Consider the following 55,611-nt stretch of genomic DNA (forward strand, 5'->3'; position numbering starts at 1 on the left):
GAGCAGGGTATCGTCGGGCCGGCAATCGGTGAGCGCATCGCAGACCAGCCGGGCGCCGCCGCCGCTGGTGACCACGCCCGGCTGGGCCGCGAGGTAGGCGATCGCATAGCCGGGCGCGCCGAGATAGCCGCAGATCTCGAAGGCGGATAGCGGGCCGGCCAGATCAAGCAGGTGGAACCCGTTGTAGACGAGGCAGGCGATTCGCTTGGCCATGGCCTGATTTGCACGAAAATCGACCTTCAGGCCATGCCCGATCGGTCCTAGGCTCTGTCCGTCCGATGAAGCGAACCGGGTGATGGACCGGAGAGGAACGCGGCGCGCCAGGCCGTCCGCGAGGAGGAGCGAGGATGTCGGAGGCCAAGGGGCGCCATGCCTGCACCTACTGCGGCTACGTCTACGACGAGGCCGCCGGCTGCCCCGAGGAAGGGGTGCCGCCGGGCACGCCATGGGCGGCCGTTCCCGATGATTGGTCCTGCCCGATGTGCGGGGCCGAAAAGGACGGGTTCGTGCCCGAGGAATGAGTTCGGCCGAAACGGGCCACGATCGCATTGGAGCAAGCTGCCATGAGTGACACCCACGCCGTCGAACTGACCAGCGCGCGCGATCGCGCCCTGTTCAATCCCGAGGACGAGGCCGCGGCCAGCGGCCGGCTTTCGTTCGAGCCCTATCCCCGGCTGCTCGAACTGGCCGGTCGTGGCCCGGCACTGCGCGGCTCGCTCCATGGCCTGATGGGCATTCCGCCCCAGGGCATGGCCGGGCCATGGTCGGAGGCGGATTCGGTCACCGCCTTCAGCTTTGCCGCCGTGAACAAGGTGTTCATGGACAACGTGAACTTCAGCAACAAGGCCTACCAGCACACCATCGGCACGGCGCTGGGCGAAACCCTGCTGACCATGGATGGCCTGGCCCACCGGCGGATGCGCGATATCGCCAAACCCTATTTCAAGCCGTCGTTCGCGGAAGGCTGGTGGAACGACAAGTGGATCGTCCAGGCGGTGGACGCCCTGTTCGACCGGATCACCGCCAAGGACCATGCTGATCTCAACGTGGAACTGTGCGGGCCGCTGCCGGTCAGCGTGGTCTCGACCGGGTTCGGCCTTCCGATGGCCCAGATCCTGCCGTTCCGCCAGGCGGTGGAGGATGCCCTGCACGGGCCTTCGCCGGAAGTGTCGGCCAGGGCCGGGCAGACCCTGGCCGAGATCCTGCTGACCCTGATCGCCCGGCGCCGCGTCGATCCGCAGGATGATCTGATCAGCCGCTTCGTGACCGCCGATCTTGAAACCGACGAAGGTCCGCGCAAGCTCGATGATGCCGAGATCCTGCGCTACTGTACGCTGATCGTCTTCGCCGGCGGGGGCACGACCTGGCGCCAGCTGGGCATCACGATCAAGGCGCTGCTGGACCATCCCGACCAGCTCGAAGCCCTGCGCGCCGACCGTTCGCTGCTGCGGCCGACCATCCAGGAGGCGACCCGCTGGTATCCCACCGATCCCTTGATGCTGCGCTGGGTGGAACAGGATACCGAGCTGGAAGGCCTGGAGCTGAAGGCCGGTTCGGGCGTCTACCTGTGCATGGCCACGGCCAACCGCGATCCGGCCATGTGGGACGATCCCGACATCTTCAACATCCACCGCCCGGTCAAGCGGCACTTCGCCTTCGGGGCCGGAGTCCACGCCTGCCTCGGCCAGCACCTCTCGCGCCAGGAGATGGAAGTGGCGCTGGGCGCCATGCTCGATCGCCTACCCAACCTGCGCTGGGATCCGGACCAGCCGGCGGCGCGGATCGCGGGCGGCGGCCTGGTGGGGCGCGGACCCAACGCGCTGCACGTGCGGTTCGACCCCGGCTAGGCCGTGCCGGGGCCAGTCCCGGTCATCGAACGGCCCGAAGCTGCGCCTTTGCCGTCGATCCCGTCGTGGCGATTTGCATTTGGCCGCCATTGCCGCGACACTCGCCGGCAAGGCCCGCCAGTCGGGCTGCGCCGGGCCAGGGCGTGAAGGCTGCAACGGAACGCCACAACGGGAAGAGGATATCATGCGCGTTTCCGCCCTGGCGAGCGAGGTCGTCCAGTATTGCCTCGTGGTGAAGGACGTCGAGGCGGCGGTCGCCGCCTGGTCGCGCGATCTGGGCGCGGGGCCGTTCTTCCTGCTCGATCCCTTCGTGGGCGTGCGCGAACGCCCGGACGGCAGCCAGTCGCGTTCCGTGGCGCGGATCGCGCTGGGCCAGTGCGGCCCGGTCCAGATCGAGCTGGTTGAACTGATCGAGGGGACCGATAGCATCTTCAGCCAGGCCACCCTGGGCACTGGCGTCGCCGGTTTCCACCACGTCGCCGTGTTTGCCCACGACCTCGAAGCGGCCGTGGCCGACTTCGCGGGCAAGGGCTTCGCCTGGTGGCAGCGCAGCGACGACATCGTGTTCATCGACTGCCGTGACAGCCTGGGCTTCTTCGTGGAAATCTATCGCGGCGGGCGGGGCATCGAGGCGGTCTACGAGAAGATCGCCAGGGCCGCCGCGGGCTGGGACGGTTCTCGGCCCTTGCGCCCCTACGTGGAGATGTAAGGCAGTGCCGGTCGGCGCATTGGCGAGGGAACGGGACATGGCAAGGCAAATGGGCACGCCCCGCACGCTGCTGGCCGGATTGCACCTGCCGGAATGCCCGCGCTGGCGCGGCGAGCGGCTCCATTTCTCCGATATGTATGGTCAGCAGGCCTTTGCCATGAGCGAGACCGGCGTGGTCGAAGCGAGTTGGCCGGTGCCGGGGCGGCCCGGCGGCATCGGCTTTGCCCCAAATGGCGATCTCCTGGTGAACGAGATGGAGCGCGCCCGGATTCTGCGCTTCGACGCCAACGGCGGGATGCGGGTCCATGCCGACCTCGGCGCGCTGGCGCCTTCGATCAACGACATGATCAGCACCCCGGATGGCCGCTGTTTCGTCGGCCGGCTGACCATGGCTCCGCCGTTCGAGCCGGCGCCGCTGATCGCCGTCGATCCCGAGGGGCGCGCCTGCCTGGCCACGTCCGAAGCGATCGCGGTGGCCAACGGCATGGTCTGGCGGGACGATCGCACGCTGATCGTGGCCGAAAGCATGGCCGGGCGCCTGCTCGCCTATGACGACAACGGGGAGGGCGGCCTCGCCAACCGCCGGGTCTTCGCCCAGCTTCCCGCCGGGCTGGGGCCGGATGGCATCTGCGGCGACGATGCCGGCGGCATCTGGGTGGCATCGCCCAATGCCGGCGTGGTCTACCGGGTGGTGGAAGGCGGCGAGATAACCCATCGGATCGACCTGGAGCCGGGCCGGTTCGCCTATGCCTGCGCCATCGGCGGGCGGGATCGGCGGACCCTGTTCCTGTGCACCGGCGGCCCCTACGAGCCGGAAATCGCCACGGCCGAGACCGCCGGCCGGATCGAGGCGATCGTGGCGCCGTTTCCGGCCACGACCAGCTTTCCCTGATCACCCGCAGGCCGCAAGCAGCCCCGAGGAGGCGCCATGAAACTCTCGTTCGCCTTGCCGCACCTGATGGAGATCGCCGCGATCTCGCAGCCGTGGGAGGCGGCGGTCGATGGGCCGGCGGTCCTGCGGATCGCCCGGCGCGCCGAGGAACTGGGCTACGACATGGTCGCCGTGCCCGAGCATCTGGCCATGCCGCCCGATCAGATCGCCCATTCCGGCAGCTTCTGGCTGCAATCGACCGTGGCCCAGGCCGCGCTGGCCGGGGCGACCAGCCGGATCAGGATCAACTCGGCGGTGACCATCCTGCCGCTGCATCACCCGGTGATGCTCGCCAAGATGCTGGCCACGGCCGACTGGCTGAGCGGCGGGCGGATCATGGCCTCCTTCGGCCTCGGTTCGATGCGCGGAGAGTATGCCTATTTCGGCGTGCCCTTCGAACGCCGCGGCGCGATGGCCGACGAATACCTGGCCGCGATGATCGCGCTGTGGACCCAGGAGCGGCCCAGCTTCGAGGGCGAATTCGTGCGGTTCCGCGATGTGGGCTTCGATCCCAAGCCGGTGCAGCGCCCGCACCTGCCGATCTGGATCGGGGGCGACAGCGATGCCGCCTTGCGCCGGGCGGCCCGGTTCGCTTCGGGCTGGATCGTGTCCTACCGCACCCGGTCCGAGGACATCCCGGCGCGGATCGACTATCTCAAGTCGCAGCCGACCTGGCGCGAACGCCCGTTCGACGTGAGCTACAGCCTGGGCACCGCACGGATGACCACCGGCCACGCGCCCAGCGGCGACACCAGGGGATCGGGCCGGATGAGCGCGCAGGAAATCATCGACGAACTGTCGCGCTACAAGGCGCTGGGGGTAACGTCGAGCTCGGTTCCGGTGCCGCCGGTCGCCGACGAGCAGGCCTGTCTGGATTACGCGCAATGGGTGGCCGAGGAAGTCCGCCCGCGGCTCTAGGCCGCTCCGACCGCCTCGGGAACGATCCCAAGGTGGTCGGAGCGGTGCTTGCAGACGATCATGTTATCGGTGGAAAGGTTGCGGCAGGGGAGAGACGGGTGAACAGCATGACGATCACGCAATTCGGGGTTGCCGGACGATTTTACGAATGCCCGCGCTGGCATGACGGGCGCTGGTGGCTGTCCGATATGCGCGACCACGCCGTGCTCAGCTTTTCCGCCGATGGCGCGCGGCGCGAGGAGGCGCGGCTGTCTGGCCGGGCCGGCGGCATCGGCTGGCTGCCCGATGGGGACCTGCTGGTCGTGGCGATGGACGAGCGCCAGGTCCTGCGCCGCCGGGCCGGCGGCGGGCTGGAACCGTGGGCCGACCTTGCCGCGCTGTGCGGCGATACCGCGGGCTTCCTCAACGACATGGTGGTGAGCGCCGGGGGCCACGCCTATGTCGGGTTCGATGCCGACTATCGGCTCTATCCCGATCGCGGCCTGCTCATCCGGGTCGATCCGGCGGGGCGGGCCAGCGTTGCTGCGCGCGACATGGCAATGCCCAATGGCATGATGTTCACCCCAGATGGCCGCTCGCTGATCGTGGCCGAGACGATGAGCACCCGGTTCAGCCAGTTCTCCATCGCCGCGGACGGCACGCTGGGCGACCGGCGCATCTGGGGCGACCTGGCGGGACGGATCGATCGCCGGCCCGCCGGTCGGATGCCGCTGCCGGCCGAGCGGGTTGCGCTCGATGGCTGCACGCTCGATGCCGAGGGGCACATCTGGGTGGCCGATGTTCGGTCCACCTGCCTGCGAGTGGCGCCGGGCGGGGAGATCGTCGATTCGGTCGACCTGCCCGATGGCCTCATCGCCTTTGCCTGCGCGCTGGGCGGCGCCGACGGGCGCACGCTGCTGGTCTGCGGGGCGAACGATCAGCGCGAGGCCTCGCGGCTGTTCACTACCCGCGTGCCGGTTGGCGCGGCGTGAATGACGGCGATCCGTCGCGCGGCGGGCGGACGCGGCACTTCTGAAGGCAAGGAGGAGGCGGACATTGGCCTGCTGTCGGGCGAACGCCTGCGGCTGGAGCGCGACACCGGCTGGAACGCGGTTGAATACGAGGCCTTGCGCGAGGATTTCCAGCAGCGCGGCGCCAAACTGGATGAGCGGATTGGCTACCTGCGCCGGTTGTGGAGTGAACCGCTGCTGTCGATGGACGGGCGGTTCCATCGGGTGACCCGAGGCAATCTCAGCGCGCGCCCGCGCCGGCGGATTCCGCTGCCGATCGGCGGCTTCGCCGAAACCGCCTTCGCGCGTGGCGGGCGGCTGGGGGAGGGGCATATGTTCTCCGGCGTGATCAAGGGAGGCAGGCAATGGGCCTGGCAGTTGGAAGCCCGGGGGCGCGATGTCGCCAGCTTCGGGCGGGAGGCGTTCCCGGTTTGCGCGCGGGGCGTGGATAAGGCCGCCGATTTCCTCAAGCGCCGGCGCGATCTGCACCATGCGGCAGGGGTTCACCGAACTGGCCCGCCACGACGATTTCGCGGTGGCCGTTTGCGCCGGGTTGTGAGCAGGTAGACGTTGACGAGTAATGGCATTCCATTAAACGTGCGGAAAGCCCGAGCACGTCCGCTCGCGGGAGGCCGCCAATGAGTACGCCCAAACTCTACAACGAAGCCAATGCGGCCTATTTCAACGGCGCGTTGCCCAGGTTCGGGACGCAGAGTTCAACGCTGGTCAGCGCCTCGCACTACCTCAACAGCGCGGCCATGCGCGAGATCACCGCGCAGGAAATGCTGCGCCGCAATGGCCCCGACATCAGCCCTACCGCCTTCATCGCCGAAAGCGCGATGATCCTGGGCGGGCTGGAGGATTGGCCGGGCCTCTTCGCCCTGTTCGAAGCGGAAAAGGCGCGCCTGCCGGCCCTGCGGGCATTCTGCGAAGACCCGCGCACCATCCCGACCTCACCCGACGAGCTCAAGGGCGCCGCTCCCGGCACCCTGCGCGAGCGCCTTCACCAGTTCCTGCAAATGGGCTTCGATTTCAATTTCGGGCGCGGCGACGCCGAGCCGGGGTCTGAGATCGAACGGTTCCAGCGCAAGCGGATGCACGCCCATGACGTGGAGCACATGATCACTGGCTTTCCGACCGATTCCGCCGGCGAGGTGGCACTGGCCACGGCCAACACCCGCGCCTTCTATGCCTATTTCGTGCCCGAGTTCGCCGCCTGGCTCGACCGGCTGGCCAATTTCCTCGGCGCGGCCAGGATGATGCGGAGCAACCTCTACTATCCCGGCGTGGTCCAGGTCCACAACGATGCGCTGGATATCGGGGCGGCCCAGGGGCGCAGCTGGAAGCTGCCGCTGTTCCTCGTGCCGTTCGCGGACCTGCTTGACTGGCAGGTGCAGGATATTCGCGAGGAATATGGCATAACCGGCGCTCCGGCCGATGGCATCTGGACCTGGACCATCGCCGCCTACGAGGATCCGCGGGTGGACGGCGCGGAGCCGCCAGTATCCTGATCCCCGTCCGCCGCCGGCCTGGCGGCGGACGGGGACAGGGGCCGCAAGGTCAGTACAGTTCGAGCAATTGCGACTGTTCATAGGGGCGCAGGCCGGCAATACCGCTGGCGCGCACCACATTGGCCCAATCGGGATTGGCGATGACCGCCCGGCCCACGCCGACCAGGTCGATCCGGCCGGCGTCGACCAGGGCGGCAAGCGGGGCGAGATTGTCGGCCACGGCGGCGGTTTCGCCGATGTCCCGGGTGTTGAGCGGGAGGCTGACCGTGATCGAACCCACCGCCATGGCCGGCTTGCCGCTCAATTCCTGGGTCCATTGCGCCAGGCTCTTGTCCGATCCGGCGAAGGCCGGCTCCCAGTAGCGGCGGGTCGAACAGTCGAAGAAGTCGATGCCCGCGGCGACCAGCGGCTTGAGGAAGGCGGCCAGCTCCGCCGGATCGCGCACCAGCTTGATCGGATAGTGCTCGGCCGGGTTCTTCCACTGCGAGAAGCGCAGGCCGATCACGAAACCGGGTGAAGTGGCCGCGCGGATGGCGGCGATCGTTTCGGTGGTGAAGCGGGTGCGTGCAGCGATGTCGCCGTTGTATTCGTCGTCGCGGCGGTTGGTCTTGTCCCAGAAGAACTCGTCGAACAGGTAGCCGTGGGCGCCGTGGATTTCCACGCCGTCGAAACCGGCTTCCTCGGCGCGCCGGGCAAAGGTGGCGCAGTCGGCGATGGTCCGGGCGATATCGGCGCGGCTCATCGCCTCGCCCTCGGCGAAAACCGAAACCGTCTCGCCCTGGCCATCGATGATCGGATAGACCGCCGAGGGGCCGAGCCGTCGGCCTTCGTCGCCGGCCTCGCCCGATTGCATCCCCCGCATGAGGCCGGTGTGCCACAGCTGGGCGATGATCTTGGCGCCGGCCTGGTGCACGGCATCAGTGACCGCGCGCCAGGCCATGCGGCTGGCTTCGCAATCCAGCCGGGGGATGGTCTGGTCGAGCGTGCCATCCAGGTTGACCGCGATGCCTTCGGTGATGATCAGGCCGGTCCCGCCCTCCGCGCGCCGGCGATAGTAATCGACCGCTTCGGCCGGGATCACGCCATCTGTGGCGCAGCCGCGGGTCATCGGCGACATCACGATCCGGTTCGGCAGGGTAAGCGAGCCGATGCTCAGCGGCGTGAACAGGGGGGCAAGGGGATTGGCGGTGCCAAGGGCCGGGGTGTCGGTTGTCTGCATGGCTCTCTCGGTTGGTCAGGGGATGTGGTGCGGGGCAAGGTTGCGGGCGGGGGCGGCCTCAGCGCAGCGGTGGGGTGACCGCGTCGGCGAGGTCGAGCGTGCGGTGATCGAGCACGGCGGCGTAGAGCCGTTCGAGGTTGGCATTGATGATCGCTGGCGGGTAATTCGTCGGCGGCACCATCAGCCAGCCGATGGTGAAGCCCCAGATGATCGCCCGGCCGAATTCGCGCATGGCATCGTCCAGCGTGGGCACGTCGGGCACGCCGAGCGCTTTCAGTCGTCCGAGATAGCGCTCGACCAGCGCCTTCTCGTGGGCGCGGCGATCGGCCACCGACAGGGCGGTGCACACGGTGTAGTGGACATCGTGGCTCCAGTGGCCGCGCACCGAAAGCTGCCAGTCCAGGAAGCCGCAGCGGCCGTCGGGCAGGTGGTAGCTGTTATGGGCGCCGGTATCGCCGTGGGCGAAGGTCATCGGCAGATTGCGCTCCTGCCAGGCGTGGACCGCCTTGACGTTTTCCCACAGGTGCTCGGCCGAGCGGCCGACCCGGGTGATCAGGTCGTGGCGATAGGGGATCTCGCGGCAATAGGTGGGGATCCATGCCGGGGCGGCCTGCTCGAAGAAGGCGAACTGCCTGCCCTCGGTCAGGCTGCTCAGCCAGGACTTTTCCGCATCCAGATCGGGGCTGTTCCAGTAGCGGGCGTGGAGCACGGCCTGGAGATCGAGCAGCTTGCCAACCTCGGCCGGGGTCAGCGGCGGTTGCAGCACGTTGGGGAAGCGGGCATCGCGGACCGACAGGTCCTCGAGGATCAGCGCGAACCGGCCGGTGGCATCATCAAACGCCGCGGCCAGGCAGACCGGCTTCTCGATGGCGAGATGCGGCAGGATCCGCTGGTAGACCTTGACCTCCGTTTCATAGAGTACCGTCGGCGCGCTGTCGTCATCAAGGCACATCTTGATCAGCACGTCGCGCGGCAGCGGCGGCGAATCCGGGCCGTAGTCGAGCCGCAGCTTCACCCGTCCGGCGGTGGACACCATCTCGCCGCGCTGGCGCGCCTCGACCAGCTCGAAGCCGGTCACCGTGGCATCGGGATGCATCTGGCGCACCAGCCGGTTCAGCGTCGGCAGGTCCAGTTCCTCGACCGAGGCCGGAATTGTCTCGTTGGCCCTGTCCACTTCGGCCACATCCACTTCAGCCATGTCCTGTCCCTTCGTGGTATCTTGTTGTCCTGTCGTGTTCCGGCTCGCGCCCGCCATCCGGAGGCGGGGCGGCGCCTCAGGCCGGACCCTGGTCCAGCCCGCGGATCACGATGTCCTCGATGATCGTGGTGCGCGGCGCGGTAACCGCGTGGACCACGCTCGCGGCGATGTCGGCCGGCTCCGATCCGGGGAAGACGAAGGCCCGGTCCAGCCCGGCATTGCGAAGCGCCTGCCCGTAGCGCTCGCGAACATCCTCGGCGAGGTCGTCGACCACGGTGCCGGCCACCACGCCAAGCTGCACGGTGAGCACGCGAATGTTCTCACCCCGCAGCTCGTTGCGAAGCCCGCGCGAGAAGATCTCCAGCCCGCCCTTGGCCGCGGCATAGACGATCATCAGCGGTTGCGGCGAAATGACCGACTGGGTGGAGATGTTGACGATGTCGCCGCCAGTGGCGCGCATCCGGGCGATCGCCTCGCGCGCGCAGAACATCGGCGCCACCAGCGACTGGTGGACCACGTCGATGATCTGGCTGTCCGTCGCCCCGTCCAGCGGGAAGGCGGCATAGGAGGCGGCATTGTTGACCAGCACGTCGACGCGCCCGAACCGGGCGACGATGCGCGCGAAGGCCTCGCGCACCCGATCGGGGTCGATCAGGTCGCAGGACAGCGGCAGGCATTCGCCCGGGCAGAGCGCCGCGGTCGCCTCGAGCTTGGCGAGCGTCCGGCCCAGCAGCGCGACCTTGAATCCCGCCTCGCTCAGGGCAATCGCCAGCGCCCGGCCCAGCCCCTGGCCCGCGCCGGTGACCACGGCGACCTTTCCGGCTTGCGTCATGCCGCGACACGCTCCTTCTTGAAGTGCGGCATGACCTCGCGGGCGAAGACTTCGAGCGCGTGGCACACGTTTTCGTGCGGCGCGCCGCCCTGGGCCACCTCGATCATCAGGTAGTCGAGGCCATAGTCGCGCTCGTAGCCGGCGATCCGTTCGCACAATACGTCCGGGCAGCCGATCAGCGTCTGGCCGCGATCGTTCATGTCCATCGAGTCGGCTTCGTTGTAATAGGCATAGACCGGGTTCTGCGGTCCCACGCCGCCCAGCTTGGCGAAGTGGCGGTAGTAGTTGTTGGCATAGGTGCGCCCGTCGCGCAGCGCGGTCTCGTGGTTTTCGTGGCAATACATCTGGGTGATCGCCATGACCTCGCGGGTGGCCGGATCATGGCCATTGGCGACCAGGGCCTCCTTGTAGCTGGCGATCCCCTCGGGCAGGTGGCTGATGTCGGGCAGGAAGAACACCGTGCCCAGGTGCAGGCCCTTTTCACCGGCCCAGCGGAAGCTTTCCATGGTCGATCCGGCCGAGGCGTAGACCGCCGGGAAGGGCTTCTGGATCGGCTTGGGGAAGCACTCGTAGCCCTTGATCTGGTAGTGCTGGCCCAGGAAGTCGATCTTCCCCTCCTCGGTCCAGGCGCGCATCAGGAAGTCCATGATCTCGTGGTAGCGCGAGTGGCTTTCCTCGGCGGGCACGCCCACCCAGTCATATTCGTGCTTCAGGTAGCCGCGGCCGATGCCATATTCGAGGCGGCCGCCGCTCAGCACGTCGAGCAGGGCATATTCCTCGGCGAGGAACACCGGCTGGTGCAGCGGCAGCAGGGAAACGCCGGTGCCGACCTTGATCCGGCTGGTCCGCATGGCGGCGGCCGTGGCCATGACCGCCGGATTGCCGAACGAATAGCGCCCGGTGTGATGCTCGGAATACCACACGCCATCGAAGCCGAGCTTCTCCAGCAGGACCGACTGCTCCAGGATCTGGTTGCAGTAGTTCTGCGGGGTCTTGTGGACTTCGGGGACGTATTCCAGGTTGTAGGTTACCGCGAAACGCATCGTCTTCTCTCCCGCGCAGGCCTGGTCCGACTCGCAGTTCCCGAACCTGGCCCCGGAATGGGACGGGGTGGGGGCTGCCGTGGCCGTTCCCGCTTATGTGTAGTGCATACTTTATAAGTTGGACGGCAACTGTCAATCGCAAAACCGGGCACCGACGGGTGCCGAACCGCCGTCGGCTTGCCGGAGCGTCCTACCGGGCCGACGCGTCCGGGGCTTGGGGAACTGGCGACAGTTTTCGCATCTGCGGTGGCCCGTCAAGGCACTGCATGATCGCGCCGAAGACCGCTTTGCCCAGCGCGGCGCCGGCGGTCGCCTGGCTCTCCGCGGAAGCCCAGAATTCGATGAAGACGAACGTAGCCGGATTGGCCTGGTCGACGAGCGTCCGCGTTCCCTGGCATCCCGGCATGGTTGCCAGGCGCCCGGCCAGGTCAAGCAGCAGCGCGCCCAGTTCCGGTCCGCGATCGGGGCGGGCTGTCATCGCATAGTGGACCACCACTTCCATTTTTCCGCATCCTTCCAGATCTTTGTGCTTGGCGTCTTGTCGGGTGCAGGGCAGCAGCGCTGGCGCTGCCCCGGGCGGCGCAGAGATGAGCAGTAATCACAACATATCGCAAGGCCCATCCGGCGCTGGTCCCGCGCGATCCACGATCCTTGGCCGGAAACGCGCGATGTGCGGCTTGCCGGGAAGTGATTGACAGGTGGGCGGCATCATATAAAGTGCGCGCTGCATAACTAGACCGGCAGCACCAGGAATTGCCGGATCGCCGGGGCGGTAAAAATCCGCCCGGTATGGGAACTGGGCAAGGCGGCGATATCATCGCCGGCAAGACCAAGGGATGGAGATCCTGGCGACCAACCGCTCGGACTCATGATGGAGGGAGAGGATATGATCAGCAAAATCGCGAAGGCGCATCTGCTTGCGTCGGGGTGCCTGGTCGGGCTGGCCGCATTCGCGCCCGGCGTGGCCCAAGCCGCCGCTGCGCCGGATGGGTCGGCCAGCTCCAGCGGCGAAATCATCGTCACCGCCCAGCGCCGGGCTGAAAAGCAGCAGGACGTGCCGATCTCGATCACCGCGATGTCGGCCGATACCCTGCAGAAGGCCAACATCGTGAACATCCGCGATGTCCAGAACATCGCGCCCTCGTTCCGCGTGTCGAGCACCGGCGTGTTCATGCAGCTGTCGATCCGCGGCATCACCAGCACCGCCCTTGGGCCGGGCATCGAAAACAACATCGCGGTCTATGTCGATGGCTTCTACCAGCCGATCAGCACCTCGCTGGGCGGCGACCTGGTCAACGTCGCCAATGTCCAGATCCTCAAGGGGCCGCAGGGAACGCTCTATGGCCGCAACGCCACCGGCGGCGCCCTGCTCGTCACCACGCGCGAACCCAGCGCCGACAAGGTGATCTTCGATGCCGATGCCGGCTACGGCAACCTCAACGACGTGCGGCTGCGCGCCTATGCCGGCGTGCCGCTGGGCAATGGCCTGTCGTTCGGCGTGGGTGGCTACTATCGTTCGAACGATGGCTACATCAAGGATGTCGATGGCAGCAACGCGGCGCCCTATTCGAACTGGGAAGTCCGCACCAAGCTCAAGTACGAGCCTTCGGCCGATGTGTCGCTGACCCTGGGCTACAACCATATGTGGAAGGACGATGGCTCCACCTACGCCTATGGCTTCTACAAGAACCAGTCGCTGGCCGGCGTGGTGCCGATCCCGCCGATCGGTCCGCTTCGCACCGACCAGCCCGACACCTCGTCGGTCGATACCCCGCCGATCAACTCGTCGCGGCTCGATGAATTCACCGGCAAGCTTTCGTGGGATACCGGCTTTGGCAAGCTGAACTCCTACACGTCCTATGCCAACGAACTGTTCCACGTCGACGTCGATTTCGACGGCACGAAGGTTCCGCTGCAGCGCTTCGATGCCCGCTGGTACCGCAAGACCTGGACCCAGGCGCTCGACTTCCAGGCCAAGCCGGCGGACAATCTCGATCTCACCGTCGGCGGGATGTACTACCACGACAAGTCCAGCCAGGACGCGCCGTTCTACAGCTTCGGCGTGATGCGCGCCCGTGGTTTCACCACCCAGCGCACCGAAGGCCTGGCCGGCTATGTCGATGCCACCTGGCAGGCGGTCCCGAACCTCTACCTGACGGCGGGCGTTCGCTACAGCCGCGACAAGCGCAGCATCGAATCGTTCAATCGTCTGGTCTCGCCGGCCACGGTGGTCGTGCCGCTGACCAGGGCTTCGTTCGATTCGTGGACCCCGCGCTTCACCGTGCGCTACGAATTCCAGCCCGACATGAGCGTCTATGCCTCCTACAGCCGCGGCTTCAAGAGCGGCCTGTTCAACAGCACCGGCAGCCCGGCGACCATGACCACCCCGGTCCGGCCCGAAAAGAACGATGCCTACGAAGTGGGCCTCAAGGCGGCGAGCCACGGGATCTATTTCGATGCCGCCGCCTACTACTACGACTACAAGGACCTGCAGGTTAACGCGGTCCAGATCGACCCCGCCACCCAGCGCACCCTGACCAGCCTGACCAATGCGGCCACGGCCCGGATCTGGGGCTTCGAGGCATCGGTCTCCGCGCCGCTGACCGAGCAGTTCAACGTGCGTGCCGCCGCCGCCTATACCCACGCCCGCTATCGCAATTTTGCCAATGCGAACCCGATCGTGGAGATCCTGCCCGGCGTCAACGGGTCGGTGACGGGCGGCCAGAACTGGTCGGGCCGGCGCATCTCGCGCGCGCCCGACTGGACCTTCAACATCGGGGCCGACTACACGATCCCGGTGGGCGAGGGCAGCGTGGTGGTTGCCGCCAATGGCGCCTATTCCAGCAAGTATGCTCCCACGTCCGAAGGCTTCGACCTGACGACCGGCGCGGTCTACGAGCAGAAGGGCTATTTCCAGGCCAATGCCACGATCGACTATCACCTGCCCGGCGATCACCTGACAATCGGCGCCTGGGTGAACAACCTCACCGACAAGCGCTATGCCATCCTCTTCACGGCGGAAGGCCTGGGCTCGAAGAAGGTCTTGAGCACGCCGCGCACCTTCGGCGTCAAGCTGGGCTACAAGTACTGAACCGGATTGGTCCGGGCGGTTGCCAGCGCGACCGCCCGGGCCGATCGCCATGTCGAACCAGGGGCCGGTGGCGCGGGAACGCGCCACCGGCCCCTGGCTTGTGCGGGACCGACGCCGGGCCGCATTGACAGGGCAGGGCAGTCTGGCTACCCCGGATAAAAGTGAACTACCTTCAATTCACTGTGCGACTGGGAGATTTGCGATGGACTTGCTTGAAAGCGAAAAGGTCAAGGGCAACCGCCTGGCGGGCAAGGTCGCCTTCATCACCGGCGGCACGCGCGGCATTGGCCGGGTGATCGCCATCATGATGGCCCAGCAGGGCGCCAAGGTCGCCTTCACCGGCCGGTCCGACGCCGGCTACGAGGTGGAGGAGCGGCTCCGGGAAGTCGGCGGCACCGGGATGTTCATCCGCGCCAACAACAAGAGCGAGGCCGATCTGGCCGCCGCGGTCAAGCAGGCCGCCGATGCGCTCGGCCCGATCTCGATCCTGGTCAACAATGCCATCGCCAGCGACGATGTGGGTTCCGGCGGGGATTCCCAGGTGGACAAGCTGGAGACGTCGGTCCTCGACGAGATCATGCACGGCGCGCTTTACGGCACGATCTGGGCCAGCAAGCACATCATCCCCTATATGCGCCAGGTCGGCTGCGGATCGATCATCAACATCTCGGCCTCGTCCTCGGTCGGCGCCATTCCGGAGCGTCCGTCCTATGCCGCCTCGAAGGGCGCGATCAATTCGCTGACCCGGCAGATGGCCTTCGCCTATGGCAAGGAGAACATCCGCACCAACACCATCATCGTTGGCTTCATCAACACCCGCAGCGCCAATTTCGAGCGGATGCTCGGGACGCCGCACATCAAGGAAGCCTTCGAGAAGCTGGTGCTGGTGCCGCAGCTGGGCGAACCGGCGGATATCGCCAACGGCGCGATCTACCTCGCGTCGAACGAATCCAAATATGTCACGGGATCGCAGATCTTCATCGAGGGCGGGGCGCTGTGCCACCAGGCCCAGCCGATCCTGATCATGAACAAGGGCGACTAGGCCACTCGGGCTTCCCGACAAGGCGCCAAGCCCGCGGGCCGGATCACCGGCCTGCGGGCTTCGCTTCAAGATCAGACCCGGCGGTGGGCGGGGCCGTCAATCCGGCTTGCGCTTGAATTCGGCCGGAAAGCGCGAGGGCGCCTGACGGGTCAGCATCCATTCGGGATATTCGGACGGCAGCCGGCTGACCGCGTCGAGCCGGTCGAGGTGGTCCTGCGACAGGCTGATCTCGGCGGCGGCGAGCGTGTCGGCCAGCTGCTCCACCCGGTTGGCGCCGACCAGCACGCTGGACACGGCGGGGCGATGGAGCACCCAGGCGATGGCCACGCGCGGGATCGTCGCGCCGATTTCCGCCGCGATCTCGCGCATCACGTCGACGCAGTCCCAGGCGCGTTCGCGGTTGACCGGCGGATAGCCCTGGAGGCGGGCCTGGCGGGTGCCGGGGGCCATGGTCCCGTCACGCGGGAACTTGCCGGTCAGGAACCCGCCGTCGAGCGGCGACCAGGCGAGCAGGCCCACGCCTTCCTCTTCCAGGCAGGGGATCAGCTCGCGCTCCACGTCGCGGGCGGAAAGGCAATAGTAGCCCTGGGTGGTGACGAAGCGGGCGCGGCCGAAGTGATCGGCGATGCCATTGGCCTTGGCGATGCGGTAGGCGCGCCAGTTGGAGGCGCCGATGTAGCGCACCAGCCCCTGGCTCACCAGATCGTCGAGCGCGCGCATCGTCTCCTCGATCGGGGTCACCGGATCGTGGCTGTGGATCTGGTAGAGATCGAGATGATCGAGTTGGAGCCGCTTCAGGCTCTTCTTCACCCCGTCCATGATGTGCAGGCGCGAGGCGCCGCGATCGTTGGGGCCAGGCCCCATCGGGTTCTGGACCTTGCTCGACACGAAGATGTCGGAGCGCGACAGGCCCAGGTTGCGAAAAGCATGGCCGAGCAGGGTTTCCGACTGGCCGGAAAGGTAGGCATCGGCCGTGTCGAAGAAGTTGACCCCGTGCTCAAGCGCGCAGGCCACCAGCGCGTCGGCGGTGGATTGCAGCATCCCGCCCTGGGCCGGATCGCCGCCAAAGGTGCCGGCGCCCAGCGCGATTTCCGAAACGAAGGCGCCGGTGCGGCCGAGTTGACGATAGTTCACGGTTGCGGTTCTCCGGATGGTTCAGGCGGCGGTCGGCGCCGAGGCGACGAAGTGGCGTTCGGGCTGGTAGATATCGATGTGCATCCCGTCGGGGTCCTTGAGCGCGAAGGCCCGGCGGCGCGGCGCATCGGGGCCGTAGTCCCAGTCCTCGATGGGGCCGGCCAGCCGCGCCGCGCCATGCTCGCCAGTGGCCAGCGCCCGGCCGATCAGGTCGAAGGCAGGCTCGATGTCGCGCACTTCCATGCCGATCCGGGCGATGCCGATGGCCAGCGGATCGGGGTTGGGCGTGCCGGTCTGGGCCGGGAACAGGATCTTGGAGACATCGATGTTGAAGCGGTGGTCGCCCCAGGCGCGCAGGATGTGCGAATCCCACTGGACGATCTCGGCCCCCGGCCCCTGCGAAGTGGGCAGGGGCGCCGGCGGCTGGCTTTTCATCCAGTATTCCAGGCCGAACAGCGCCTGGTAGAAGCGCACCGTGCGCGCCGGATCGCTCGGCCCCGACACGCAGTGGAACAGCGATGGCGGACGCTGCGGATTGGGCAGGAACGAAATCACGATGCCATCGGGATCGGTGATCGAGACATAGTCGCGGTGGATCGTCGGATTGGACGGCCTCACCCCATGGGCGGCCAGTCGATCGAGCACCTCTTGTGCGCCCCGGTGGCTGATCGCCATCTTGCCCCAGCCGGCATGGAAGAAGGTGGGGTTGGCCTGCCCGCGCGGCGCTGGTTCCTGCCACTGGATCAGGTGAAGGCAGGTGGGGTCGCCGCCGCTGCCATCATCCATCAGCCAGCCATCGAAGCGCCCTTGCGCCTCGCCCAGCAGGGTGAAGGGCTGGAGCGGCGCGCGGGTGCGGGTTCTGGCGCGCAGCGGGGTGACCGCCTCGTAGAAAGCGCGCGAGCGTTCCAGGTCGCGCACATTGGCCGCGACATAGCCGATCCGCACAAACTGCGCGGCCAGCGCATTGGCAAGGTGCGGATCGGACGCGCTCACCAGTAGATCCGCAGCTGGGCGCCTTCGGCCCGCTGGCGCAGGCTCTCGGCCCGCTCCTCGGGCGAGACGCGCGGGGTGCCGGCCGGCAGGTGGTCCATCACCTCGGCCAGCGGCACCAGTTTGGTCACCGGATCGGGCACCGGGCTGGCCGATTTCAGCCGCATCTGGACGATCCCGGTGCGGTTGCCGGCCTTGTCGAGCCAGTTGTGCACCCCCGGATCGCGCCCGCTCACCACCGCGCGCACCCGGCCATCGGGATCGACGCGCATCTGGCTGTCGTTGAGGCTCGATTGGCGATAGACCCAGTCCACCGTGCTGAACCGGTCATCGGCGACCAGCAATTGCCAGTAGCGCGCGGTTTCCGGCACGGCCGTATCGATGATCAGCGCCTCGTCCTCGCCGATCTCGTACCAGCAGTCGTAATAGAGCTGCTCGGCCACCCCGCCGCCCTGGAGCATGGCCTGGCTGACCAGCAGCTGGTTGGTTTCGTGGGTGTCGCGGTAGTGCTGGGCGTGGCTGATGTCGAAGGCGAGGATGCCCTCGCTCCACCTGGCGACATTGCCCATGCGGCGCGAAAGCTCCACCCGGTCCATCGGGGCGCTGGCATCGAGCCGGATGATCGCCAGGCGCACGTCCACCTCGCGCAGCCAGTCGCAGGCGCAGGAGCGGATCATCAGCTTGATACAGCGCGGATCGAGCGGCCACCAGTCGCCCTCATGCCCCTCCGGGCGCTCGGCGCTCAGGATCACGCTGAAATAGCCATCGGCGCCCACGGCAAGGTCGTCGAGATCGTGGAACGGCAGGGGCTTGGGCGGGGCCGGGCGCGGGGCGTCCGGGGAAGGCGGTGTCTTCGGCGCGGGCGGCCGCGGCAGCATCATCTCCCACCCGCTCTGCGCCACTTCCACGAAGCGCGAGGAGCCGCGATAGCCCGAGATGCGGTAGACGCCCTTGGGATCGACATCGGCCACGCGGTAGACATAGTCCGGGTTGGGGCCGGCCATGTTGAGCCAGTTGTTCCACAGCGGGGCAAAGGCCGGCTGCGCGGGATCAAGCGCAACGTGGCTCAGCCAGGCGCCCGCGACGGCGGAGAGCAGCAGGCGGTCAAGATCCTGCCGGTCCGCCGGATCGCCGCCCGTGCGGCCCCAGCGTTCCATCAGCCGCGCCGAGACGGGTTCCAGCCCGCCCACGATATCGGTCCACTTGGTGAAGCTGTCGCTCACGGCAATCGTCTCCCTGTCAGCCCGGCCGGTCAGGCCGCGGCGATCTTTTCCAGCCTTACGTCGTAGCGGTCGGTGTAGAAAGCGAACCGCTCGCGGATCGCCTGTTCATCCAGCCCGAACTCGGCCGCGGTATAGCGGTGCGTGCCGTGCTTGCCGGGGCGGTTGTCCTCCGACCACTGCGCCATGCGGACCTGGGTTTCGGGCGCAAAGGGCAGGCCGATGAAATCATAGACCCGGCCCAGCGTTCCCAGCGGATCGGCCACGAAGTGGTGGTGGTGAATGTCGAGAAAGCGATCCTCGCCGATCCGGGCGCGGGCCTCGATCATCCGCTGCATCCCGATCGCCTGGTGCTCCACCAGATGGGCGCCGAACCGGTCCATCGCCACCCGCTCGCGCGTGCCGGGGGGGAACAGGCTGGTCAGCAGGCTGGCCCAGGAGGGCAGGGTCTTCACCGGATCGCGGTGGGTAACCACGAAGCGCGCATCGGGATAGGCGGTCATCACGTCTTCGAGGTGGAAGACATAGTGCGGCGCCTTGAACAGCCAGCGGTTGGGGCCGCGCCGCGATTGCAGCAACTTCACCACGCGCTTCTGGTAGGCATAGGCATCGCGCATCGGCTGGTCGCGCCACCAGCGGTGATAGCCATAGAGTGGCGCGGTGAAGCTTTGCGCGCGGAAATCCAGCCGCAGGATCTGGACGTCCTCGGTCGTCGCGTCGACTTCGTGGAGGTGCATGGTCATCTGCTCGGGATGGTCGCGCTGCATGATCTCCATGGAGCGGATCATGCCCAGCCGGCGCGGATCGTTCGCCTCCTCGCCAGCCACCGGCGGCGGCACCGGCGAGGCCTGCTCCCACGGACGCAGCGGGCGGAAGGCCGGCTCGATCGAGAGCACGTTGGCAAAGGCGCTGGTCCCGGTACGCGGCAGGCCGGTGATCAGCAGCGGGCTGACCGGCTGCTCGGCCTCGATCTCGGGATGTCCGGCATACCAGTCCTCGATCCGCAGGCGCTGGGCGAGGCTGTCGGTCAGGGTGGCAACCAGACGGTCGATCCCCTCCTGGGTGAACAGCGCGCGCTCCTCCGCCATGCTGCCGAGGAACTGCTCCAGGCCGCCCGCGAAGCTGGGCGATCCGAAATTTTCCAGTCCGGTCCGGCCGCGCGCTGCGTCCATGAGGCTCTGCGCGCTGGGCACGGTGATGCAGGGCGCATCGGGCATTCACATCTCCCCTTGTTCTTGTCTTGCGCCCCGGCCTGCCTTGCCGGTGCCGGGGCGATCGCGCTGTTGATCGCCTATGCGGCGCCGGTTGTCAGGCCAATTCGCGCCAGACGTAATCGGCTGGCTGGACGGTGTCGAGCGGGCGCACCGTGTCGGGCACATCGGCGGCCGGTTCGCCGCGCTGGAAGGCGGCGATCTCGTCAAGCATCCGGCGGCGCAGGCGGGCGATGCCCACGTCGCTCGATACCAGGTTCTCCTTCGTGCGATCCTGGATCACCCCCTGGCTGGCCTGGAGCACGAGGTCTTCATCGACCAGGCACCTGGTGAAGCCGGTGAAGTGCCCCCTGGCCATGGCCTCGCGGTCCTGGCCCCAGGTGCGGTTGGGGCCTTCGTCGAAGGTTACCCAGTTGTCGGGATCGCGTGTCCCCACGGTCATCTGCTTTTCGGATTCCATGCGCGGCCCGTCCTCGTTCCAGAAGCCCCAGAACAGGATGTGGTGGGTGTTGTCGCGCGGGACGGCGATGAAGATCGTGCCGGTGCGGTCCGATCCGCTGGCCGGGACCAGCGAGACGAAGGGCATCACGTAGCTGGTCACGCGGACATATTGCTTGCCATCGGCCAGCGTGCGGATCGCCGCGGCCTTCATGCCATAGGGCGTATCCTGCACTTCGTAGCGCGGGTGGGTGTTGAGTGTCAGGCCGATCGAGCCTTCGCCCGGCTTGTCGGCGCTGGCCTTGCCGAAATGCTGCGCGATCCAGCTCTGGTGCATGGTGCCCACGTGGACCGAATCGATCGTCCCCTCCACGCCCTGGAACCAGTTGCTCGGCGAAATGCTGCGCGAAACCCAGACCCGGCTTTCGTCAAGATCAAGGAAGGGCAGGGGCGGGCGCGGCGGCGGCGGGCCATCGCCCAGGAACACCCACAGCATCCCGCCGCCCTCGAAGGTGGGATACTTGTTGACCTTGATCCTCGCGCCGATCGCCTCGCCGCGTTCCCCTTCCGAGGGAATGTCGACCACCGTGCCCGAAACGTCGATCTTCCACGCATGGTAAAGGCAGCGCAGGGCGCAGTCCTTGTTCTGGGCAAGCACCAGCGAGGCGCCCCGGTGCGGACAGGCCTCGTCGAAAAAGCCGATGCGGCCATCGGTGGCGCGAAAGGCCACATAGTCGCTGCCCAGGAGGCGCACGTGCTGGGGCGCGCCATCGGGCACCAGGGCCGCGCTGCGGGCGCAGGGAATCCAGTAGCGCTGCCGCATCATCTGGCCCAGCGGGGCATCACCCTCCACATGGGTCAACAGCCGGTTCTGTTCTTCGGTGATCATCCTCGCCTCCGTTATTTCGGGCTTGTTGGCGCGCAGAATACCGCGCTATCGATACGCGACACAGCGCAAACGCCAGCAGTTATCATGCACAATCTGCATGAGTCGGGCCGGCCAGGCCGCAATCGCCCGCGCCGGCACAAGGATCTTGCCGATGGATACCCGGCTGCTCGAATGCTTCGTCGTCGCCGCGCGCACCCTCAGCTTCACCCGCGCGGCCGAGCAGCTGGGCACCACCCAGCCGCTGCTGAGCCGCACGATCAAGCGACTGGAAGACGTGGTGGGCGAACCCCTGTTCGATCGCAGCAGGCGGCGCATCGCGCTGACCGCGGCCGGCGCGGCCCTGCTTGATGAGGCGCCGGGGCTGATCGATCATGCCAGCCTCGCGCTGCGCCGCGCCCAGATCGCGGGCAGCGGCGCCCCGCGCACCCTGCGGGTCGCCTACAGCAATTCGATGTGGAGCCACATGGCCTATCGCGGCATCCGCGCGTTCCGCATGGCCCATCCCGAACTCCAGCTCGACCTGCGGCTGATGTCGGCCAACGAACAGGCCGATGCCCTGCGCTGCGGCGAGATCGATGTCGGCCTTGCCGGGGCGACCGTGTTCGAAACGCGCGGCCTGCACTGGCGCACGATCGGACGCGAACCCTATATCCTGGCCCTGCCGTCGGATTGGGACGTGCCGCGCGGCGTGCCGATCGACCTGACCCTGCTTCGCAACCGCCCGTTCCTGATCCCCGATCCCGTGGTGGGGACCGAGGCGCACAATGCGCTGATGGCCTGCTGCATGGCCGCCGGCTTCCGCCCGCTGCTGGCCAAGCACGCGCGCGATGCCTCGGAGATGCGCTTTCTCGTCGCGGCGGGGCTGGGCGCGGGCTTCGCCTTTGCCTCGGGCCTGCAGAACCAGTTCGACGGGGTCTATTTCGCGCCGATCGCCGACCAGCCGGCCGAAAGCATCGTCGAGATCCGGGTGAGCTGGGCCGAGCAGCGCCTGCCCGAGGCCATCCAGTCGTTCATCCGCCACATGATGGCCCATGCCTATTCGACCGAGATCGTCACCGATGGCGATGGCTTCAGGCTGAAGTGGCTGAATCCGACCAGTGCCCAACCGGCCCGGGCCTGACCGCCGGCGCCGGCCCTCGCGCGGTCAGGATTCCAGGTAGTCGTGGCGCAGCAGGGTGGTGAGAATGCGGGCGATCGCGGTCTGCTGGCTGGCCTTGCGGAACATCCCCGGGCTTTCCCCGCTTGCCGTCTGCTGGAGCACGATGGTGGTGGTCCGCTCCATGCCTGAGGCGACCACAGCGGCCACCGCCATGTCCTCGTCGCCTACCTCGCGCCCGTGGGCAGCGGCCAGCTTGCGGCCCAGCGCCTGGAACAGCGGATTGGCCCAGGTGGCGCGCAAGGCGATGAACCGGGGGTCGCCATGTTCGGCCAGGCCATTGCGGACGAACAGCGCGCCGCGCCGTTCCAGCCAGTAGTCGAAATGGGCCGTGGCGAAGGCCAGGGCTTCACGATATTCGGTGCCCGGCGCCCAAGGCTGAGCCAGCAGGGCCGCCACCGGCGCCATCTCCTCGCGCAGCGGCTGCATCGCATCAAGGTAGAGCGCGCCGACATCGGCATAGTAGCGATAGACCGCGGTCAGCTTGACCTCGGCGGCCTGGGCGATGGCGGTCAGCGTGGGCGGCGAGGTGGGGTGCGAGGCCATCAGCACACGCGCCGCGGTTTTCAGCCGCTCGCGCACCTGGCGGCCCTTCGGCCCCAGCTTCTGTCCCGCCACGCTGTAGTCGTCGCCAGGCGCCCCTGCGCTGGCCGGCCCGGTTGCAGCCCCTGTATCAGCCATCGGTATCCCACGCGGCAAAGGTCATCGCGGCCTGTGTTCGCGGAAAAAACCGGCTTCGGCAAGCCGGTGGCCGCCCTTATGCCCATGCGCTGCCCGGCGCGGCCCCGGCCTGGCCGGTCCGGTCAGCCGAACAGCCCGTCGCCGGCCACCGGGGCGGGGAAGTCGAGCACGCTCACTCCGCCGGGCCGGGCCTCGATCAGGCGGGGGACGATGGCCATGGCCCGCGCCGCGTTGAGATCGTGGCAGGCCTTGCCGGGCGCGGTCCCGCTCGGCCAGCCGAAGGTGCACACGATCGGCGGGTCGCCGTCGATCTCCACCCGCCAGGCCGGATCGTCATAGGTCTTGCGCCAGTCGTCGCCGTGATCGAGCCGGGTCGATTGCTCGTTGACCAGCCGGTAGAAATCGCGGCCGCCATTGGCGCGGGCGTACCAGGTCCAGCGCACGCCGGCCACCATGCCCTTTTTGATCTCCAGCCCGCTGGCCGGAAGCACGTAGTCCTCGGGCGCGAGGGCCAGCTCGTGGCTTTCCAGGCGCACGTCCTCCCACTGGAGACCGAGACCATCAGCCACCATCCGGGCCGACTGGCCGATGGTCCAGGTGAACCCGGCGTTCATGGCCTCGGTGTAGGGCCACTCCCCCGGATAGAAGCCTACGCCGAGCGACTGGATCTGCGTGGCCGAGGGGCCATTGGCCATGTCGTTGCGCTGCCACATCCGCAGCTGGCGGATCTTGCCGGTATAGCCGGACAGGAACAGCGGCAGGGCATCGGCGATGAGGCCGGGAATGTTGCCGCCCGCGGTAATGGAGGCGCCGCCTTTCAGCGCGGCGGCGGTCAGGCGCGGCTCGTCGGGGGAGTGGGGCAGGTAGTAGCAGCCGATCCCGGTATAGACGTTGATCCCGGCCTCGAGCAGCTGCACATAGGCATCGATGTCGTTGACCGAGCCGCTCCAGATCGCGGCATCGGGCTTGAGCGCGATGATGTCGTCAAGCCGGTTGGTGGTGATCACCCCGTTGGGCGCGGCGCCCACCATCTCGCCGGCATCCAGCCCGACCTTCTCGGGAAAGTGGACCAGCACGCCAACCAGGTCGAGCTGCGGGTGGCCGGCCATCCGCCGCACGATCTCCGAGCCGACCGGACCGGTATAGCACTGCGCGACGCGATATTTCCTGGCCATGCCACCTCACCATTGCTGTTGTCGTTTTCGATTCCGGTCCCGCCGCGGCGCCTGTCAGGCCGCCACGGCCCCGATATTGTCCACCAGCGGCACGATGCCCAGTTGCAGCGAGGCAATGATCCGGATGTCGCCGGTCAGCCTGTCCATCGGTTGCAGGGTCGCCGCGTCGACCGCGTGGACATAGACCACCTCGCCGGCCTCGGCCATGCGCCGGCGCACCAGGTCGGTAACCTTGGCCGAGCTGGTTTCCCCGCCCTCGATCGCCGCCTTGCCGGCTTCGAGCGCCTGGTAGAGCGCGGGCGCCTTGGCGCGGTCCTCGGGCGTCAGCTTGACGTTGCGGCTCGACATGGCCAGCCCATCGTCCTCGCGCACTACCTCGCAGCCGATCACCTCGATGTCATAGGCCATATCGATGACCATGCGCTTGAACATGGCCAGCTGCTGCCAGTCCTTCTCGCCCGAATAGTAGCGCATCGGCCCGAAGATGTTGAACAGCTTGGCGGTGGAGGTGGTGACCGCGTCGAGATGCTCGATCTTCTCCATCGGCGGCGCGCCGGTCGACAGCTGCGGGATGATCGTGAGCGTGAGGTTGGGCCGCACCGGCATATAGTCGGCATAGTCGGGCAGGTAGGCATATTGGATGCCGGTGGCCTCGACCAGCTTGCGGTCATCGTCCCAGTTGCGATCATACAGCGCGGTTCCGGCCGCGCCGAGCCAGAACATGATCGCCAGCTCGTTCTCGTCGACCGCGCGCTGGACCAGCGACTGGTGGCCGGCGTGCATCCGCCCGCTGGTGCCCATGACCCCGATGGATTTGCCCGAGGCCCGGGCCGGGTTGAGCAGTTCGCGGATTTCCGAAATCTTCGAGAGGATCTTCATCAAAATTCTCCGCATGGTCCCTGGCGGGACTCACAGGTAGGGCGACAGATGGGGCATGGCTATCGGAAAAATGAAGCTGGTTCAATAAGGCTGGTGCGGGTGCGCCGGGAATTGTCATCTGCGCCGCTTGACTGGGGCGGGTGGCGTGCAATGGTCGGCCATGTTCGACGATATCGCAAGCCGCGCGGCCCCGGCCCCAGCTGGCCAGTCCCTCAAGGACCGGCTGCTGTTCGCGGCCGAGCGGGTCGTGGCCCAGCGCGGGTTCGCGGGCGCCACGGTCCAGGAAATTCACCGCGCGGCGGCAACCCGCAATGCCTCGGCGATCCACTATCACTATGGGTCGCTGGAAGGCCTGCTGGCCGCGGTGTTCCAGTCGCGCACGGTCCGCCTCGATCTGGCGACCATGCGCCGGTCGGCCGAGGTGGAGGGGATCGTCGCCCCGCTGGTGCGCGCGCTGGCGGTCTTTCTCGAGCCTCGGGCCGAGGGCAACCATTACCTGCGCTTCCTCGAGCGCGCGCTGATCGAAACCCGCCTCGCGCGCACTTTCGTGCCGCGCGAGGTCATGGCCCAGTGGGAGGTGGCCGAGGCGCTGCTGGCCCGGCTGCTGGCCGCCTCGCTGCCGCCCCGGCTCGTCTCGATCCGGTTGGCCTTCGCGCGCACCCATTTCATCTCGGGGCTGGCCCAGGTGGAGGCCTGGCTCGAATCCGGCGAAGGCAACGGCGCGCTCCTGCCCATGCTGGTCCAGGCGGTCATCGATGCGACCGTGGCCATCCTCTCCGCGCCGGTAACCGCCGCGCTTGCCCGGGAAATCGCGGTGGTGGACCAAAGGTAATGTTCTATCATTAATCACCCTGCGCGGCTACCAACGCGCCACGCCGGCCAGCCCGGCCACCAGGATAGGGCCACGGGAGAACAAGCGAATGCCGAAGCTGGAAAAACTCACCGACGAGGCCCGCGCCTTCGCCCTCGCCAGCCTGCCGGACTGGTCCGCCGTGGCCGATCCCGATGGCATCCACCGAACCTTCCGGTTTGCCGATTTCACTGAGGCCTTCGCCTTCATGACCCGGGTCGCGCTTCATGCCGAACGGGCCGATCACCATCCTGAATGGAGCAATGTCTACAACCGGGTGACGATCACGCTCACCACCCACGATGCCGGCGGCCTGTCCGAGCGCGATATCGCGCTGGCCCGGCTGATCGATGGAATCGTGGCCTGAACGGCTTGGGGGGAGAGCGGAAGATGGCCCAGTCGGCGGCAGGCGGGTTCAGCGGGCGCACCGCGCTGGTGACGGGCGGGGGGCGCAACATCGGCCGGGCCATCGCCCTGGCCTTCGCCGACCGGGGCATTGATGTCGGGATCGTGGTCCGCGCCAACCGCGAGGAGGCCGAAGCCGTCGCCCGCGAGGTGCGAGAACGCGGCGCCCGGGCCGCCATCGCGCTCGGTGATGTCGGCCAGGCCGGGGACTGCGAAAGGATGGTCGGCGAGATCGCGGCGGCGCTGGGACCGGTGGATTATCTGGTCAACAACGCCGCGCGCCGCCGCCGCCAGGCCTTCCTTGATATCGCGCCCGAAGATTGGGACGCGGTGATCGGCACCAATCTCTCGTCGATCTTCTACCTCTCGCGCCTGGTCCTGCCGGGCATGGCGGAGCGCGGGTTCGGGCGGATCGTCAACATCGGCGGCCCCGATGGCGTGCGCGGCCTGCGCCTGCGCGCGCACAACGTGGCCTGCAAGGCCGGGCTGATCGGCCTGACCAAGGCCATCGCGCTCGAATTCGGCATTCACGGCATCACCGCCAACATCGTGGTGCCCGGCAACATCGCCACCAGCCGCGACGAGGTGGATTATCCCGATTTCCAGGCGCTGGTGGACCGGCTGGACGACCAGCGCGAGAATTCGCAGATCGCGATCCCGCGCCAGGGCACCTGCGAGGAAGTGGCCGATGCGGTCATGCACTTCGCTTCCGATAAATCCGCCTACCTGACCTCGCAGACGCTTTATGTCGCCGGCGGGCTCTGGGGGCTGCCCTGATCGCCCCGCACGGGCGTCAGGGCGCCGGCGCGTCCAGCGTCGCGCTGCCCACGAACACCGGCTCCATCGCATAGCGCCCACCGGCGGGCGACGGGCAATGGGCCATTCCGCCATCGACCAGCAGCACCTGCCCGGTCATGGCGCGGCCATCCTCGCCCGCCAGGAACGCGAAGGCGGCGGCGATGTCGCGTGCTTCCACGGCATAGCCGATCGGGGTCGAGGCGGCGATGCTCTCGCGCGCCTTGTCGACCGAGCCATAGAAGGTTGCCGTCATCGGCGAAGGCACGAAGCCCGGCGCCACGGCGTTCACCCGGATGCCATGCGGCGCCAGTTCGGTGGCGACCGACTGGGTGAGGGTGATCACCGCGGTCTTGCCCACCGTGTAGGGGTGGGGCGAATTGTTGCGGAAGGCGGCGATGCTGCTGGTGGAAAGGATCGCCCCGCCGCGCCCGCCCGCGATCATCGCCCGTGCCGCGTGCTTCATGCCGAACACCACGCTGTCGAGCAGGACCGCCATGTCGCGCGCCCAGTCCTGCGCGCTGAGCGTGAGGATCGAGCCGCTCACCCCGCGGATGCCGGCATTGTTGATCATCGCGTCGAGCCGGCCATAGGTCGCCACCGCCGTATCGACCAGCGCGGCCACCTCCTCCTCGCGGGTCACGTTGGTCTGCACGAAGCGCCCGCCCAGTTCCCGGGCAAGCGGCTCGGCCGCGCCGGGATGGAGGTCGCTGAGCACCACGTGGAAGCCATCGGCCGCCAGGCGCCGCGCGGTCGCCCCGCCGATCCCGCCGCCCGCGCCGGTGATGATCGCCACCTTCCTGTCGCTGTCCTGCATCTGTCCTCCCCGCATCGCTGCTGGCCTTGGCCGGTCCGGCGCATGGCCCTGTTCGCGCGACAGGGAGCGCCTGCCGGCGCGGACAAGTCAAGCGGGCCGTGGCCCCATCCAGCGCATTATCGCCGCGGCGCGCCGTGCACTCCGCTGTCGCGCATCACCCCGTCGCATTCCTCGGTGAGCAGGCGGGCATGGCGCAGGATGTCCTCGCCGGTCAGATCCTGGGCGAAGCCGGTGAGGTTCATGGCATAGGTCGCCTGGCGGGTATGGTCGAAGATCGGCGCGGAGATGAGATCCACGGCATGGCTTTCGCCCGGCTCGATGCGTTCGGGCTGGTAGACCGCGCGCTCCAGCCCCTTGAGCAGCCGGGCGAGGTTCTCGTTCGATCGGGCGCGCGGCTGGTGGTCGTCGCGCTGCTCGGCCAGCGCGTCGTGGAGCGACGAGCCGACCGTGACCAGGAACCCGCGCGACCGCACCAGGTCCAGCGCCGCGCGCGCGCGCGCCGCGTCCGACCAGTCGCCCCGCGCGATCCAGTCCTCCACCTCGTCCGGTTCCGACCAGGCATAATACAGCGTGCCCAGCGGCGGCCGCAGGGTCAGCCGCTGGCCCACGCTCATGCTGGTGCGCGGCGCCGTGGCCCCCGCTGCCCGCGCCAGGCACACCGCGTCCTCGCCGGCGCGGGCGGTGACGGTGACTTCCAGCCCGGTGCGCTCGGCCAGGTTGCGGGCGGCATTGCGGGCATGGCCCAGGATCGGGTCGTTGGCGGCCACCGCCTCGCCCAGCGCGGCCAGCGCCGGCGAGAGGCGGTAGGTCTTGTGGACCGGATGGCGCACCAGGTAGCCGCGCCGCATCAGCACCGCGAGCACGGCATGGAGCGAAGCCACGTTGGTCCCGGTGTGCCGGACCAGCTCCGACAGGGTGTAGGCATGGCTGGGCGCCTGCGACAGGAAATCGATGATCTCCAGCGCCCGCAGCGCCGACAGGGCGGGCCGGGTCATGGCCGCCGCTTCCCGCGATTGTCGCCGGGCAGGGCTTCACGACCGCCGGGGTCATTGACGGAGGCGCATCGGTATTGCATCATGTAGAACGTTTTCGACATTGCAATAAAAATGTCAAGGCGCCGGTGGAGAGATGCGATGTATTATCCCAGGGCACTGCCGCGGAGGCGGCAGCTGAACGGCATCACATTCGAATGTCTGGAGCGCGGGGAAGGGCCGCCGCTGCTCTATCTCCACGCCAGCGAAGGGCTGGACCCGGACGAGGCGGTGATCGCGCGGCTGGCGGAGAATTTCCGCGTCATCGCTCCGGCGCACCCCGGCTTCGGCCTCAGCGAACTGCCGCGCACCACGCGCACCGTCGATGATCTCGCCTATTTCTACCTCGACCTGATCGATGCCGAGGGCTGGGACGATCTCACCGTGGTCGGCTCCTCGTTCGGCGGCTGGCTGGCGCTGGAGATCGCCACCAAATATGCCCACCGCATCGGCCGGCTGGTGCTCGACAATCCGCTGGGCCTGCGCTTTGCCGAGCGCGCGGACCGCGATTTCATCGACCTGTTCCAGTTGCCCCCGCCCGACTGGTCGCGCCATTTCCTCGCCGGCGCCCCCGAGGACGAGCGCGACTGGAGCGCCGAGCCCGAGGATGTGGCCCTGCGCGCGGCGCGCAACCGCGAGGCCTTCACCCGCTTCGGCTGGGCGCCCTATCTCCACAGTCCGGCGCTGAAGGCCCGGCTCCACCGCGCGGCCATGCCGGCGCTCGTGTTGTGGGGCGAAGAGGATGCGGTCGCCTCGCGCGGCTATGCCGAGGCGGTGGCCAGGGTGCTTCCCCAGGCCCGCTTTCAGGCGATCGCCGGGGCTGGCCACTATGCCTTTCACGATCAGCCCGAAGCCGTGGCCCGGGCCGTCGCCGATTTCGCCCTGACCCCGCAAGCCGCCGCCCAGGCCAAGGCGTAAGGAGGCCATCCCATGGACGTCTGGTATTTCACCGAGCAGAGCTATCACCCGGCCTGGGACAAGTTTCCCGGCGCGCTGCGGGTGGACATTCCCGGCCACCATGCCGACCCGGCGCTGATGTCGAAGCTGCTAAACGAGTATCTCGACCAGTATGTTCTGGCCGACGAGCTGGGCATGAACATCATGTTCAACGAACATCACACCGCCGCCACCTGCCTCAACATCTCGGTCACCATGGCGCTTGGCGTCATGGCGCGGCAGACCAAGAATGCGCGGCTCCTCGGTCTCGGCTCGATCATTTCCAACCGCCCCGATCCGGTCCGCGTGGCCGAGGAATATGCCTGGATCGACAATGTCTCGGGCGGACGGCTGGAAATGGGCATGGTCAAGGGCGCGGGCTGGGAACTGTTCGCCTCCAACGCCAACCCGGCGGGGATGATGGACCGCTTCTGGGAAGCGCACGACCTGATCCTGGCGGCGATGACCCGCAACGACGCGCCGTTTGCCTGGGAGGGCGAACACTTCAACTATCGCAACATCAACCTGTGGCCGCGCGGGGTGCAGCAGCCGCATCCGCCGATCTGGATGTCGGCCAACAGCAACGGCAGCGCCACGCTCATCGCCCGGCGCGGCTACCGGATGTTCGGCTTCATCGGCGGCTTCCCGAGCAAGCCGGTCTACGACACCTACCGCCGCGTCTATGCCGAAACCTTCGGCCATGCGCCGCAGGTCGATCGGCTGGCTTATCTCGGCATGGTCGCGATCGGCAAGACCCGCGCCGAGGCGGCCGAGCGGACCGCGCAGATGAAGGCCTATCTCGCCAGCGTGCGCCGGATGAACGCGGCCCACGTCGCTCCCTCCGGTTATGGCGGGCCGGAGGAATTCGCCGCCGCCCTGCGTAGCCCGTCGCGCGGCCGGATGAACGCCGGCGGCGGCCCGCCGCGCTACCTGCCCAGCGGCAAGGCGATGTCGGCCGTGCCCACCGATGCCGAACTGGCCGAGGCCGGCATGGTCTTCTCCGGCGAACCGCAGGAGGTGCTCGACCAGATCCTCGCCTTCAACGAACACATGGAAGGGCTTGGCCACCTCGGCATCATGGCCCAGGCCGCGGCCCTCACGCACGAGGATGCCTGCGACAACCTGCGCCTCTTTGCCGAACACGTGCTGCCCACGCTCAAGGGGCTGGACAATAGCGTTCCCTCCGGGCGCATGGCCGTAGAAGCGGCCGAATGAGCTGGGCCGGCAAGGTCGCCGTGGTCACCGGTGGCGCCATGGGCATCGGCGGGGCCACCGCCGATCTGCTGGCGGGGCAGGGGGCCAGGGTGGTGATCTTCGACACCGACCCGGCCGCCGCCGACCGCGTCGCGCGGATCGTCGCGGCCGGCGGCGAGGCGATCGCGGTCACCGGCAGCGTGGCGGCCGAAGCCGATGTCCAGGCGCTCGCCAGCCGGGCGGTGGAGGCCTTTGGCCGGATCGACCTCCTGGTGAACAACGCCGGGATCATGGGCCGCCATGACAGCCTGGCCGACTGGCCGCTGGCGCAGATCCGGCAGGTGCTCGACGTCAACCTGCTCGGCACCTTCCTGTGCTCCTATCTGCTCGCGCCGGTCATGGCGAAGACCGGCGGCGGCTCGATCGTCTCGGTCTCGTCGTTCGGCGCGATCGTGCCGGTGCCCTATTCGCCGCCCTATTCGGCCACCAAGGCGGGCGTTCTCGGCATGGTCCGCTCGATGGCGCCGTCGTTCGCCGCCATCGGCGTGCGGGTCAACGCCGTGCTCCCGGCGCTGACGGCAACCCCGATGGCGCTGGCCTCGGCCGCCGCGCAGTCGGTGCCCATGCTCGCGCCCGATGACCTGGCCCGGGCCATCGCCCATGTCGGCGCCGATGCCTCCATCACCGGCCAGTTCTTCTGCGTGACCCTGGGGGAAAACGGCCCGCAACTGGGGCGGCTGGTCGATCGCCCGCAGATCGAACCGGCGCAGACCACGCCGTTCTGAACCGCCGGAAGGAAGCCCATGCCGTCCGATTGCCCGATGGCCGCCGCCACCCCGCACCTGCCGCCCGAGCGGCCGGGCCAGCCCGCGCCCGCCGATCTCGCCCAGCGCCGGCAAGGCCTGGCCGGCGCGGCGGCGGCGGGCCTGTGGCGCACCGATCCGCCGGCCGAGGCGATTGACCTTGGCGGCGTGCGCGCCCTGCGCTTCCGGCCGGCCGGGCCATCGGCCGCCACCGTGCTGCACTTCCACGGCGGCGGCTACCGTATCGGCCAGCCCGAACAGGTCGCCCCTTTCGCCGCCGCGCTCGCCCGGCGCTGCGGGGTGACCGTGGTCTGCCCGGCCTACCGCCTCGCACCCGAACATCCCTTTCCCGCCGCCATCGTCGATGCGCGGGCCGCGCAGCAGGCGCTCGTCGCGGCGGGCGAGAGGCGGCTGATCCTCAGCGGCGATTCCGCCGGCGGGGGCATCGCCGCGGCTCTCGCGCAGCTTGCCGCCCGCGATCCCGCCCCGCCGCTGGGGCTGGTCCTGCTCTCGGCATGGCTCGATCTCACCGTCACCAGCCCGGCCTATCGCGCCAATGCGGCCAGCGATCCGCTGTTCTCCGAACAGTCCGCGCGCGAGGCCGCCGCGCTCTACCTGCAAGGCGCGCCCGCCACCGATCCGCTCGCCTCGCCGCTGTTCGCCGCCGCCACCCTGTTTCCGCCCACGCTGGTCAGCGCGGGGCAGGGCGAGGTGCTGGCGGACGATGCCTGCACGTTCCACGCGCAGCTCGTCACCGCCCGGGTGCCCGCGCGGCTCAGACTGGTGCCCGGCATGGAACACGTTGCCGTCACCCGCGACATGGCGCTGGCGGGAGCCGCCGAAACCTTCGCGGAGATCGCCCGGTTCATCGCCAGCCTCGGCACGGCCACCCCGGGCACGGCCAGCCTCGGCACGGATTGACAGCGATGCCCCGCGCGTAGAGGTCTGGCCCATGGCCAACACCCGCGTCGCTCACCCCTGTCTGCACGGCAAGATCATGGATGCGGAAGGCGCGGCGGCGCTGATCCGCCCAGGCACCGCGGTGGGGATGAGCGGGTTCACCGGCGCCGGCTATCCCAAGGCGGTGCCCCAGGCGCTCGCCCGGCGGATCGAGATGGCCCACGCGGCCGGCGATCCCTTCTCGCTCAAGGTGTGGACCGGCGCCTCGACCGGCCCGGAACTCGATGGCGCGCTGGCCCGGGCCAGGGGCATCGATTTCCGCGCGCCCTACAATTCCGATCCCGTGGTGCGTGACCAGATCAACCGCGGCGAGCTGGACTATTGCGACATCCACCTCAGCGAAGTCGCCCCGATGACCCTCCAGGGCTTCTTCGGCCCGCTCGACACGGCGCTGATCGAGGTGACCGCGATCCGCGCGGATGGCGCGCTGGTGCCCTCCTCGTCGGTCGGCAACAACCAGACCTGGCTCGACCAGGCCCGCCAGGTGATTGTCGAGGTCAATTGCTGGCAGGCGCGCGAGATGGAGGGGATGCACGATATCTGGTGCTGCGACGCCCTGCCGCCCAACCGCCAGCCGATCCCGCTGGTCCGCGCCGATGATCGCATCGGCTCGCCCACCTTCCGCTGCGATCCCGGCAAGATCGTCGCCGTGGTCGAAACGGACTCGCCCGATCGCAACCAGGCCTTCCGCAAGCCCGATGAAACCTCGCACACCATTGCCGGGCACATTCTCGAATTTCTCGGTCACGAAGTGCGCCAGGGCCGCCTGCCGGCCTCGCTGCTGCCGCTCCAGTCGGGCGTGGGCAATATCGCCAATGCCGTGCTGACCGGCCTCATCACCGGCCCGTTCGAGGGGATGACCGCCTTCACCGAGGTGATCCAGGACGGGATGGTGGACCTGCTGGATAGCGGCAAGCTGCGGATGGCCTCGTCCACCGCCTTCTCGCTCAGCCCGGACTACGCGCATCGCCTCAATGCCGAGATGGCCCGCTACCGGGATCGCATCGTGCTGCGCCCGCAAGAGATCAGCAACCACCCCGAACTGATCCGGCGGCTGGGCTGCATCGCCATGAACGGGCTGATCGAGGCCGATATCTACGGCAACGTCAATTCCACCCACATCATGGGCTCGCGGATGCAGAACGGGATCGGCGGCTCGGGCGATTTCGCGCGCAATGCGTGGATCTCGATCTTCATGAGCCCCTCGCTAGCCAAGGGCGGGGCGATCTCTACCATCGTGCCGATGGTCTCCCACGTCGATCACATCGATCAGGACGTGCAGGTGCTGGTGACCGAACAAGGCCTGGCCGACCTGCGCGGCCTTTCGCCCAAGCAGCGCGCCCGCCTGATCATCCAGCGCTGCGCCCATCCCACTTTCCGGCCCATGCTGGAGGACTATTTCGACCGCGCCTGCCATGGCGCCTACGGCTTCCATTCCCCCTCGCTGCCCGGCGAGGCGCTGTCCTGGCACCAGCGCTTCATCGACACCGGGACGATGAAACCGGCCCTGGCTTGATTGCGCGCGCCCAACCGGCTGTAGTGCGCCAGCCCGCACCGGCACGAGAGGATCGCATGGATATTGTCGACGCCCAGTTCCATCTGTTCATGACCATGGACGCCGAAGCCGGGCTCTGCGCGATGGACGCGCTCGGCATCCGCTCGGTCCTGATCGACGAGCTGTGGGGGGCGACCAGCGCGCGCATGGACCCCGATGGCTCGATGCCGGGCCTGCGCCTGCCTGGCGGCCAGTGGCGGGCGACCTCGCCGGGGGGGCAGATGGCCAGCCTGCGGTGGCCTGAGCGCTACGGCTTCCAGCTGCGCCTTTACCCAAATGATCCCGATCTCGAGTCGGTGATGACCGAAATCGCGCGCGCGCCAGGCCACCGCGCCTTCCGCTACGATTCGCGCGACGCGCACGAACGTGATGCCGCCGCCGCCGGAGATCGGATGGACCTGTTCCGCATCGCCCAGCGCCTTGGCCGGCCAATCTCGGTCACTGGCCGTATCCCCGATTTCGAGCAGTATTTCCGCGCCTTCCCCGACCTCCTGTTCCTTCTCGACCATTGCGGCGTGCCGCGCAGCGAGGCGGATTTCGAGCACATCCTCGGCCTTGCCCGTTATCCCAACCTGCGCCTCAAATGGAGCCACGCGCCGCGCATCCTGCACGGCGGAGCCTACCCCTTCCAGCCCGCGCGCGATAAGCTCTACCGCGCGATCGACGCCTGGGGGCGCGACCGGATCATGTGGGGGAGCGACTTTACCGCCATTCCCATGGTCTGCGCCAATTTCGGCGGGGAACCCTATTCCTGGGCCGAAGCCCTGTTCTACATCCGCGACGATCCGCACCTGTCGGCCGAGGACAAGGCCTGGCTGCTCGGCCGCACCGCGCGCCAGGTCTACGACTGGCCCGCCACCGCGCCGCAATCCGCCTGACGGTCGGGCAGCTGGACCGGGCAGCAGGGCGGGGCAGGCGGCACCTTCGCGGGGGCGTTTTCCGCGTCGGCCCTGTCCCTGTCCATTGCCAACCGGCCAGTGCGCGCTAGCCTTGGCGTCAAGCATGGTGGTGGCCCGTGAACGCCGGTTCGCCCGCACCGCCCAAGCGGCAGGAAGGCCGCGCCGAAAATCCAGGAGAGAGCCATGAAAACCAGTGAAATCATCGGCGATGCGCCGGCCGATCGGACCGCGCCCGGCCATGGCTTCACCGCCCACGTGGTCGCCGAAGCCGCCCGGATCGGTCCCGAGCGGCTGACCGCCAATGTGCTCGCGCGCACGAAGCAGGCCGTGCTCGATTGGCTGGGGGTCAGCATCTCGGGGGCGCAGCAGGATTCGGCGCGCGCCACCCAGGCTTTCCTGGCGAGCGAGGGCGGCCCCGGCGCCGCCCGCGTGATCGGCACCGCGCAAAGGGCCACCGCCCGCCAGGCCGCGCTCGCCGTGGGCATCGCCGGCCATTCGCAGGACTATGACGACATGGGCGTGGGCGGCCATCCCTCGGTGGTGGTCCTGCCGGCGGTCTTCGCGGTGGCGCAGGAGGTGGGGGCCAGCGGCCTTGCCACGATCATCGCGCTGCTGCGCGGCTACGAGGCGATGGGCATGGTCTCGGCGGCCTGCACCAACGCCTCCTATGCGCGCGGCTATCACTGCACCGGCACCTTCGGCGCCTTCGGCGCCACGGTCGGCGCGGGCACCCTGCTCGATCTCGATCCGCTCACCATGCAGCGCGCCATGGGCATCGCCGGCTCGCAGGCCTCGGGTCTGAAGGCCAATTTCGGCACCATGTCCAAGCACCTCAACGCCGGCCACGCGGCGGCGGTCGGCGTGCTCTCGGCGCGCATGGCCCAACACGGCTTCACCGGGGCGACCGACGTGATCGAAAGCCCGCAAGGCTTTGCGATAACCCACAATCCCGCCCCCGATGATTTCGACCCCGCCGCCCCCTTCGCCTCGCTGGGCGAACGGCTGGCGGTCGAACGGATCATGTTCAAGCAGCACGCCGCCTGCGGGGGCACCCATTCGGCGATCAACGGCATCAATCTGATCCGCGCCCGCCGCCCGTTCACCCTGGCCGATGTCGCCGATGTCGAACTGGTCGTCTCGGAACAGGCGATGACCGTCTGCGCCATTCCCGAGCCGCGCACCGGGGTGGAGGGGATGTTCAGCCTGCGCCACGCCGCCGCCCTGGCACTGACCGGAACCAGCACCGGCCCGAGCGGCTTCACCGATGCCTGCGTCAACGATCCGCTGCTGCTCGCCGCGCGCGACAAGGTGCGCGTCACCCCCATGCCCGGCGGCAATGCCGGCACCCCCACCGAGGTCCGCCTGCGCTTCACCGATGGCCAGGTGCTGACCGAGCGCAACGAACTGCTGGTCGTCACGCCCGATGATCGCCTCGACGAACAGTGGCACGCGCTGGTTGCCAAGTTCCACGATATCGTCGCCCCCATCCTCGGCGCCGAACGTTCGCGCGAACTGGTCGGCCTGGTCGAACGGCTCGAAACCCTGGCCTCCATCGCCGAACTGACCGAGCGCACCGCCCCCTGATCGGGCGGGGGCGGTGCAGATCGCCTACATGATGGTATTCCACGCAAGTGGTGCATAGTGGGCAAAGCCAGGGGCGCTCGAAGGGCGCGTCGAGGAGAGGCGGGCGGGGAGGCGGCTCATGCAAGCGGACTATGTGATCGTGGGGGCCGGCTCGGCTGGCTGCGTCCTGGCCAACCGCCTGAGCGAAGACGGCAAGTTCCGCGTCCTGCTGATCGAGGCAGGTGATGATGACCGGCTGACCAACCTGCGCCAGGTCATCTCCAATGTGATGGTCACCGTGCCGATCGGCTATGCGAAAACGATCAAGGATGCCGCGGTCAACTGGAAGTACCAGACCGAGCCTGATCCCGGCATCGATGGCCGCGTCCTCACCTGGTCCAAGGGCAAGGTCTTCGGCGGCTCCTCGTCGATCAACGGGATGCTCTACGTGCGCGGCCAGCACGCCGACTATGATGGCTGGCGCGATCTGGGCTGCACCGGCTGGGGCTGGGCTGACGTGTTCCCCTATTTCCTGCGCTCCGAAGACCAGGAACGCGGCGCCAGCCAATACCACGCCACCGGCGGCCCGCTCACCGTGTCCGATCCCACCATGGCCCACCCCGTCTCGGCCATGGTGGTCGAAGCCTGCCAGGCCGCGGGCCTGCCCCGGCGCGACTATAATGGCGCGCAGCAGGAGGGGGTGGACTGGTTCCAGCTCAACATCCGCAAGGGCCGCCGCTGCTCCGCCGCCGTCGCCTATCTCCACCCGGCATTGAAGCGGCCCAATGTGGAAGTAATCTCGCGGGCCACGGTCACCCGCGTGGTCATCGAAGGCCGGCGGGCGACCGGCGTCGAATTCCTGCGCGATGGCCAGCGCATCACCGTGAAAGCCAATGCCGAAGTGATCCTCGCCGCCGGCTCGATCGGCTCGCCCCAGATCCTGCAACTGTCGGGCGTGGGGCCGGGGGCGTTGCTCGCGGACCTCGGCATCGCGGTCGCCGCCGATCTTCCCGGCGTGGGCGAGAACCTCCAGGACCATTACGTGGTCGCCCAGAACTTCCGGCTGAAGCCGGGCGTCCCCTCGGTCAACGCGCTGACCCGCGGCCCGCGCCTGCTTGCCCAGGGGCTGAAGTACCTGCTCACCCGCAAGGGGCTGTTCGCCATGTCCTCCGCCCACGTGGCGGCGTTCGTCAGGTCGCGCCCTGATGTCGCCCGCCCGGATATCCAGTTCCACATCCTGCCCGCCACCTCGCGCCGCTCGATGGAAGACAATCTCAAGGTCGAACTCGACCGTGAGCCGGGCCTCACCATGGCCCCCTGCCAGCTCCGCCCGGAATCGCGCGGGCAGGTCCGCATCCGTTCGATCGATCCGGCCGCCCATCCCGCGATCCGGCCCAACTATCTTTCCGCCGAGGAAGACCAGCGGGTGGCCATTGCCGGCCTGCGCTGGGGCCGGCGAATTGCCGAGCAGGCGCCGCTGCGCGATGTCATCGCCCACGAAATGATGCCCGGCGAAAGCCTTCAGACCGACGATGACCTGCTCGCCCACGCCCGCCGCGCCGGCAACACGATCTATCACCCGGTCGGCACCTGCGCGATGGGCAGCGATGCCGGCGCGGTGGTCGATTCCGAATTGCGGGTCCGGGGGATCGACGGCCTGCGCGTGGTCGATGCCAGCGTTATGCCGCGCCTCGTCTCGGGCAATACCAATGCCCCCACCATCATGATCGCGGAAAAAGCCGCCGACCTGATCCGCGGCCGGAAGGCATCCGCCGTGCAATAAGGCCGTGGTTGCGGTGCGCTGGCTGTCCGGGGTGTTTGCAGGGGCGTTGCAGGGCCGTTGCAGATGGCCCCGACCGGCCTAGCCCCGGAACAGGTGATCCACCGCGTACCACTCCTCGGCCTCGGTGTTGTAGGTGATCCCGAGATCGGCGCAGGTATCGGCGATGGTCATGTCGAGATACTGGTCCCAGTCCACCATGTACATCGGGCAGGGCAGGGCGAAGCCCATCTCGATCGCCTTCTGCGTGGCCTTGAGCAGATAGGGCATCCCCGCCGGGTAATGGATTGAATTCCGCATGAAACTGGCCGAATTGGCCATCGCCGTGCCAAGGTTGACGATCCCCGCCAGCTCCGGGGTCAGGTGCAGGTTGGAACCCACGCTGGAAAGCAGCGAGATCGCGTGCTCGCCCGGCTGGTTGGTGCCGAACCCGGTGACGATGTGCTCCACGTCATGCCCGGCCGAACGGCGCTTGAGGATATAGTCGACATCGCTTTCGATCGGATCGCCCTGGCGCATGAAATCGGCGCTCATCCCCGATTTCGCCATGAATTCATGGATCGCCGCGCCCAGCGTTCCCGGCGCGCATTCGCGCACCCGGTCCAGCGGCCAGACGGGCAGCTTGCGCGCGTCCACCCAGTCACGGAACCCCGGATTCGTGCGCTTTTCCGCCTCCACCAGCGCCACGAACCGATCGACGTCGGTCACCTCGGCCACGGCGCGGAACGAGGTCGGCAGGTGGTAGGTCACCGGCAGGTCCCAGCCATAGCGCCGCAGCGAGGCCTGGCACCAGGCATCGCGGAACACCGGGCTGTTGAGGAACTTCGAATTCGAGGTGAGGAAGCTGCCGGTCGGCGGATGTTCCCCGCCCTGGAGATAGGCGGCCTCGGCCTCGCTCATCGCTCGGACCAGGCGGGGGCGGGGCTGCTTGTGGCCAGTCATGTCGTTCATAACCTTCCCTTTTTGCAACGCCCACCCGGCCGCCGGTGCCGCGCTAGGCCACCGGGGCGAAGCGCACCAGCACGGCCTCGTCCCCTTCCGGGCAGAACCGCGCCGTCACCCGCTGGCCGATCACCGGCTTCTCGCAGTCCACCACATTGGTGATCACCATCGGCCCGGCGTCAAGCCGGACCATGGCGACGTTGTAGGGCAAACGGTCGGCAAAGCCGGGATGGAAGGCGCGGTGGTAGACGATGAACGACCAGACCGTGCCGGTCGGCTCGACCTCCACCCAGTCATCGGCGGTCATCTCGCGCAGGCAGGTGCTGCACACCGGCTTGGGCGGCCACTGGCGCGTCTGGCAGGCGTTGCATTGCTGCACCATCAGGCGTTGCTCGCGCGCGGCGGCCCAGTAGGGCGCGGTCAGCGGGCGGTCGAGGGCGGGCAGGGGGATGCTTGCCATGGCTCAGTCCTCCACGGTCAGGATGGTGGCCGCGCCGCGCAGGCCGGCTGCCGCCGAGGCATATTGTGCCACCCGCGCGCCCAGCACCTGCCGCGCGCCGCATTCGCCGCGCAATTGCCGCACCGCCTCGCACAGGTGGAGCCAGCCCCACATATAGGCTTCCGACAATTGCCCGCCATTGGTGTTGACCGGCAGCCTGCCGCCCAGCCGCGTGTTGCCCGCAGCCACGAACGGCCCACTCTCGCCCGGCTGGCAGAAGCCGTAATGCTCCAGCATTTCCAGGATATAGAAGCTGCACGGGTCCTGCACGTAGAGCAGGTCGATCTGGTCCGGCGTGAAGCCGGAGCTGCCGTAGAGCCGCGCGGCCACGTTTTTCATCCACGGGCGCATGACATTGTCTTCAAGGTCGTTCGAACGCCAGGCCGCCTGTTCGGCCATCCCGGCGACGGACACCGCCTTGCCGGGCAGGTCGCGGGCGCGCTCGGCCGAGGTGACGATCAGCGCTGCGCCGCCATCGGAGATCATCGTCATGTCGTGCCGCCGCAGCGGCTCGATCAGGTAGGGCGTGGCGAGATAATCGTCGATGGTCAGCGGATCGGTGAACACCGACAGCGGGTTCATCCGGGCATATTCGCGCTGGACCACGGCCACGTGGCCAAGCTGCTCCTCGGTGGTCCCATAGAGGTGCCGGTGGCGGTTGAAGGCCATGGCGAAGGGCGCGGCCACGTGGAGATAGCCATAGGGGTGGGTGAAATCGGCGCCGGCCCCATAGCCGCCGGCAAAGCTCGCCTTGTTGGTGCGCTGGTTGCAGCCGTAGATCAGCGCCACGGTGGAGGCGAGGCCCGAGGCGATCGCCATGACCGCGAGGTGCAGCGAGAAATTGCACGAGCCATAGTCCAGCGTGGCGCTGAAGGCGGGATCGATCCCCAGCAGCGGGCCGAACGAAGCGTCGGTCCCTTGCCCCTGGGTGGTGGCGCAGGTGATCAGCCCGTCGATCTCGCTCTTGTCGATCCCGCTGTCGGCCAGCGCGAGGCCCAGCGCCTCCACGCCGATCTGCTCCGCGCTGCGCCCGGGATGCTCGCCCTGGCGCGTGGTGCCGACGCCGACGATGGCGGTCTTCCCGCGCCAGGTTTCGGCCTTGAGGATATGGGCCATCAGATGATCCCCTGGTCCACCAGCCGGCCGATCTCACCCGACGACATCCCCAGCAGGTCGCCATAGACGTATTCGTTGTCCTCGCCATAGCAGGGCGCGCCGCGATTGGTCGGGCCGCCAATCCAGGTCGGCGTCTCGGAGAGCTTCACCGGCACTTCGGCCACCGGCCAGGTGCCGATCTTCGTGCCCGTTACCTCGGTCAGCCATTCCAGCGCGGCCAGCTGCGGATCATGGTCGCAGCGATCTTCCGCCGTCTGGCACACCCCGGCGGCCACGCCCGCGCCCTGGAGCGCGTGCATCAGGGCATAGGCGTCCCACTGCGCGGTCCAGCCACTGATTGCCTTGTCGAGCGTGTCCTGGTGGGCCAGCCGCGCGGCCAGCGTGGCGAAGCGCGGGTCGCGCGCCCAGTCGGGATCGCCGGCAACGCGCACCAGCGCCTGCCACTCGGCCTCGCCGAAGCAGGCGATCGTCAGCCAGCGGTCGGTGCCCTGGCAGCGATAGGCACCGTGCGGGGCGGCGGGCTTGTAGGGCGAGCGGTTGCCGAAGCGGCGCCATTCGCGGCCATTGGCCGACCAGTCGAGCGTGGGCACGCCGGTCAGGAAGATGCCGCTCTCGCACTGCGAGGCATCGATGTGCTGGCCCTTGCCGGTGCGGTCGCGCTGGAAGATCGCGGCCATGGTGGCGACCGCCATCGAATAGGCGCCCATCCAGTCCAGGTAGGAATAGCCCCAGCCGGCGGGCATCGCCGGTTCGGGCAGGCCCGACATTTCCGAGGTGCCGGCGAGTGCCCCGGCGATCGGCCCCAGCGCGCGGAACCGGCCATAGCGGCCCTTGGAGCCCATGCCCGATTGCTGGACATAGATGATGTCCTCGCGGATCTGGCGCAGGGCATCGTAGCCAAGCCCCCACTTGTCCATCACGCCGGGCGAGAAGCCTTCCGCCACGATGTCGCTGATGCCCACGATCCGCCGGGCGATCTCCATGCCCTCGGGATGGCGCACGTTGAGCGAGATGCCCAGCTTTCCGGGGTTCTTGTTGTTGAACTGGCCGCCCATGTTCTCATCGACGATGCCGGGGAGCGGGCCGGTGGCGTTTCGCCGCGCCTCGCGCCCGCCCACCGGGGCGAAAGCGCCCATGCGGGTATCGGGATTGCCCTTCCACTCGATCTTGATCGATTCCGCGCCGAAGGCCGCCAGGAAGCGCATGGCCCCGGCCGAGGCGAGGAACCAGGTGAAGTCGCAGATGCGAACGCCCTGCAGGGGGAACGGCTTGCCCCGGGCCGAAAGGCGTGGCTCGGCCGGCGCGGCGGCGCTGGCGGCAACTTTTGCCATGGCGGGCCGGGCGGGCCAGAAGCCATCGGCCAGCACCTCGGCGCGGTCTTCGTCGAGCAGCGGCGCGCGGCGGCCAACCACCCAGTCGCTCGCGGTCGAAAGCCACTTGCCGGTCACATAGGTGAACGACTTGCCCAGCTCCGGATGGTCCACCTCGGCATAGGTCTTGCGTTCCCACCAGTGCGCGTCGGCCACGTTGTCGTGCGGCTTCCGCAAGGGGGCGGTGAGCAGGCCGATCTCCTGGCCTTCGCGCCAGGGCGCATCGTCGAACAGGAACTTGCGCCAGATGCGCCCGCCAACCTCGCCGACCAGCACTTCGCTCAACTCCGGGTTGGAGCCGGGGATCTCGCGCCCGCCGCCGGCCTTGACCTTGTCGGCCTCGGCGTCGAGGTTGGATGGAATGCCGTATTTCGCCGCGAAATCGCCCATCAGCGAGGCGCCCTTGCCCCGGAAGGGAAAGGTCATGATCCAGCGCCCGTCCTTGGTATTGGCGATGAACGGGGCGACCGAGACCTTCTCGGCGGCATGGCGGCAGGTCTGGCGGAACAGGGGCGCGCGGCGCATCACCCAGTTCATCAGGTCAAGCTCGGTGTTCTTCGACACCGCATCGTGGACCGCGCAGGAAACGTACTGTCCCCGGCCGGTGCGGCGCTGGTGGATCAGCGCCCCCAGGATGCCCATCGCGAACTGTTCGCCCGCGATATAGTAAGCGTGCCACAATTGCCCGGCGATCGGCGGGGTATCATATTCGCCATCGGGCCGGGGATCGTAGCCGCAGTTCATCATCGGCCCGCCGAGCGCGAGATGGACCAGATCGGAGGCCTTGTAGTCCTTCCACGGCCCGGTATCGCCGAACGGCGACATCCGCGCGACGATCAGGTGCGGGAAGCGCGCGGCCAGCTCATCACTGGACAGGCCCAGCCGGTCCAGCTGTTCGCGGTTGCCCGAAACCAGGAACACGTCGGCCCGCGCCAGCAGGCCCAGCAGCGCCTCGCGCTCGGCCGCCACTTCCGGATCAAGCACGAGCGAGCGCTTGGCCCGGTTGTGGGTCCAGAAGTGGAGCGAACGCTCGGGATCGGGCACGTCCTCGTAGAACGGGCCGATCGCGCGGGTCGGCGCGCCGTCGCGCGGCTCGACCTTGACCACTTCGGCGCCCAGCCCGGCCAGGAGCAGGCCGCAATATTCCGCCTGCTCGTCGGCCATTTCGACCACGCGCACGCCATCAAGATAGGTTTCGGTACCGGAATTGCTTTGCATGATGATGTTACTGCTCGGAAATTTGTCAGGCAGGGCGGCACAGGGCGGCCAGCGCCCCGATCGATTCCAGCGTTTCGAAGCGGGCGACCATCCGGGCCAGCTCGTGCGAACGCTCCGCCCCCAGGATCGGGGTCACCAGGTCGTGGAACTTGGATTCCAGGTTGGCCCACTGCTGATCAAGCTCGTCATCGGTGGCGGGCACCAGCACGTTGATCGAGGCGGTCAGCTCCTCGCCGGACTTGAGCCGCACGGTCACGTCGGTCGGCGCGCCGGTGGTCAGCTTGTCGGGCGTGGTGCGGACCTTGATCAGGGCGCGGCGGGCGATCAGTTCGGGATCCTTGACCGCCTCGTCGGTGAAGGCGCTGGGGCCGGTCGCCCGGTCGAGCAGGGCGAGGGTGGCGGCATAGCGGATCGAGAACATCGCTTCGACGCCCGTGACCGGCTCGGGAATGCCGCAGACGGTGGGCATCTGCACCGAACACAGCAGGTCGATCTCTTCCACCTCGTCAGCCGTAAAGGGCCGCCTGGCCCTGATCTGGCGGATGCCGTTGATCGCCGAATGGGTGCCGCCGCAGGCCGCGTGGAACTTGAACATCACCTTCTCGACCGCGAGCCGTGCATCGCGCGGGCGCTCCGGATCGAACTCCTCCCACACGCCGTTGTGCGAGCGCACGAAGCCCTGGGGCGATTCCAGCACGTCGGCGGCGCCGGTATAGCCGGCCTGCGCCAGCCGGGCGGAGACCACGCCCACGGAGGCCGCATTGCCGGCGTTGAGGTGCTTGCACATCGTGCCGAAGCTGGCCTTGAGGCCGGCGGCCTGGGTGCCGGCGATGCCCAGCGCCATGACCAGCTGGTCATGATCGAGGCCAAGCAGGCGCCCGGCGGCCATGGCCGCGCCAAAGGCGCCGAAGGTGCCGGTGGTGTGGAAGCCGCGGTGATAGGAGCTGAGGCCGCAGGCCACGTGGATCTGGTCCATCACCTCGCAGCCCCAGGCGGCGGCCTCGGCCGCTTCGGCGCCGCCCAGGCCCAGTTCCTCGGCGAGCGCGAAGACCGGCGGCAGGATCACCACCGCCGGGTGGCTGCCGAAGCCCATGTCGTCGAAGTCCTGCGAATGGCTGGCCACGCCCCCGCACAGCGCCGCCTGACGGGCGGTGGCGGTCTGCCCGGTGCCGATCACGTGGGCCACGCCGTTGCCCCCTTCGGCCGCGCAGACGGTCTGCACGGCGCGCGAGCTGGGCTGGTGCGAGCCGGAGATGGTCACCCCCAGCCAGTCGAGCACGAAATGGCGCACCCGCGCGCGCTGCGCCTCGGAGAAATTGCCGAGCCGAACCTGTTCGGCGGTGGCGACAACCTGCCGGGTGAAGCCGCTCGCGTCCTGCTGCGCGCCGTTGGTCGACGATGTCATGATGGCGTGGTGATCCTCTTGTTTTCCTGCCGGATGCGCGGGCCGTGGCGGCTGCGCCCGAAGGTGCAAATCAGCCCGGTTTCGCGGCCGGCGCGAAGCCGTTCGGGCAGCATAGCACCCGCTGGCGCGCAACGCGTATCACATTTCTGATCATGGGTTTTCCGCTCCCGCGCCGCGCCGGGCCGCCTGCGCCGGTGAATTGACAAACCCCGCCGTCGCGCCCGAAGTGGCGCTTCGCGCACAGGCAGCCGGAGCAGAGATCGCCTTATGGATATCGTGGACACGCAGGTTCACCTCAACCACTGGATGGACGAGGCGACGACGATCGCGGCAATGAACGCGCTGGGGATCAGCGCGATGCTGGTCGACGAGGCCTGGGATTTCGGCGAGGGTCGTCCGCCCCACGCCGCGCTGCCCTATTACGTCACCAAGCATGGCGCCAACCGGCCGATCAGCCCGGGCGGCTCGGCCGCTGCGCTGCGCCACCCGGATCGTTTCAGCTTCCTGCTGCGGGTGAACCCGCTCGATCCGGAGCTGGAGGCCTGGGTCGAACAGGCCGCCGCCACCCCGGGCTTTCGCGCGATGCGCTATCTCCTGGCCGACAAGGACGATGCCGCCGCCCTGCTGGCCGGCGCGCGCATGGGCTTCTTCCAGGCGGCCAGCGACCATGACCTGGTGGTCTTCGCCGGCGGACACTCCCACGCCCCGCTGTTCGAGCCCTATGCCAAGGCCTTCCCTTCGCTGCCCATCGTGATCGACCATTGCGGCTTTCCGCTGGGCGAGGGGGCATTCGAGAGGACGCTCGACCTCGCGCGCTATCCCAACGTCCACCTGAAGTGGAGCCACGCCCCTTGCGTGTTCGGCGCCAAGGCCTTCCCCTATCCCGAGGTGCGCCCCTTCCTGAACCGCGCGCTCGAGGCCTTCGGGCGCGAACGGATCATGTGGGCCAGCGATTTCACCGCCGAACCGGCGGTTCGCACCACCTGCGGCGGGCCGGACGTGCGCTGGGCCGATGCGCTCTATTACATGAAGTGCAATCCCGACCTGTCCGAGGGCGATCTCGAATGGGTCCTGGGCGGCACCGCGCGCAAGGTGCTGCGCTGGGAACAGGCGGCCTGAACGGGCTTGCGGCGCCGGGCGGTGGTTGACCGCCCGGCGCCGCCCGATGCCTTTGCCCGCGCCGCTCAGTGCGCGAGGTAGATCGACTTTTCCTCGGTATAGTGATCGAGCGCGTGAATGCCCATCTCGCGGCCGATCCCGCTCTTCTTGTAGCCGCCGAAGGGCCGTGCCATTTCGGCGGGGCGATATGTGTTGACCCAGACCGAGCCGGCCCGGATCCGCGCGGCCATCCGGTGGGCGCGGCGCACGCTCTCGGTCCAGATCCCGGCGGCGAGGCCGAATTCTGTATCGTTGGCGATCCGCACGGCTTCGTCCTCGTCCCTGAAGCGCAGGATCGCCCCGATCGGGCCGAACACTTCCTCCTGGGCGATGCGGAAATGGTTCTCCACCCCGGTGAACAGGGTGGGCTGCACGTAAAGCCCCCCGGCCAGCGCCGGATCGCCCGGCTGCCCGCCGCCGGTGATCGCGGTTGCCCCCTGGGCGGTGGCGACATCGAAGAAGCCGACCACCTTGTTGAAGTGCGGGCGGCAGGCCAGCGGCGCGATCTGCGAGCGCGGATCAAGCGGATCGCCGATCCGCATGGCCTCCACGCGGCGGACCAGCTCGGCGAAGAAGTCCGGTCCGATCGTGTCCTGCACCAGGATGCGCGAGCCCGAGATGCAGGCCTGGCCGGTGGACGAGAAGATCCCGGCGATGATCCCGTCGATCGCCTTGTCGAGGTCGGCATCGTCGAACACGATGTTGGGTGATTTGCCGCCCAGCTCCAGCGTTACCCGCGCATTGCGCGCGGCGGCGACCTGGGAAATCCGCAGGCCCGTGCTGGTCGCGCCGGTGAAGGCGATCTTTTCCACCAGCGGATGCTCCACCAGCGCCGCGCCCACCGCGCCGTCGCCGGTCACGATGTTGACCACGCCGGCCGGAATGCCGGCCTTCATGCACAGTTCGCCCAGCCGCAGGGTGGACAGCGGGGTGACCTCGGAGGGCTTGATCACGATGGTGTTGCCCGCCGCCAGCGCCGGGAACAGCTTCCAGCCGAGCAGCGCCAGCGGGCTGTTCCACGGCGTGATCGCGGCGCAGACGCCGATCGGCTCGCGCACCGAATAGCTGGTCGTGTTGGGCACGTTGGACCGGCCGGATTCGCCGTGCATCGTCTCGGCCAGGCCTGCGTAGAAATGGGCGTGCTCGGCCATGCGGTCGCCGGTGGCGATCATCTCGCTGAGCAGCTTGCCGTTCTCGTGGACCTGGAGGTAGCCGAGGTTGCGGGCATCCTCGACCAGCAGGTCGGCCAGCCGGCGCAGCAGCTTCGAACGTTCGCCCGGCCGCGTGGTCGACCAGCCGCCCTCGAAGGCGCGGTGGGCGGCCTGCACCGCGCGGTCCACGTCGCCGGTGGTCGCCGCGGGCACCGAACCCCATTTCTCGCCGGTCGCGGGATATTCGCATTGGAAGGTGCGGCCATCTTCCGAGCCGACGAACTCCCCGTCGATCAGCAGGTTGTAGGCGCGATCCGGCGCGAGTTCGCCCTGCCAGGGGGATGCCGCAAGGTCTTGGTCGGTCATGGTGGGTTTCCTCGAAGCGGTTCGGTTGCGGTCAGGGCAAGGTGGGCCGGCTCCCGGCGGGCGCGGCCGGACGTTCTGATTCCCCCGCGTATGGCGCAAGGTCTTTCACCGGCAATCATAAACGTGATGGACGTGCGTCGCAAAGATAACAACAGGACTGGACGTATGCCGAACGGAGTGGTTGTTGACCACAATCCGCACGAGGCGTGGGCCGCAGCCAAGGGAGATGGTTCGATGGACTTGTCGAAGGACCAGAAGAAAACGCTGTTGGACAACCTGATCCGGGTCCGCGAACTCGATCAGTGGTTCATCGATGCGCTGATGGCCGGCAAGCTGCCGCTGTTCTATCATTCCACCCAGGTCCAGGAAGCGGTCGGCGTCGGCGCCTGCACGTTCCTGGAAGATGGGGACTCGGTTTATGCCACGCATCGCGGGCACGGGATCAGCAAGCTCATTCCGCGCGGCGTCTCGATCGATTCCATCATGGCCGAACACTACGGCAAGCTCACCGGCTATTGCGGCGGCGCCTCGGGCTGGCACCCTTGCGTGCCGGAAAAGGGCTTCCCGATGTATACCGCGCTGATCTCGGAAAACCTGGGCCTGGCCTGCGGCACGGCGCTGGCCCACAAGCTGGATGGCAAGGGCCGCGTGGTCGTCGCCTTCGAGGGCGATTCCGCCGTGGCCAAGGCCGAATTTCACGAGGCGTTCAACTTCGCCGCCGCCAACCGCCTGCCGCTGGTGGTCGTGGTCGAGAACAACGGGATGGGCCAGCACACCCCCATCGAAACCTACGTGGTCAACAAGGATGTCGCCAACTACGCCAAGGGCATCGGGGTGCCGGGCGTGATCGTTGACGGGCAGGACGTGATCGCCGTGCTCGAGGCGACCGAGGAAGCCGTGGCGCGGGCGCGGGCCGGCGGCGGGCCGACCATGATCGAGGCCAAGACCTTCCGCCTGCGCGGCCATTCCGAAGGCGGTCCCAACGTGTCGATGGACAAGCCGCGCTCGGCCGAGGAAGCCGAGCTGTGGCTGCGCGAGCGCGATCCCATCAAGCTCTATGGCCAGAAGCTGCTAGACGAGGGCGTGGTCACCCAGGCCGACATCGACCGCATGACCACCGAGGTGCGCGAGGAGATCGAGCAGGCCTACAAGGCTGCGCTCGCGGCGCCGCCGATCCCCGATTTCGAACACCTGCAGTCGCTGCTCTTCGCCGACTGACCCCAAGAAATCGACTGGAGGAGCCGGAAGATGGCAACGCAAATGCGAACGATGCTCGAGGTCATGAAGTCGACCCTGCGCGAGGAAATGCTGCGCGATCCCAAGGTCGTCTACATGGGCGAATGCGTGGTCGGCAGCGCGATGGGGATGACCAATGGCCTCTACGAGGAGTTTGGCCCGAACCGGGTGATCGAGACCGGCCTGGTCGAGAACACCATGGTCGCCGCCGGCATCGGCCTTGCCGAACGCGGCTATCGCCCGATCATCGACCCGATGATGGCCGACTTCCTCACCCCGGCCTATGCCGCGATGACCATCGCCGGCAAGAACCGCTTCATGCACGGCGGCAAGATGACCCTGCCGATGGTCATCCTCACCACCATGGGCGGCTATCTGGGCCTTGGCGCCGAACATTCCGGCTGCCCGGAAGCCCAGGTCATGCATATGCCGGGCCTCAAGCTGGTGGTGCCCAGCTCGATCGAGGATGCGCGCGGCCTTCTGATGACCGCGATCCGCGACAACAATCCGGTGGTCTACTACTTCCACAAGCGCCTGATGCGCGAGAAGCAGGAGATCGCGGAGCACGGCGAGCCGATCCCCTTCGGCGTGGCCGACATCAAGCGCGAAGGCACCGACGTCACGGTCGTGGCCACGGCCTACCAGGTCAAGCTGTGCCTCGATGTCGCGGCCCGGCTGGCGGAGAAGGGGATCAGCGTCGAAGTGGTCGATCCGCGCACCCTGGTGCCGCTCGACATCGCCACGATCGTCAAGTCGGTGAAGAAGACCAACCGCGTGCTGGTCGTCGACGAGGACTTCATCACCTGCGGGCCGGGCGGCGAGATCGCCATGCAGATCATGGAGCACGCGTTCGACTGGCTTGATCAGCCGATCAAGCGCATCGGCACCAAGGGCTGGGTTCCGGCCACCTCGGTCGATCGCTTCGTGCTGCCCCAGCCGCAGGAAATTGCCGACGCGATCACCGCGCTGGTCGGCGCCGAGCGCGTGCTGGTCGATATCAAGACCGGCAAGTAGCCGCGCTTCGCCGCGCGGGTGAAAGCCGGCGCGCGGGCATCCGGGCCAGGCCACCACGGGCCACGTTTCAAGGATTTGAGAGATGGCAGAAGATCTTATCGTTCCGAAGCTGGGGATGGCGGCAGCCGTCGTCACCCTCACGGAATGGAAGGTGCAGGAGGGCGCCCGGGTGGAGAAGGGCGATCCCGTGCTCGACATCGAGGCGGAGAAGACCTCGTTCGAGATGAGCGCGCCGGCTGCCGGTTTCCTCCACATCCTCGCCCAGCAGGGCGTCGAGATGGACGTCAACACGGTGGTCGGCCTGATCGCCGCCACCGAGGAAGAATACGCGCAACTGGCCGGCGGCACGGCCGGCGGGATCGCCGCCGAAGTGGCCGAACCGGCACCGGCCGGCGCCGCGCCCGCGGCTGAACCGGCTCCGGCCCCGGCGAACGGCGAACGCGCCTTTTCCACCCCGATCGCCCGCCGCCTGGCCAAGGAACACGGGATCGACATCGCCAGTGTTGCCGGCTCCGGTCCCTCCGGCCGGGTCCAGCGTGACGACGTGCTCAAGGCCGTCGCCGACCGCGCGTCGGGCGGCGGCGCGGGGGCTGCACCGGCCGCTGCCGTCGCCTCGGCCTATGCGCCTGTCACCAGCAAGGAAGCGGGAAATCGCCGGGTGCGCGAGACCATCCCCTATACCGGGATGCGAAAGGCCATCGGCGAGAACATGATGCGGAGCCTCGCCATCAACGCGCCCAACACCATGTCGGGCGACTACGACCTGACGATGATGGCCAAGTATCGCCAGAACTTCGTCCGCAACGAGGGCAAGCTCGGCACCCGGATCACCTATGCCGATCTCCTGATCCACGCCGTCTCGCGCGCGCTCCGGGCCTTCCCGCTGATGAATTCCAGCCTGATCGAGGGCGAGATCCGCATCTGGGACGAGATCAACGTCGGCATGGCCGTGGCGATCGGCGACGATGGCACCAAGGGGCTGGTGGTCCCGGTGATCCGCGATGCTGACCGGATGAGCCTGGTCGAAATCTCCAGGGCCACCAAGGACCTGGGCAAGCGCGCGCGCGAAGGCCGGCTGTCGTCCGCCGAAATGAGCGGCGGCACCTTCACCGTCACCAACTTCGGCTCGCTGGGCGTCAGCTCCTATTCCACCCCGATCATCAACCCGCCCGAATCCGGCATCTTCGGCATCGGCCGGCTGCAGGACAAGCCGATCGTCCGCAACGGCGGGATCGTCGTCGCGCCGATGCTGCCCTACAGCCTGACCCACGATCACCGGGTGATCGACGGGGCGGCGGCCGAGAAGTTCCTCGGCATCCTCAAGGACATCGTCGAGAACCGGACCGACGAGCTGAACGCGGTGGTTGTCCTGTGATCGACCAGTCTCCCGAAGTCTACCAGGCCGGCCAGATCACCGCCGACTGGCTCGAGCGGACCCTTGCCGCGGCGGGCCATGCCGATGCGGGCGTCGTGGGGTTCTCGACCAGGGCGGTCGGCACCGGCCAGGCCGCCGGCTGCTTCCGGATCCTGCCCGAATACCGCGATCCGCGCCCCGACCTGCCGCGCTCGATCATCACCAAGTTCCCGTCCGACGATGAAGGCAGCGCCAATGCCGCGGCCAATTCGGGAACCTACCTGCGCGAGATCCAGTTCTACCGCACCCTGCGCGCGCAGCTCACCATCCGCACCCCGCGCAGCTACCTGGCCGAATGCAACGCCAGCGGCGCCCGCTTCGCCCTGCTGCTGGAAGACCTCGCCCCCGCCGACCAGGGCGACCAGATCGCCGGCTGCGATGCCGAAATGGCGCGCCTGTCGGTCCTCGAACTGGTCGGCCTCCACGCGCCCACCTGGGACAATCCGGCGATCCTCGATCTCGATTTCGTGCGCTACACCAGCCTGCCCGAGCGTGCGGCCAACATCATGCAGCGGATCTACCGCGCCGGCCTGCCAGCCTTCGTGGACCGCTGCGCGCAGGCGCTCGAGCCCGAAGAGCTCGCCCTCCTGCGCCGCGCGGCCGACTGCGACGAGCTGCCCAGCGAATATCCGCGCCTCGCCACGCGCTGCCTTGCCCACAACGACTATCGCCTCGACAACTTCCTGTTCGTTCCGGAGAACCCGGCCGAAACCCTGCGCGTGGTCGATTGGCAGACCTACGGCTCGGGCAATCCGATGCGCGATGTTTCCTACTTCATCGGCGGCTGCCTCCTGCCCGAGCTGCGCCGCCGGATCGAGCAGGACCTCGTCCGCGAATACCACGATGCGATGTGCGCCAGCGGGGTGAAGGACTATACCTTCGCCCAGTGCTGGTCCGATTATCGCCAGGCCGCCTGGCACGGCACGATGTACGCAATGGCCGGCATGGCCTTCGTGCGGCAGACCGAACGGGGCGACCGGCTCTTTGCCACCATGGCCCAGCGCCATGCGCGGCAGATTCTCGAATTGGGCGCGGACGAGTTCCTGCGCTGACCGTGACCGCTGGGAAAGGAACCCAAGCCGTGCTGATCAAGTATGACGACCTGCCGCTGCAACAGACCGTGGAATCGCTCGCCTATGTCGAGACGAGCGACCGCGACGCCTATGGTCGCTACTGGTTCAACGGCTACGATCCCAATGGCGAATTCTACTTCGGCATCGCCTTTGCCATGTATCCCAACCGCGAGGTGATGGACTGCGCCCTGTCGATCGTCCGCAAGGATGGCTCGCAGGACAGCTTCCGCGCCTCGCGCCGCTGCCCGCTCGATCGCACCGAGATGGAGGTCGGCCCGCTCAAGCTCGAGATCGTCGAACTGATGCGCGTGCTGCGCGTCACCATCACCGACAATGATACCGGCATCACCGCCGATCTCACCTTCACCGCCACCTCGCCGGTCCACGAGGAGCCGGTCGACCGGGTCCGCCAGGAAGGCGGCGTGCGGATGGTGGCCAAGATGCAGCGCTACACCCAGTTCGGGCGCTGGAACGGCTTCATCGCGATCAAGGGCGAGAAGCAGGCCATCGTCAATGCCTGCGGGATGCGCGATCGCTCGTGGGGCTGGCGCTTCTGCGGCGAGCCGCAGGGCGGCACCCACCGCCTGCGTCCCAACCAGGCCTTCTACCTGTGGGCGCCGATTTTCTGGCCGGATCGCTGCACCCATTACAGCACCTGGGAAAAGGCCGATGGCCTTGCGCTCAAGGACTTCGCCCAGGTCTTCCCGCTCTACGAGAACGATACCGCGTTTGATGTGATGGACGGCTCCGGCTTCCGAACGATCAAGGCCGGCGAACACCGCCTCAGGTTCGAGGACCCGGACTCGCGCTTCGCCACCGGCGGCGAGTTCGACCTGATCGAGGGCAGCCGGATCACCACGGTCAAGGTCGAGCCGCTGCTGCGCTTCCATATGTACGGCATCGGCTATGGCCACCCGGAATGGGGCCACGGGATGTGGAAGGGCGAGCTGGAATATACCAGCGAGCACTGGAACGTGAACGACATCGACAAGCAGGCGGTCCACTTCCAGCACATCCAGCAGGTGATCCGCGCCACGGCCGGCGACCAGGTCGGCCACGGCGTGCTTGAACAGACCGTGATCGGCCCGCACGACCGCTATGGCTTCGGCGAGGGCCGCACGCCGCTCGGCGCGAAATAAACGGGCAGGGGCCACGCAGATGGCCCGCCCAGGGGGAGAATGCCAATGGTAGAAACCATGAACGCCGAGGCCGGCGGGTCCGCAAAAGGCCTGCGCCTCTGCCTGGGGATCGGGGTCGCCTGGGTCCTGTCGTTCGCGGGCGCGCTGCTGCTCGGCCCGGCCGGCGCGGGCGCCGCGTTCGGCGGGGTCATGCTGCTGGCGTTGATCGGGCTGGTCCTGGTCCAGGCCGTGCTGCTTTATGGCTGGCGCGGGGCGGCGCTCTATCTCGTGCTCGGCACCGCGATCGGCTTTTCGCTGGAAGCCAGCAGCGTGGCCACCGGCTTCCCCTTCGGCAGCTATGTCCACAACCTGGCCGGGCCAAAGCCCGCCGGCGTGCCGATCCAGGCGATCCTCACCTATGTCCTGGCCGGCTGGTACGGCTGGACCATCGCCCGCGCCATCCTGCTCGATCGGCCTGAGCGCCTGACGGGCGCTGCCCGCTTCACCGTGCCGCTGATCGCCGCCTTCGTCCTAACCGGGCTGGACCTGCCCAACGATCCCATCGGGGCGACAATCCGGCATGACTGGACCTACAAATACCCCAGCGGCTACTTCGGCGTGCCGCTCACCAATTACCTTGGCTGGATCTTCACCGGCTGGGTGCTGTTCCAGCTCTTCGCGCTGATCGAACATCGCTTTCCCGCCGGACCGGCCGCCCGCAGCCGCTGGTTCTGGCTGATGCCCTGCCTGGTCTGGCTGCTGATGCCGCTCCAGTTCGTCGCTTCGTGGCTCTCTGCGCCGGCCGGCGTGGTCACCCTGAAGCAGAGCACTTTCGTCATCGCCGATATGCACGAAGCCGGCCTCATCACCGGCCTGTTCGGGATGACCCTGCCGGCGCTGATCGGCATCTTCCGCCTTTTCCGCAATTGAACGAACGGTAACCCGCCATGTCCTCAGGCAAACTCGCAGACAAGGTCGCCATCGTCACGGGTGGGGGCAGCGGCGTTGGCGAGGCCACCTGCGAGCGCCTGGCCCGGGCCGGGGCGGCGGTCGTCGTTGCCGACATCAACCTCGTCACCGCCGAGCAGACCGCCGAACGCATCCGCGTCGAAGGCCACCAGGCGATCGCGGCCCGCTTCGACCTGCTCGACGCTGAAAGCATCAATGCCCTGGCCGCCACCGCCATGGCGCGGTTCGGCCGCATCGACGTGCTGCACAACAATGCCGTGAACAACGCCCCCGAGGTGTTCCACCGCGACGGCGGCTTTCTGGAGATGGACAGCGAGGTCTGGGACAAGATCTTCGCCGGCAACGTCCGCGGCCAGATGGAGCTGACCCGCGCGGTCGTCCCGCACATGATCGCCGGGGGGCGGGGCGGCTCGATCATCAACACCTCTTCGGGCGCCGGAACCAACGGGCAGATGACCATGTCGGCCTATGGCGCCTCCAAGGGCGCGCTCAATTCGATGACCCACTACATGGCCGTGCAGTTCGCCCCCCACAAGATCCGCTGCAACACGCTGATCCTGCCGGCGGTGCTGACCAGGGGACTGGAAACGCTGTTCACCGCCGAGCAGGTGGAGCGGCTGATCAACCAGTCGCTGCTCAAGGAGCCGACCCGGCCCGACGATATCGCCGCCGTGGTCGAATTCCTCGCCTCCGACGATTCCCGCGTGATCACCGGCAAGCTCTGGGCCATCTGACGCAGCCCCGCCGGCCCGGCGCCAAGGAAAGGAAGCCCGATGTCCAGCCCCCTCAAGACCCGCCTTGGCTCGACCCGGCTGATCGTCCGCGATCTTGACCGGCAGGCCCGGTTTTACCGCGAGGCCTTCGGCTTCGG

The 55,611-nt window shown here is 68.0% G+C and carries 53 protein-coding genes (2 of these 53 cut by a window edge); 31 read left to right on the forward strand and 22 right to left on the reverse strand.

The features are described 5' to 3' along the window. A protein-coding gene (locus ACFOD9_RS05365; protein ID WP_379509061.1) for a GlxA family transcriptional regulator crosses the window boundary here: on the reverse strand, nucleotides 1-213 show its start. It extends 744 nt beyond the left edge of the window; only the first 213 of its 957 coding nucleotides appear in the window; its start codon is at nucleotides 211-213; its stop codon lies beyond the left edge, outside the window. A gap of 134 nt (nucleotides 214-347) precedes the next feature. On the opposite strand from ACFOD9_RS05365, the gene ACFOD9_RS05370 reads away from it, so the two are divergent. The 8 genes from ACFOD9_RS05370 to ACFOD9_RS05405 all read left to right on the forward strand — a co-directional run bounded on the left by ACFOD9_RS05370 (nucleotide 348) and on the right by ACFOD9_RS05405 (nucleotide 6,905). Beyond that, entirely contained in the window at nucleotides 348-521 is a 174-nt protein-coding gene (locus ACFOD9_RS05370) for a rubredoxin (protein WP_379509062.1), read from the forward strand. Nucleotides 522-563: 42 nt separating this feature from the next. After that, nucleotides 564-1,847 carry a cytochrome P450 gene (locus tag ACFOD9_RS05375; protein WP_379509063.1) on the forward strand — a complete coding sequence of 428 codons (1,284 nt, stop codon included), beginning with the start codon at nucleotides 564-566 and terminating at the stop codon, nucleotides 1,845-1,847. A 184-nt stretch (nucleotides 1,848-2,031) separates the two neighbouring features. Then, nucleotides 2,032-2,556: a VOC family protein gene (locus tag ACFOD9_RS05380; protein WP_379509064.1), complete on the forward strand. Its 525-nt coding sequence runs from the start codon at nucleotides 2,032-2,034 to the stop codon at nucleotides 2,554-2,556. 37 nt (nucleotides 2,557-2,593) lie between these two features. Further along, entirely contained in the window at nucleotides 2,594-3,448 is an 855-nt protein-coding gene (locus ACFOD9_RS05385) for an SMP-30/gluconolactonase/LRE family protein (protein ID WP_379509065.1), read from the forward strand. A gap of 36 nt (nucleotides 3,449-3,484) precedes the next feature. Then, a complete protein-coding gene (locus ACFOD9_RS05390) occupies nucleotides 3,485-4,405 on the forward strand; it encodes a TIGR03619 family F420-dependent LLM class oxidoreductase (RefSeq protein WP_379509066.1) in 921 nt (306 codons plus the stop codon). A 107-nt stretch (nucleotides 4,406-4,512) separates the two neighbouring features. Further along, nucleotides 4,513-5,376, forward strand: a complete 864-nt coding sequence (locus tag ACFOD9_RS05395; protein WP_379509067.1) for an SMP-30/gluconolactonase/LRE family protein — start codon at nucleotides 4,513-4,515, stop codon at nucleotides 5,374-5,376. After that, nucleotides 5,377-5,961 (forward strand): LLM class flavin-dependent oxidoreductase, encoded by a 585-nt coding sequence (locus tag ACFOD9_RS05400; RefSeq protein WP_379509068.1) that lies wholly within the window; start codon nucleotides 5,377-5,379, stop codon nucleotides 5,959-5,961. 71 nt (nucleotides 5,962-6,032) lie between these two features. Continuing rightward, nucleotides 6,033-6,905, forward strand: a complete 873-nt coding sequence (locus ACFOD9_RS05405) for a hypothetical protein (RefSeq protein ID WP_379509069.1) — start codon at nucleotides 6,033-6,035, stop codon at nucleotides 6,903-6,905. A 49-nt stretch (nucleotides 6,906-6,954) separates the two neighbouring features. On the opposite strand, the gene ACFOD9_RS05410 is transcribed toward ACFOD9_RS05405, so the two are convergent. The 5 genes from ACFOD9_RS05410 to ACFOD9_RS05430 form a co-directional block, all read right to left on the reverse strand. Continuing rightward, entirely contained in the window at nucleotides 6,955-8,124 is a 1,170-nt protein-coding gene (locus ACFOD9_RS05410) for an oxidoreductase (RefSeq protein ID WP_379509070.1), read from the reverse strand. Nucleotides 8,125-8,182: 58 nt separating this feature from the next. After that, entirely contained in the window at nucleotides 8,183-9,322 is a 1,140-nt protein-coding gene (locus ACFOD9_RS05415) for a phosphotransferase (protein ID WP_379509071.1), read from the reverse strand. Nucleotides 9,323-9,398: 76 nt separating this feature from the next. Further along, nucleotides 9,399-10,154, reverse strand: coding sequence for an SDR family oxidoreductase (locus ACFOD9_RS05420; protein ID WP_379509072.1), 756 nt, complete (start codon nucleotides 10,152-10,154; stop codon nucleotides 9,399-9,401). Further along, nucleotides 10,151-11,197, reverse strand: coding sequence for an LLM class flavin-dependent oxidoreductase (locus ACFOD9_RS05425; RefSeq protein WP_379509073.1), 1,047 nt, complete (start codon nucleotides 11,195-11,197; stop codon nucleotides 10,151-10,153). Before ACFOD9_RS05425 ends, ACFOD9_RS05420 begins: the two co-directional genes overlap by 4 nt. A gap of 190 nt (nucleotides 11,198-11,387) precedes the next feature. Next, nucleotides 11,388-11,699, reverse strand: coding sequence for a putative quinol monooxygenase (locus tag ACFOD9_RS05430; RefSeq protein ID WP_379509074.1), 312 nt, complete (start codon nucleotides 11,697-11,699; stop codon nucleotides 11,388-11,390). Nucleotides 11,700-12,083: 384 nt separating this feature from the next. On the opposite strand from ACFOD9_RS05430, the gene ACFOD9_RS05435 reads away from it, so the two are divergent. Together ACFOD9_RS05435 and ACFOD9_RS05440 are read left to right on the forward strand one after the other, a co-directional pair. Then, complete coding sequence (locus ACFOD9_RS05435) at nucleotides 12,084-14,288, forward strand: TonB-dependent receptor (protein WP_379509075.1); 2,205 nt, start codon at nucleotides 12,084-12,086, stop codon at nucleotides 14,286-14,288. A gap of 202 nt (nucleotides 14,289-14,490) precedes the next feature. After that, a complete protein-coding gene (locus ACFOD9_RS05440) occupies nucleotides 14,491-15,330 on the forward strand; it encodes an SDR family NAD(P)-dependent oxidoreductase (protein ID WP_379509076.1) in 840 nt (279 codons plus the stop codon). Between the two features lie 96 nt (nucleotides 15,331-15,426). Here the strand turns inward: ACFOD9_RS05440 and ACFOD9_RS05445 are convergent, their stop codons facing one another. From ACFOD9_RS05445 to ACFOD9_RS05465, 5 genes are all read right to left on the reverse strand, one after another. Further along, nucleotides 15,427-16,464, reverse strand: a complete 1,038-nt coding sequence (locus ACFOD9_RS05445) for an aldo/keto reductase (protein ID WP_379509077.1) — start codon at nucleotides 16,462-16,464, stop codon at nucleotides 15,427-15,429. A gap of 21 nt (nucleotides 16,465-16,485) precedes the next feature. Beyond that, nucleotides 16,486-17,457, reverse strand: coding sequence for a VOC family protein (locus tag ACFOD9_RS05450; protein ID WP_379509078.1), 972 nt, complete (start codon nucleotides 17,455-17,457; stop codon nucleotides 16,486-16,488). Then, nucleotides 17,454-18,677 (reverse strand): DUF1214 domain-containing protein, encoded by a 1,224-nt coding sequence (locus ACFOD9_RS05455; RefSeq protein WP_379509079.1) that lies wholly within the window; start codon nucleotides 18,675-18,677, stop codon nucleotides 17,454-17,456. Before ACFOD9_RS05455 ends, ACFOD9_RS05450 begins: the two co-directional genes overlap by 4 nt. A 29-nt stretch (nucleotides 18,678-18,706) precedes the next feature. Further along, entirely contained in the window at nucleotides 18,707-19,891 is a 1,185-nt protein-coding gene (locus ACFOD9_RS05460) for a sulfotransferase family protein (protein WP_379509080.1), read from the reverse strand. A 91-nt stretch (nucleotides 19,892-19,982) separates the two neighbouring features. After that, complete coding sequence (locus ACFOD9_RS05465) at nucleotides 19,983-21,212, reverse strand: Rieske 2Fe-2S domain-containing protein (protein ID WP_379509081.1); 1,230 nt, start codon at nucleotides 21,210-21,212, stop codon at nucleotides 19,983-19,985. Between the two features lie 151 nt (nucleotides 21,213-21,363). Here ACFOD9_RS05465 and ACFOD9_RS05470 point away from each other — a divergent pair, with 151 nt between their 5' ends. Further along, a complete protein-coding gene (locus ACFOD9_RS05470) occupies nucleotides 21,364-22,332 on the forward strand; it encodes a LysR family transcriptional regulator (RefSeq protein ID WP_379509082.1) in 969 nt (322 codons plus the stop codon). A gap of 24 nt (nucleotides 22,333-22,356) precedes the next feature. On the opposite strand, the gene ACFOD9_RS05475 is transcribed toward ACFOD9_RS05470, so the two are convergent. The 3 genes from ACFOD9_RS05475 to ACFOD9_RS05485 form a co-directional block, all read right to left on the reverse strand. Next, a complete protein-coding gene (locus ACFOD9_RS05475; RefSeq protein ID WP_379509083.1) occupies nucleotides 22,357-23,049 on the reverse strand; it encodes a TetR/AcrR family transcriptional regulator in 693 nt (230 codons plus the stop codon). A gap of 122 nt (nucleotides 23,050-23,171) precedes the next feature. Then, nucleotides 23,172-24,224 (reverse strand): hypothetical protein, encoded by a 1,053-nt coding sequence (locus ACFOD9_RS05480; RefSeq protein WP_379509084.1) that lies wholly within the window; start codon nucleotides 24,222-24,224, stop codon nucleotides 23,172-23,174. Nucleotides 24,225-24,278: 54 nt separating this feature from the next. Further along, nucleotides 24,279-25,103 (reverse strand): 4-phosphopantoate--beta-alanine ligase, encoded by an 825-nt coding sequence (locus ACFOD9_RS05485; protein WP_379509085.1) that lies wholly within the window; start codon nucleotides 25,101-25,103, stop codon nucleotides 24,279-24,281. Nucleotides 25,104-25,263: 160 nt separating this feature from the next. Between ACFOD9_RS05485 and ACFOD9_RS05490 the strand changes: the two genes are divergently transcribed. The 3 genes from ACFOD9_RS05490 (at nucleotide 25,264) to ACFOD9_RS05500 (ending at nucleotide 27,135) form a co-directional block, all read left to right on the forward strand. Further along, entirely contained in the window at nucleotides 25,264-25,935 is a 672-nt protein-coding gene (locus ACFOD9_RS05490) for a TetR/AcrR family transcriptional regulator (protein ID WP_379509086.1), read from the forward strand. Between the two features lie 88 nt (nucleotides 25,936-26,023). After that, a complete protein-coding gene (locus ACFOD9_RS05495) occupies nucleotides 26,024-26,320 on the forward strand; it encodes a 4a-hydroxytetrahydrobiopterin dehydratase (RefSeq protein WP_379509087.1) in 297 nt (98 codons plus the stop codon). A gap of 23 nt (nucleotides 26,321-26,343) precedes the next feature. Further along, nucleotides 26,344-27,135 carry an SDR family NAD(P)-dependent oxidoreductase gene (locus ACFOD9_RS05500; protein WP_379509088.1) on the forward strand — a complete coding sequence of 264 codons (792 nt, stop codon included), beginning with the start codon at nucleotides 26,344-26,346 and terminating at the stop codon, nucleotides 27,133-27,135. Between the two features lie 16 nt (nucleotides 27,136-27,151). Here the strand turns inward: ACFOD9_RS05500 and ACFOD9_RS05505 are convergent, their stop codons facing one another. Beyond that, the gene (locus tag ACFOD9_RS05505) at nucleotides 27,152-27,970 is read right to left on the reverse strand and encodes an SDR family oxidoreductase (protein WP_379509089.1); all 819 of its coding nucleotides are present in this window, start codon (nucleotides 27,968-27,970) and stop codon (nucleotides 27,152-27,154) included. 116 nt (nucleotides 27,971-28,086) lie between these two features. Then, a complete protein-coding gene (locus ACFOD9_RS05510; RefSeq protein WP_379509090.1) occupies nucleotides 28,087-28,965 on the reverse strand; it encodes an IclR family transcriptional regulator in 879 nt (292 codons plus the stop codon). 138 nt (nucleotides 28,966-29,103) lie between these two features. On the opposite strand from ACFOD9_RS05510, the gene ACFOD9_RS05515 reads away from it, so the two are divergent. From ACFOD9_RS05515 to ACFOD9_RS05550, 8 genes are all read left to right on the forward strand, one after another. Further along, a complete protein-coding gene (locus ACFOD9_RS05515; RefSeq protein WP_379509091.1) occupies nucleotides 29,104-29,919 on the forward strand; it encodes an alpha/beta fold hydrolase in 816 nt (271 codons plus the stop codon). 12 nt (nucleotides 29,920-29,931) lie between these two features. Further along, on the forward strand, nucleotides 29,932-31,152 hold the full coding sequence (locus ACFOD9_RS05520; RefSeq protein ID WP_379509092.1) for an LLM class flavin-dependent oxidoreductase: 1,221 nt from the start codon (nucleotides 29,932-29,934) through the stop codon (nucleotides 31,150-31,152). Then, entirely contained in the window at nucleotides 31,149-31,916 is a 768-nt protein-coding gene (locus ACFOD9_RS05525; RefSeq protein ID WP_379509093.1) for an SDR family NAD(P)-dependent oxidoreductase, read from the forward strand. Before ACFOD9_RS05520 ends, ACFOD9_RS05525 begins: the two co-directional genes overlap by 4 nt. Before the next feature lie 18 nt (nucleotides 31,917-31,934). Continuing rightward, nucleotides 31,935-32,855: an alpha/beta hydrolase fold domain-containing protein gene (locus ACFOD9_RS05530; protein ID WP_379509094.1), complete on the forward strand. Its 921-nt coding sequence runs from the start codon at nucleotides 31,935-31,937 to the stop codon at nucleotides 32,853-32,855. A gap of 31 nt (nucleotides 32,856-32,886) precedes the next feature. After that, the gene (locus tag ACFOD9_RS05535; RefSeq protein ID WP_379509095.1) at nucleotides 32,887-34,410 is read left to right on the forward strand and encodes an acetyl-CoA hydrolase/transferase family protein; all 1,524 of its coding nucleotides are present in this window, start codon (nucleotides 32,887-32,889) and stop codon (nucleotides 34,408-34,410) included. Nucleotides 34,411-34,466: 56 nt separating this feature from the next. Next, complete coding sequence (locus tag ACFOD9_RS05540) at nucleotides 34,467-35,327, forward strand: amidohydrolase family protein (protein WP_379509096.1); 861 nt, start codon at nucleotides 34,467-34,469, stop codon at nucleotides 35,325-35,327. A 204-nt stretch (nucleotides 35,328-35,531) separates the two neighbouring features. Next, the gene (locus tag ACFOD9_RS05545) at nucleotides 35,532-36,932 is read left to right on the forward strand and encodes an MmgE/PrpD family protein (protein WP_379509097.1); all 1,401 of its coding nucleotides are present in this window, start codon (nucleotides 35,532-35,534) and stop codon (nucleotides 36,930-36,932) included. Between the two features lie 118 nt (nucleotides 36,933-37,050). Beyond that, a complete protein-coding gene (locus tag ACFOD9_RS05550) occupies nucleotides 37,051-38,694 on the forward strand; it encodes a GMC family oxidoreductase (protein WP_379509098.1) in 1,644 nt (547 codons plus the stop codon). Between the two features lie 78 nt (nucleotides 38,695-38,772). Here the strand turns inward: ACFOD9_RS05550 and ACFOD9_RS05555 are convergent, their stop codons facing one another. Genes ACFOD9_RS05555 through ACFOD9_RS05575 form a run of 5 tightly spaced genes read right to left on the reverse strand, consistent with a single transcriptional unit; the run spans nucleotide 38,773 to nucleotide 45,241 of the window. Beyond that, nucleotides 38,773-39,642, reverse strand: coding sequence for a Coq4 family protein (locus ACFOD9_RS05555; RefSeq protein WP_379509099.1), 870 nt, complete (start codon nucleotides 39,640-39,642; stop codon nucleotides 38,773-38,775). Between the two features lie 43 nt (nucleotides 39,643-39,685). Beyond that, nucleotides 39,686-40,093 (reverse strand): Zn-ribbon domain-containing OB-fold protein, encoded by a 408-nt coding sequence (locus ACFOD9_RS05560; protein ID WP_379509100.1) that lies wholly within the window; start codon nucleotides 40,091-40,093, stop codon nucleotides 39,686-39,688. A 3-nt stretch (nucleotides 40,094-40,096) separates the two neighbouring features. Continuing rightward, a complete protein-coding gene (locus ACFOD9_RS05565) occupies nucleotides 40,097-41,248 on the reverse strand; it encodes a thiolase family protein (RefSeq protein WP_379509101.1) in 1,152 nt (383 codons plus the stop codon). After that, the gene (locus ACFOD9_RS05570) at nucleotides 41,248-43,836 is read right to left on the reverse strand and encodes a CaiB/BaiF CoA-transferase family protein (RefSeq protein WP_379509102.1); all 2,589 of its coding nucleotides are present in this window, start codon (nucleotides 43,834-43,836) and stop codon (nucleotides 41,248-41,250) included. Before ACFOD9_RS05570 ends, ACFOD9_RS05565 begins: the two co-directional genes overlap by 1 nt. A 25-nt stretch (nucleotides 43,837-43,861) precedes the next feature. Then, nucleotides 43,862-45,241: an MmgE/PrpD family protein gene (locus ACFOD9_RS05575; protein ID WP_379509103.1), complete on the reverse strand. Its 1,380-nt coding sequence runs from the start codon at nucleotides 45,239-45,241 to the stop codon at nucleotides 43,862-43,864. A gap of 267 nt (nucleotides 45,242-45,508) precedes the next feature. On the opposite strand from ACFOD9_RS05575, the gene ACFOD9_RS05580 reads away from it, so the two are divergent. Then, a complete protein-coding gene (locus ACFOD9_RS05580) occupies nucleotides 45,509-46,360 on the forward strand; it encodes an amidohydrolase family protein (protein WP_379509104.1) in 852 nt (283 codons plus the stop codon). A gap of 65 nt (nucleotides 46,361-46,425) precedes the next feature. Here the strand turns inward: ACFOD9_RS05580 and ACFOD9_RS05585 are convergent, their stop codons facing one another. Beyond that, nucleotides 46,426-47,916 carry an aldehyde dehydrogenase gene (locus ACFOD9_RS05585; protein WP_379509105.1) on the reverse strand — a complete coding sequence of 497 codons (1,491 nt, stop codon included), beginning with the start codon at nucleotides 47,914-47,916 and terminating at the stop codon, nucleotides 46,426-46,428. Between the two features lie 234 nt (nucleotides 47,917-48,150). Here ACFOD9_RS05585 and ACFOD9_RS05590 point away from each other — a divergent pair, with 234 nt between their 5' ends. The 8 genes from ACFOD9_RS05590 to ACFOD9_RS05625 form a co-directional block, all read left to right on the forward strand. Then, a complete protein-coding gene (locus ACFOD9_RS05590) occupies nucleotides 48,151-49,134 on the forward strand; it encodes a thiamine pyrophosphate-dependent dehydrogenase E1 component subunit alpha (RefSeq protein WP_379509106.1) in 984 nt (327 codons plus the stop codon). Nucleotides 49,135-49,164: 30 nt separating this feature from the next. After that, nucleotides 49,165-50,166, forward strand: a complete 1,002-nt coding sequence (locus ACFOD9_RS05595; protein ID WP_379509107.1) for an alpha-ketoacid dehydrogenase subunit beta — start codon at nucleotides 49,165-49,167, stop codon at nucleotides 50,164-50,166. A gap of 82 nt (nucleotides 50,167-50,248) precedes the next feature. Further along, a complete protein-coding gene (locus ACFOD9_RS05600; RefSeq protein WP_379509108.1) occupies nucleotides 50,249-51,541 on the forward strand; it encodes a dihydrolipoamide acetyltransferase family protein in 1,293 nt (430 codons plus the stop codon). After that, complete coding sequence (locus tag ACFOD9_RS05605) at nucleotides 51,538-52,632, forward strand: phosphotransferase (RefSeq protein WP_379509109.1); 1,095 nt, start codon at nucleotides 51,538-51,540, stop codon at nucleotides 52,630-52,632. Before ACFOD9_RS05600 ends, ACFOD9_RS05605 begins: the two co-directional genes overlap by 4 nt. A gap of 29 nt (nucleotides 52,633-52,661) precedes the next feature. Continuing rightward, nucleotides 52,662-53,792 (forward strand): hypothetical protein, encoded by a 1,131-nt coding sequence (locus ACFOD9_RS05610; protein ID WP_379509110.1) that lies wholly within the window; start codon nucleotides 52,662-52,664, stop codon nucleotides 53,790-53,792. Nucleotides 53,793-53,837: 45 nt separating this feature from the next. Beyond that, entirely contained in the window at nucleotides 53,838-54,701 is an 864-nt protein-coding gene (locus ACFOD9_RS05615; protein WP_379509111.1) for a carotenoid biosynthesis protein, read from the forward strand. 17 nt (nucleotides 54,702-54,718) lie between these two features. Further along, entirely contained in the window at nucleotides 54,719-55,474 is a 756-nt protein-coding gene (locus ACFOD9_RS05620; RefSeq protein ID WP_379509112.1) for an SDR family NAD(P)-dependent oxidoreductase, read from the forward strand. A gap of 39 nt (nucleotides 55,475-55,513) precedes the next feature. Then, nucleotides 55,514-55,611, forward strand: partial view of a VOC family protein gene (locus tag ACFOD9_RS05625; protein WP_379509113.1) — the 5' end (the start) only. Its footprint extends 304 nt past the window's final position; the window shows 98 of its 402 coding nt (coding positions 1-98); its start codon is at nucleotides 55,514-55,516; its stop codon lies beyond the right edge, outside the window.

Source organism: Novosphingobium bradum, from assembly GCF_042646485.1.
Classification (GTDB): domain Bacteria; phylum Pseudomonadota; class Alphaproteobacteria; order Sphingomonadales; family Sphingomonadaceae; genus Novosphingobium; species Novosphingobium bradum.

What these genes read in the sequence shown, in the direction of transcription:
- ACFOD9_RS05370 (WP_379509062.1), top strand. Translation starts at nt 348, where the DNA reads ATGTCGGAGGCCAAGGGGCGCCATGCCTGCACCTACTGCGGCTACGTC.
- ACFOD9_RS05375 (WP_379509063.1), top strand. Translation starts at nt 564, where the DNA reads ATGAGTGACACCCACGCCGTCGAACTGACCAGCGCGCGCGATCGCGCC.
- ACFOD9_RS05380 (WP_379509064.1), top strand. Translation starts at nt 2,032, where the DNA reads ATGCGCGTTTCCGCCCTGGCGAGCGAGGTCGTCCAGTATTGCCTCGTG.
- ACFOD9_RS05385 (WP_379509065.1), top strand. Translation starts at nt 2,594, where the DNA reads ATGGCAAGGCAAATGGGCACGCCCCGCACGCTGCTGGCCGGATTGCAC.
- ACFOD9_RS05390 (WP_379509066.1), top strand. Translation starts at nt 3,485, where the DNA reads ATGAAACTCTCGTTCGCCTTGCCGCACCTGATGGAGATCGCCGCGATC.
- ACFOD9_RS05395 (WP_379509067.1), top strand. Translation starts at nt 4,513, where the DNA reads ATGACGATCACGCAATTCGGGGTTGCCGGACGATTTTACGAATGCCCG.
- ACFOD9_RS05400 (WP_379509068.1), top strand. Translation starts at nt 5,377, where the DNA reads ATGACGGCGATCCGTCGCGCGGCGGGCGGACGCGGCACTTCTGAAGGC.
- ACFOD9_RS05405 (WP_379509069.1), top strand. Translation starts at nt 6,033, where the DNA reads ATGAGTACGCCCAAACTCTACAACGAAGCCAATGCGGCCTATTTCAAC.
- ACFOD9_RS05410 (WP_379509070.1), bottom strand. Translation starts at nt 8,124, where the DNA reads ATGCAGACAACCGACACCCCGGCCCTTGGCACCGCCAATCCCCTTGCC.
- ACFOD9_RS05415 (WP_379509071.1), bottom strand. Translation starts at nt 9,322, where the DNA reads ATGGCTGAAGTGGATGTGGCCGAAGTGGACAGGGCCAACGAGACAATT.
- ACFOD9_RS05420 (WP_379509072.1), bottom strand. Translation starts at nt 10,154, where the DNA reads ATGACGCAAGCCGGAAAGGTCGCCGTGGTCACCGGCGCGGGCCAGGGG.
- ACFOD9_RS05425 (WP_379509073.1), bottom strand. Translation starts at nt 11,197, where the DNA reads ATGCGTTTCGCGGTAACCTACAACCTGGAATACGTCCCCGAAGTCCAC.
- ACFOD9_RS05430 (WP_379509074.1), bottom strand. Translation starts at nt 11,699, where the DNA reads ATGGAAGTGGTGGTCCACTATGCGATGACAGCCCGCCCCGATCGCGGA.
- ACFOD9_RS05435 (WP_379509075.1), top strand. Translation starts at nt 12,084, where the DNA reads ATGATCAGCAAAATCGCGAAGGCGCATCTGCTTGCGTCGGGGTGCCTG.
- ACFOD9_RS05440 (WP_379509076.1), top strand. Translation starts at nt 14,491, where the DNA reads ATGGACTTGCTTGAAAGCGAAAAGGTCAAGGGCAACCGCCTGGCGGGC.
- ACFOD9_RS05460 (WP_379509080.1), bottom strand. Translation starts at nt 19,891, where the DNA reads ATGCCCGATGCGCCCTGCATCACCGTGCCCAGCGCGCAGAGCCTCATG.
- ACFOD9_RS05465 (WP_379509081.1), bottom strand. Translation starts at nt 21,212, where the DNA reads ATGATCACCGAAGAACAGAACCGGCTGTTGACCCATGTGGAGGGTGAT.
- ACFOD9_RS05470 (WP_379509082.1), top strand. Translation starts at nt 21,364, where the DNA reads ATGGATACCCGGCTGCTCGAATGCTTCGTCGTCGCCGCGCGCACCCTC.
- ACFOD9_RS05475 (WP_379509083.1), bottom strand. Translation starts at nt 23,049, where the DNA reads ATGGCTGATACAGGGGCTGCAACCGGGCCGGCCAGCGCAGGGGCGCCT.
- ACFOD9_RS05480 (WP_379509084.1), bottom strand. Translation starts at nt 24,224, where the DNA reads ATGGCCAGGAAATATCGCGTCGCGCAGTGCTATACCGGTCCGGTCGGC.
- ACFOD9_RS05485 (WP_379509085.1), bottom strand. Translation starts at nt 25,103, where the DNA reads ATGAAGATCCTCTCGAAGATTTCGGAAATCCGCGAACTGCTCAACCCG.
- ACFOD9_RS05490 (WP_379509086.1), top strand. Translation starts at nt 25,264, where the DNA reads ATGTTCGACGATATCGCAAGCCGCGCGGCCCCGGCCCCAGCTGGCCAG.
- ACFOD9_RS05495 (WP_379509087.1), top strand. Translation starts at nt 26,024, where the DNA reads ATGCCGAAGCTGGAAAAACTCACCGACGAGGCCCGCGCCTTCGCCCTC.
- ACFOD9_RS05500 (WP_379509088.1), top strand. Translation starts at nt 26,344, where the DNA reads ATGGCCCAGTCGGCGGCAGGCGGGTTCAGCGGGCGCACCGCGCTGGTG.
- ACFOD9_RS05505 (WP_379509089.1), bottom strand. Translation starts at nt 27,970, where the DNA reads ATGCAGGACAGCGACAGGAAGGTGGCGATCATCACCGGCGCGGGCGGC.
- ACFOD9_RS05510 (WP_379509090.1), bottom strand. Translation starts at nt 28,965, where the DNA reads ATGACCCGGCCCGCCCTGTCGGCGCTGCGGGCGCTGGAGATCATCGAT.
- ACFOD9_RS05515 (WP_379509091.1), top strand. Translation starts at nt 29,104, where the DNA reads ATGTATTATCCCAGGGCACTGCCGCGGAGGCGGCAGCTGAACGGCATC.
- ACFOD9_RS05520 (WP_379509092.1), top strand. Translation starts at nt 29,932, where the DNA reads ATGGACGTCTGGTATTTCACCGAGCAGAGCTATCACCCGGCCTGGGAC.
- ACFOD9_RS05525 (WP_379509093.1), top strand. Translation starts at nt 31,149, where the DNA reads ATGAGCTGGGCCGGCAAGGTCGCCGTGGTCACCGGTGGCGCCATGGGC.
- ACFOD9_RS05530 (WP_379509094.1), top strand. Translation starts at nt 31,935, where the DNA reads ATGCCGTCCGATTGCCCGATGGCCGCCGCCACCCCGCACCTGCCGCCC.
- ACFOD9_RS05535 (WP_379509095.1), top strand. Translation starts at nt 32,887, where the DNA reads ATGGCCAACACCCGCGTCGCTCACCCCTGTCTGCACGGCAAGATCATG.
- ACFOD9_RS05540 (WP_379509096.1), top strand. Translation starts at nt 34,467, where the DNA reads ATGGATATTGTCGACGCCCAGTTCCATCTGTTCATGACCATGGACGCC.
- ACFOD9_RS05545 (WP_379509097.1), top strand. Translation starts at nt 35,532, where the DNA reads ATGAAAACCAGTGAAATCATCGGCGATGCGCCGGCCGATCGGACCGCG.
- ACFOD9_RS05550 (WP_379509098.1), top strand. Translation starts at nt 37,051, where the DNA reads ATGCAAGCGGACTATGTGATCGTGGGGGCCGGCTCGGCTGGCTGCGTC.
- ACFOD9_RS05555 (WP_379509099.1), bottom strand. Translation starts at nt 39,642, where the DNA reads ATGAACGACATGACTGGCCACAAGCAGCCCCGCCCCCGCCTGGTCCGA.
- ACFOD9_RS05560 (WP_379509100.1), bottom strand. Translation starts at nt 40,093, where the DNA reads ATGGCAAGCATCCCCCTGCCCGCCCTCGACCGCCCGCTGACCGCGCCC.
- ACFOD9_RS05565 (WP_379509101.1), bottom strand. Translation starts at nt 41,248, where the DNA reads ATGGCCCATATCCTCAAGGCCGAAACCTGGCGCGGGAAGACCGCCATC.
- ACFOD9_RS05570 (WP_379509102.1), bottom strand. Translation starts at nt 43,836, where the DNA reads ATGCAAAGCAATTCCGGTACCGAAACCTATCTTGATGGCGTGCGCGTG.
- ACFOD9_RS05575 (WP_379509103.1), bottom strand. Translation starts at nt 45,241, where the DNA reads ATGACATCGTCGACCAACGGCGCGCAGCAGGACGCGAGCGGCTTCACC.
- ACFOD9_RS05580 (WP_379509104.1), top strand. Translation starts at nt 45,509, where the DNA reads ATGGATATCGTGGACACGCAGGTTCACCTCAACCACTGGATGGACGAG.
- ACFOD9_RS05585 (WP_379509105.1), bottom strand. Translation starts at nt 47,916, where the DNA reads ATGACCGACCAAGACCTTGCGGCATCCCCCTGGCAGGGCGAACTCGCG.
- ACFOD9_RS05590 (WP_379509106.1), top strand. Translation starts at nt 48,151, where the DNA reads ATGGACTTGTCGAAGGACCAGAAGAAAACGCTGTTGGACAACCTGATC.
- ACFOD9_RS05595 (WP_379509107.1), top strand. Translation starts at nt 49,165, where the DNA reads ATGGCAACGCAAATGCGAACGATGCTCGAGGTCATGAAGTCGACCCTG.
- ACFOD9_RS05600 (WP_379509108.1), top strand. Translation starts at nt 50,249, where the DNA reads ATGGCAGAAGATCTTATCGTTCCGAAGCTGGGGATGGCGGCAGCCGTC.
- ACFOD9_RS05615 (WP_379509111.1), top strand. Translation starts at nt 53,838, where the DNA reads ATGGTAGAAACCATGAACGCCGAGGCCGGCGGGTCCGCAAAAGGCCTG.
- ACFOD9_RS05620 (WP_379509112.1), top strand. Translation starts at nt 54,719, where the DNA reads ATGTCCTCAGGCAAACTCGCAGACAAGGTCGCCATCGTCACGGGTGGG.